This is a genomic window from Streptomyces sp. NPDC022910, from assembly GCF_055561075.1.
The window spans coordinates 113,472-169,629 of sequence record NZ_JBVHHL010000011.1; the positions used below are offsets into that span (position 1 = coordinate 113,472).

46 protein-coding genes, 1 tRNA gene, 5 pseudogenes and 1 riboswitch (2 of these 53 only partly in view) are annotated in these 56,158 nt (G+C 70.6%); of the genes and pseudogenes, 29 read left to right on the plus strand and 23 right to left on the minus strand.

All coding sequences use genetic code 11. From position 1 onward, the window contains the following. Window positions 1-646 carry the 3' end of an SUKH-4 family immunity protein gene (locus tag ACZ3TS_RS13790; protein ID WP_467617136.1) on the plus strand. 1,985 nt of this gene lie to the left of the window's left edge, so the window shows 646 of its 2,631 coding nt (coding positions 1,986-2,631); its start codon lies beyond the left edge, outside the window; it ends in the stop codon at window positions 644-646. 189 nt (window positions 647-835) lie between these two features. Further along, window positions 836-1,720, plus strand: coding sequence for a cellulose-binding protein (locus ACZ3TS_RS13795; RefSeq protein WP_467617138.1), 885 nt, complete (start codon window positions 836-838; stop codon window positions 1,718-1,720). 24 nt (window positions 1,721-1,744) lie between these two features. Here ACZ3TS_RS13795 and ACZ3TS_RS13800 read toward each other — a convergent pair whose 3' ends face one another. The 4 genes and pseudogenes from ACZ3TS_RS13800 to ACZ3TS_RS13815 all read right to left on the minus strand — a co-directional run bounded on the left by ACZ3TS_RS13800 (window position 1,745) and on the right by ACZ3TS_RS13815 (window position 5,939). Then, window positions 1,745-3,382 (minus strand): sodium/solute symporter, encoded by a 1,638-nt coding sequence (locus tag ACZ3TS_RS13800; RefSeq protein ID WP_467617140.1) that lies wholly within the window; start codon window positions 3,380-3,382, stop codon window positions 1,745-1,747. Continuing rightward, window positions 3,379-3,822: a DUF485 domain-containing protein gene (locus ACZ3TS_RS13805; RefSeq protein WP_467617142.1), complete on the minus strand. Its 444-nt coding sequence runs from the start codon at window positions 3,820-3,822 to the stop codon at window positions 3,379-3,381. The genes ACZ3TS_RS13800 and ACZ3TS_RS13805 overlap by 4 nt, the downstream gene beginning before the upstream one ends. 193 nt (window positions 3,823-4,015) lie before the next feature. Beyond that, window positions 4,016-4,327 (minus strand): annotated as a pseudogene (locus ACZ3TS_RS13810) (ricin-type beta-trefoil lectin domain protein); the annotation flags it as partial. Window positions 4,328-4,445: 118 nt separating this feature from the next. Continuing rightward, entirely contained in the window at window positions 4,446-5,939 is a 1,494-nt protein-coding gene (locus tag ACZ3TS_RS13815; protein WP_467617145.1) for an MFS transporter, read from the minus strand. Between the two features lie 523 nt (window positions 5,940-6,462). Here ACZ3TS_RS13815 and ACZ3TS_RS13820 point away from each other — a divergent pair. Together ACZ3TS_RS13820 and ACZ3TS_RS13825 are read left to right on the plus strand one after the other, a co-directional pair. Then, window positions 6,463-7,251 carry an ABC transporter ATP-binding protein gene (locus ACZ3TS_RS13820; RefSeq protein WP_467617147.1) on the plus strand — a complete coding sequence of 263 codons (789 nt, stop codon included), beginning with the start codon at window positions 6,463-6,465 and terminating at the stop codon, window positions 7,249-7,251. Then, window positions 7,248-9,827 carry an ABC transporter permease gene (locus tag ACZ3TS_RS13825; protein ID WP_467617149.1) on the plus strand — a complete coding sequence of 860 codons (2,580 nt, stop codon included), beginning with the start codon at window positions 7,248-7,250 and terminating at the stop codon, window positions 9,825-9,827. Before ACZ3TS_RS13820 ends, ACZ3TS_RS13825 begins: the two co-directional genes overlap by 4 nt. Window positions 9,828-9,907: 80 nt before the next feature. Here ACZ3TS_RS13825 and ACZ3TS_RS13830 read toward each other — a convergent pair whose 3' ends face one another. Beyond that, window positions 9,908-10,210, minus strand: coding sequence for a type II toxin-antitoxin system RelE family toxin (locus ACZ3TS_RS13830; protein ID WP_467617152.1), 303 nt, complete (start codon window positions 10,208-10,210; stop codon window positions 9,908-9,910). Continuing rightward, window positions 10,203-10,478 carry a type II toxin-antitoxin system Phd/YefM family antitoxin gene (locus ACZ3TS_RS13835; RefSeq protein WP_467617154.1) on the minus strand — a complete coding sequence of 92 codons (276 nt, stop codon included), beginning with the start codon at window positions 10,476-10,478 and terminating at the stop codon, window positions 10,203-10,205. Before ACZ3TS_RS13835 ends, ACZ3TS_RS13830 begins: the two co-directional genes overlap by 8 nt. A gap of 143 nt (window positions 10,479-10,621) precedes the next feature. On the opposite strand from ACZ3TS_RS13835, the gene mfd reads away from it, so the two are divergent. Continuing rightward, entirely contained in the window at window positions 10,622-14,161 is a 3,540-nt protein-coding gene (gene mfd, locus ACZ3TS_RS13840; RefSeq protein WP_467617156.1) for a transcription-repair coupling factor, read from the plus strand. A 34-nt stretch (window positions 14,162-14,195) separates the two neighbouring features. Here mfd and ACZ3TS_RS13845 read toward each other — a convergent pair whose 3' ends face one another. Continuing rightward, a complete protein-coding gene (locus tag ACZ3TS_RS13845; RefSeq protein ID WP_467617158.1) occupies window positions 14,196-14,888 on the minus strand; it encodes a TetR/AcrR family transcriptional regulator in 693 nt (230 codons plus the stop codon). A 102-nt stretch (window positions 14,889-14,990) separates the two neighbouring features. On the opposite strand from ACZ3TS_RS13845, the pseudogene ACZ3TS_RS13850 reads away from it, so the two are divergent. Together ACZ3TS_RS13850 and ACZ3TS_RS13855 are read left to right on the plus strand one after the other, a co-directional pair. Continuing rightward, a pseudogene (locus ACZ3TS_RS13850) lies at window positions 14,991-15,909 on the plus strand (SCO6745 family protein). 265 nt (window positions 15,910-16,174) lie between these two features. Then, window positions 16,175-16,954, plus strand: a complete 780-nt coding sequence (locus ACZ3TS_RS13855; RefSeq protein WP_467617160.1) for an HNH endonuclease family protein — start codon at window positions 16,175-16,177, stop codon at window positions 16,952-16,954. Between the two features lie 61 nt (window positions 16,955-17,015). On the opposite strand, the pseudogene ACZ3TS_RS13860 reads toward ACZ3TS_RS13855, so the two are convergent. The 3 genes and pseudogenes from ACZ3TS_RS13860 to ACZ3TS_RS13870 all read right to left on the minus strand — a co-directional run. Beyond that, window positions 17,016-17,108: pseudogene (locus ACZ3TS_RS13860) on the minus strand (nucleotidyltransferase family protein); the annotation flags it as partial. Window positions 17,109-17,198: 90 nt separating this feature from the next. After that, the gene (locus ACZ3TS_RS13865) at window positions 17,199-17,912 is read right to left on the minus strand and encodes a hypothetical protein (protein WP_467617162.1); all 714 of its coding nucleotides are present in this window, start codon (window positions 17,910-17,912) and stop codon (window positions 17,199-17,201) included. Between the two features lie 84 nt (window positions 17,913-17,996). Further along, a complete protein-coding gene (locus ACZ3TS_RS13870) occupies window positions 17,997-18,584 on the minus strand; it encodes a hypothetical protein (RefSeq protein ID WP_467617164.1) in 588 nt (195 codons plus the stop codon). Window positions 18,585-18,790: 206 nt separating this feature from the next. Between ACZ3TS_RS13870 and ACZ3TS_RS13875 the strand changes: the two genes are divergently transcribed. The 3 genes from ACZ3TS_RS13875 to ACZ3TS_RS13885 all read left to right on the plus strand — a co-directional run bounded on the left by ACZ3TS_RS13875 (window position 18,791) and on the right by ACZ3TS_RS13885 (window position 23,049). Further along, complete coding sequence (locus ACZ3TS_RS13875) at window positions 18,791-20,815, plus strand: N-6 DNA methylase (protein WP_467617167.1); 2,025 nt, start codon at window positions 18,791-18,793, stop codon at window positions 20,813-20,815. 123 nt (window positions 20,816-20,938) lie between these two features. Continuing rightward, a complete protein-coding gene (locus ACZ3TS_RS13880) occupies window positions 20,939-21,529 on the plus strand; it encodes a hypothetical protein (protein WP_467617169.1) in 591 nt (196 codons plus the stop codon). A 38-nt stretch (window positions 21,530-21,567) separates the two neighbouring features. Continuing rightward, on the plus strand, window positions 21,568-23,049 hold the full coding sequence (locus ACZ3TS_RS13885; protein WP_467617302.1) for a protein kinase domain-containing protein: 1,482 nt from the start codon (window positions 21,568-21,570) through the stop codon (window positions 23,047-23,049). A 35-nt stretch (window positions 23,050-23,084) separates the two neighbouring features. Here ACZ3TS_RS13885 and ACZ3TS_RS13890 read toward each other — a convergent pair whose 3' ends face one another. After that, window positions 23,085-23,528: a hypothetical protein gene (locus ACZ3TS_RS13890; protein ID WP_467617171.1), complete on the minus strand. Its 444-nt coding sequence runs from the start codon at window positions 23,526-23,528 to the stop codon at window positions 23,085-23,087. A 200-nt stretch (window positions 23,529-23,728) separates the two neighbouring features. Here ACZ3TS_RS13890 and ACZ3TS_RS13895 point away from each other — a divergent pair, with 200 nt between their 5' ends. Both ACZ3TS_RS13895 and ACZ3TS_RS13900 read left to right on the plus strand, forming a co-directional pair. After that, window positions 23,729-24,685 carry a hypothetical protein gene (locus ACZ3TS_RS13895; protein ID WP_467617174.1) on the plus strand — a complete coding sequence of 319 codons (957 nt, stop codon included), beginning with the start codon at window positions 23,729-23,731 and terminating at the stop codon, window positions 24,683-24,685. A 31-nt stretch (window positions 24,686-24,716) separates the two neighbouring features. Beyond that, window positions 24,717-26,459, plus strand: a complete 1,743-nt coding sequence (locus ACZ3TS_RS13900) for a peptidase M16 family protein (RefSeq protein ID WP_467617175.1) — start codon at window positions 24,717-24,719, stop codon at window positions 26,457-26,459. Between the two features lie 158 nt (window positions 26,460-26,617). Here the strand turns inward: ACZ3TS_RS13900 and ACZ3TS_RS13905 are convergent, their stop codons facing one another. After that, complete coding sequence (locus ACZ3TS_RS13905; RefSeq protein ID WP_467617177.1) at window positions 26,618-27,340, minus strand: hypothetical protein; 723 nt, start codon at window positions 27,338-27,340, stop codon at window positions 26,618-26,620. Between the two features lie 423 nt (window positions 27,341-27,763). On the opposite strand from ACZ3TS_RS13905, the gene ACZ3TS_RS13910 reads away from it, so the two are divergent. After that, a complete protein-coding gene (locus ACZ3TS_RS13910) occupies window positions 27,764-28,591 on the plus strand; it encodes a glycoside hydrolase domain-containing protein (RefSeq protein ID WP_467617179.1) in 828 nt (275 codons plus the stop codon). Here the strand turns inward: ACZ3TS_RS13910 and ACZ3TS_RS13915 are convergent. Next, a complete protein-coding gene (locus ACZ3TS_RS13915) occupies window positions 28,581-28,841 on the minus strand; it encodes a hypothetical protein (protein ID WP_467617182.1) in 261 nt (86 codons plus the stop codon). The genes ACZ3TS_RS13910 and ACZ3TS_RS13915 overlap by 11 nt on opposite strands. Window positions 28,842-28,959: 118 nt before the next feature. Here ACZ3TS_RS13915 and ACZ3TS_RS13920 point away from each other — a divergent pair, with 118 nt between their 5' ends. The 11 genes from ACZ3TS_RS13920 to ACZ3TS_RS13970 all read left to right on the plus strand — a co-directional run bounded on the left by ACZ3TS_RS13920 (window position 28,960) and on the right by ACZ3TS_RS13970 (window position 41,466). After that, complete coding sequence (locus tag ACZ3TS_RS13920) at window positions 28,960-29,613, plus strand: SurA N-terminal domain-containing protein (protein WP_467617184.1); 654 nt, start codon at window positions 28,960-28,962, stop codon at window positions 29,611-29,613. Between the two features lie 79 nt (window positions 29,614-29,692). Continuing rightward, a complete protein-coding gene (locus ACZ3TS_RS13925; RefSeq protein WP_467617185.1) occupies window positions 29,693-30,703 on the plus strand; it encodes a nucleoside triphosphate pyrophosphohydrolase in 1,011 nt (336 codons plus the stop codon). Between the two features lie 105 nt (window positions 30,704-30,808). After that, the gene (locus tag ACZ3TS_RS13930) at window positions 30,809-32,116 is read left to right on the plus strand and encodes a cytochrome P450 family protein (RefSeq protein ID WP_467617188.1); all 1,308 of its coding nucleotides are present in this window, start codon (window positions 30,809-30,811) and stop codon (window positions 32,114-32,116) included. Between the two features lie 183 nt (window positions 32,117-32,299). Then, window positions 32,300-33,286, plus strand: a complete 987-nt coding sequence (locus ACZ3TS_RS13935; protein ID WP_467617190.1) for a LysM peptidoglycan-binding domain-containing protein — start codon at window positions 32,300-32,302, stop codon at window positions 33,284-33,286. 198 nt (window positions 33,287-33,484) lie between these two features. After that, a riboswitch (cyclic di-AMP (ydaO/yuaA leader) is annotated at window positions 33,485-33,651 on the plus strand. 4 nt (window positions 33,652-33,655) lie between these two features. Continuing rightward, window positions 33,656-34,330, plus strand: a complete 675-nt coding sequence (locus tag ACZ3TS_RS13940; RefSeq protein ID WP_467617192.1) for a transglycosylase family protein — start codon at window positions 33,656-33,658, stop codon at window positions 34,328-34,330. Window positions 34,331-34,641: 311 nt separating this feature from the next. Next, window positions 34,642-35,928, plus strand: a complete 1,287-nt coding sequence (eno, locus tag ACZ3TS_RS13945; RefSeq protein WP_467617304.1) for a phosphopyruvate hydratase — start codon at window positions 34,642-34,644, stop codon at window positions 35,926-35,928. 99 nt (window positions 35,929-36,027) lie between these two features. Further along, complete coding sequence (locus tag ACZ3TS_RS13950) at window positions 36,028-36,504, plus strand: FtsB family cell division protein (protein WP_467617194.1); 477 nt, start codon at window positions 36,028-36,030, stop codon at window positions 36,502-36,504. 35 nt (window positions 36,505-36,539) lie between these two features. After that, the gene (locus ACZ3TS_RS13955; RefSeq protein WP_467617195.1) at window positions 36,540-37,100 is read left to right on the plus strand and encodes a DUF501 domain-containing protein; all 561 of its coding nucleotides are present in this window, start codon (window positions 36,540-36,542) and stop codon (window positions 37,098-37,100) included. After that, a complete protein-coding gene (locus ACZ3TS_RS13960) occupies window positions 37,097-38,038 on the plus strand; it encodes a Ppx/GppA phosphatase family protein (protein WP_467617198.1) in 942 nt (313 codons plus the stop codon). The genes ACZ3TS_RS13955 and ACZ3TS_RS13960 overlap by 4 nt, the downstream gene beginning before the upstream one ends. A gap of 467 nt (window positions 38,039-38,505) precedes the next feature. Beyond that, window positions 38,506-39,888 (plus strand): NAD(P)/FAD-dependent oxidoreductase, encoded by a 1,383-nt coding sequence (locus tag ACZ3TS_RS13965; RefSeq protein ID WP_467617200.1) that lies wholly within the window; start codon window positions 38,506-38,508, stop codon window positions 39,886-39,888. 282 nt (window positions 39,889-40,170) lie between these two features. Beyond that, entirely contained in the window at window positions 40,171-41,466 is a 1,296-nt protein-coding gene (locus tag ACZ3TS_RS13970; RefSeq protein WP_467617202.1) for a class I SAM-dependent methyltransferase, read from the plus strand. A gap of 60 nt (window positions 41,467-41,526) precedes the next feature. On the opposite strand, the gene ACZ3TS_RS13975 is transcribed toward ACZ3TS_RS13970, so the two are convergent. Both ACZ3TS_RS13975 and ACZ3TS_RS13980 read right to left on the minus strand, forming a co-directional pair. Continuing rightward, entirely contained in the window at window positions 41,527-44,055 is a 2,529-nt protein-coding gene (locus ACZ3TS_RS13975; RefSeq protein ID WP_467617205.1) for an ABC transporter permease, read from the minus strand. 89 nt (window positions 44,056-44,144) lie between these two features. After that, the gene (locus ACZ3TS_RS13980; RefSeq protein WP_467617207.1) at window positions 44,145-44,915 is read right to left on the minus strand and encodes an ABC transporter ATP-binding protein; all 771 of its coding nucleotides are present in this window, start codon (window positions 44,913-44,915) and stop codon (window positions 44,145-44,147) included. Window positions 44,916-45,333: 418 nt separating this feature from the next. Between ACZ3TS_RS13980 and ACZ3TS_RS13985 the strand changes: the two genes are divergently transcribed. Next, a tRNA-Leu gene (locus tag ACZ3TS_RS13985) sits at window positions 45,334-45,416 on the plus strand. A 60-nt stretch (window positions 45,417-45,476) separates the two neighbouring features. Here the strand turns inward: ACZ3TS_RS13985 and ACZ3TS_RS13990 are convergent. The 3 genes and pseudogenes from ACZ3TS_RS13990 to ACZ3TS_RS14000 form a co-directional block, all read right to left on the minus strand. Further along, window positions 45,477-45,659 (minus strand): annotated as a pseudogene (locus tag ACZ3TS_RS13990) (DUF7144 family membrane protein); the annotation flags it as partial. Window positions 45,660-45,780: 121 nt separating this feature from the next. Continuing rightward, complete coding sequence (locus ACZ3TS_RS13995; protein WP_467617210.1) at window positions 45,781-46,305, minus strand: gluconokinase; 525 nt, start codon at window positions 46,303-46,305, stop codon at window positions 45,781-45,783. Window positions 46,306-46,529: 224 nt separating this feature from the next. Beyond that, window positions 46,530-46,787 (minus strand): annotated as a pseudogene (locus tag ACZ3TS_RS14000) (universal stress protein); the annotation flags it as partial. A gap of 331 nt (window positions 46,788-47,118) precedes the next feature. Here ACZ3TS_RS14000 and ACZ3TS_RS14005 point away from each other — a divergent pair. Both ACZ3TS_RS14005 and ACZ3TS_RS14010 read left to right on the plus strand, forming a co-directional pair. Further along, window positions 47,119-48,294 (plus strand): 4-hydroxybenzoate 3-monooxygenase, encoded by a 1,176-nt coding sequence (locus ACZ3TS_RS14005; RefSeq protein WP_467617212.1) that lies wholly within the window; start codon window positions 47,119-47,121, stop codon window positions 48,292-48,294. Between the two features lie 282 nt (window positions 48,295-48,576). Continuing rightward, complete coding sequence (locus tag ACZ3TS_RS14010; protein WP_467617214.1) at window positions 48,577-49,464, plus strand: Bax inhibitor-1/YccA family protein; 888 nt, start codon at window positions 48,577-48,579, stop codon at window positions 49,462-49,464. Between the two features lie 101 nt (window positions 49,465-49,565). Here the strand turns inward: ACZ3TS_RS14010 and ACZ3TS_RS14015 are convergent, their stop codons facing one another. Then, window positions 49,566-49,793 carry a DUF4287 domain-containing protein gene (locus ACZ3TS_RS14015; protein ID WP_055490628.1) on the minus strand — a complete coding sequence of 76 codons (228 nt, stop codon included), beginning with the start codon at window positions 49,791-49,793 and terminating at the stop codon, window positions 49,566-49,568. A gap of 101 nt (window positions 49,794-49,894) precedes the next feature. Between ACZ3TS_RS14015 and ACZ3TS_RS14020 the strand changes: the two genes are divergently transcribed. Next, window positions 49,895-50,206: a hypothetical protein gene (locus ACZ3TS_RS14020; RefSeq protein WP_467617216.1), complete on the plus strand. Its 312-nt coding sequence runs from the start codon at window positions 49,895-49,897 to the stop codon at window positions 50,204-50,206. 95 nt (window positions 50,207-50,301) lie between these two features. Here the strand turns inward: ACZ3TS_RS14020 and ACZ3TS_RS14025 are convergent, their stop codons facing one another. The 3 genes from ACZ3TS_RS14025 to ACZ3TS_RS14035 form a co-directional block, all read right to left on the minus strand. Further along, window positions 50,302-51,126, minus strand: coding sequence for a hypothetical protein (locus ACZ3TS_RS14025; protein WP_467617306.1), 825 nt, complete (start codon window positions 51,124-51,126; stop codon window positions 50,302-50,304). Window positions 51,127-51,389: 263 nt separating this feature from the next. Continuing rightward, window positions 51,390-52,610: an acetyl-CoA C-acetyltransferase gene (locus ACZ3TS_RS14030; protein WP_467617219.1), complete on the minus strand. Its 1,221-nt coding sequence runs from the start codon at window positions 52,608-52,610 to the stop codon at window positions 51,390-51,392. A 307-nt stretch (window positions 52,611-52,917) separates the two neighbouring features. After that, the gene (locus ACZ3TS_RS14035; RefSeq protein ID WP_467617221.1) at window positions 52,918-53,952 is read right to left on the minus strand and encodes an SGNH/GDSL hydrolase family protein; all 1,035 of its coding nucleotides are present in this window, start codon (window positions 53,950-53,952) and stop codon (window positions 52,918-52,920) included. A gap of 178 nt (window positions 53,953-54,130) precedes the next feature. On the opposite strand from ACZ3TS_RS14035, the gene ACZ3TS_RS14040 reads away from it, so the two are divergent. Then, the gene (locus ACZ3TS_RS14040; RefSeq protein WP_467617223.1) at window positions 54,131-55,522 is read left to right on the plus strand and encodes a cystathionine beta-synthase; all 1,392 of its coding nucleotides are present in this window, start codon (window positions 54,131-54,133) and stop codon (window positions 55,520-55,522) included. Between the two features lie 400 nt (window positions 55,523-55,922). Here the strand turns inward: ACZ3TS_RS14040 and ACZ3TS_RS14045 are convergent, their stop codons facing one another. Next, on the minus strand, window positions 55,923-56,158 hold the 3' portion of the coding sequence (locus tag ACZ3TS_RS14045) for a hypothetical protein (RefSeq protein ID WP_467617308.1). It continues 190 nt past the right edge of the window; 236 of the gene's 426 nt are visible here — the last part of the coding sequence; its start codon lies beyond the right edge, outside the window; it ends in the stop codon at window positions 55,923-55,925.

The window sequence follows — 56,158 nt, forward strand, 5'->3', positions numbered from 1 at the left end:
GCATCAGGTGGCGGACGGTCCGGCGCGTCCGGGCGCGGTGCGAGCCCCGCTGCCGCCGGTGCAGCCCGCGCCGCCGATCCCGCCGGAGGGCATCGCGCAGGAGCTGGCCGGTGCCTTCGGTCCCGGGATCTTCCGGTTCGACCAGGCCGCGGTGTCCCGGCAGGGCGTACCGCCGATCGTGGCGCACACCCTGGTGGTGGCCGGACTGCCGTTCGACATGGGCCCGTTCTTCTGGGCGCAGGCCCAGCCGGGCCGCCCTGTGCCGACGCTGGCCGAACTCGCGCAGGAGCGCGGGGTGCAGTCGGCGTCGGACGCGGCCTCGTATCTGGTCATGGGCAGCGACTTCGGCAGGGCGATCTGTGTGCAGTACGGCACGGCGAACATCGTCGCTGTGCCGGTGGAGCCGGGCCCGGGCGGCGCTTCCCTGCCGCCGCAGTTCGTGAACACGGGACTGCCTGAGTTCGTGCGCTGTCTGGCGCTGCTGGGCCGGATGTGGCGGCTGCGGTTCGGGCTCAACCAGGAGCAGGCCGGTCGCTGGACCGTCGACTTCCAGGCGCAGCTCGCCTCGCTCGACCCGGCGGCGCTGGGTTCGCCGGAGAGCTGGTGGTCGGTGCTGCTGGAGCAGATGTGGGACGGGTTGCTGTGAGCTGTTTCTGACGTAGTGTCAAGGGCTGGGCCCGGTCGTACATACGACCGGGCCCAGCCGCTTTTTCAGGTGATCTTCAGCGTCATGCGTTGCTCACGTGTGGAGTGTCGCGTTATGAACACTTCTGTCTGATCCATCAAGATGTGCGAAAAATCATCGGTTCGTGTGGGTCAGGTGGAGAGGGGATTCATGAGCAGCGCATCGGGGTCGCCGCACGGCTTCGTGTCCGTACGGCGCGGCTACCGACCCGATCAGGTCGACGCGTACACCGCAGCCCTCTCGCAGGACCGCGACGCCGCCTGGGAGCGGGCCGCCCGGCTCACTGTGCTGGCCAAGGAGATGGAGGGGGACCTGGCGCGGCTGCGCGAGACGGTGGCGCAGCTGGGCCCGCAGACGTACGAGGGCCTCGGTGACCGGGCCCGGCGGCTGTTCGACATGGCGCGGGAGGAGGTCGCCGCACTGCGGGAGGACGCACGGCAGGAGGCGCAGCGCCTGGTCGCCGAGGCGGAGGAGGCCGCCGGTCAGATGCGGGAGGTGGCACAGGCGTATGCCGACGAGGTGCGCGGCGAGGCCGAGGAGCGGATCCGTACCCGGCTGCTGGCGGCCAGGGCCGAGGCCGACGACGTACGGATCACGGCGCGGCGCGATGTGAAGGAGGCCCGCGGCGAGGCGCTGGCCGCGCTGCGCGAGGTGCGGCAGCGCACCGAGACGCTGCTCGCCGAACAGGAGCGTGAACACGGCGAGCGCTGGGAGGGCGAGGAGCGCGCGGCGGCAGCACGGACCGCCGCGCTGGATGCCTCGGAGGCGGAGCGGGTGGCGCGGGCGGAGGCGTCTTTGTCGGAGGCGAAGCGGGCGTTCGACGAGGCCGAGGAGTCGGCCCGGCAGTTCCAGCGGGACGCCCAGGAGCGCGCCGCCGGACTGATCGCCGAGGCGCGGCTGCGGGAGGAGCGCATCGCCCGGGAGACGGAACGGGTGCTGCGGGAGCACGGCGAGCAATGGGACAGCGTGCAGGCGCAGATGGACCACGTTCGCAACAGTCTCGCCATGCTGACGGGCCGGGCGCCCGCGGAGTAGACCCGCTCCGCGGGCACCGTTTCGTCAGCCGCTCCGTCGTACCGCACCCGCCAGGATCCATCCCTCCACGGCCTCGTACTGCCGTCGCTGCTCCGCGGCGTGGCGGCGGCCGGAGGCGATCGTGCCCAGCCAGCCGTAGGCGAAGCCCAGCGGAATGGAGACGAGACCGGTGGTGGTGAAGGGGAACCAGTTGAAGTCGGCGTCAGGGAAGGCCGCGGCGGGGGAGCCGGAGACCAGGTTCGTGCCGGTCATCAGGACCACCACCGTCGCCGTGCCGCCGATCAGCGTGCACAGCAGGCCCGTTCGGGTGTAGCGGCGCCAAAAGAGGGTGTACACGAGTGCCGGTGCGATCGCGGAAGCGCCGATGCAGAAGGAGAGCGTCACCAGCGGCTGCAGGCTGAGGTGGTGGACGAGGGTGGCGAGCAGGATCGCCACCGCGCCCACCGCCATGGCCGACAGGCGCGCCACGGTCATCTCGCGGCGCGGTGTCAGCTCCCGCATATGGGCCGCGAACACGTCGTGGGCCAGGGAGTTGGCGCAGGCGAGGATCATTCCGGCCACGGAGGCGAGCAGGGTGAGGAAGATGGCCGTCGTCACCGCGGTGAACAGCAGTGTCGCGCCGGCCGACACCTCCGGCCCGAACGCCGCGCGGGAGCCCAGCAGGTAGGCCGTGCGGCCCTGCGGGTCGGCCGCCGCGATGGTCTCGCGCCCGATCAGGGCCGTCGCGCCGAACCCGACGACCGTGATGATGGGCACGAACAGGGCTACCGACGGCACCGCCCAGGACATCGAGCGGCGCACCTGCCGGGCACTGTTCGCCGTGTACATCCGCATGGTGATGTGCGGCAGACAGGCGCCGCCGAGCACCACCGTCAGCTCCGAGCTGATCATGTCGAGGCGGGGAGCCGGGCCGCCCGCGAACTCCAGGCCGGAGTGCAGGAAGGCGGGGCCGACCCCGCTGTTCTTCGCAGCGGCCGAGAACAGCGCGCCGGGGTCCCAGTCGAAGCGGTGCAGGATCAGCGCGGCGACGACCGCGCCGGAGCCGAGCAGCATCACGATCTTCAGGATCTGGATGAGGGCGGTGCCCTTCATGCCGCCGATCGCCGCGTAACTGATCATCAGGGCGCCGATGCCGATGATGCAGCCCGTTTTCAAGGCGTCGCTGGAGAAGCCGAGGATGAAGGCCAGCAGGTCGCCGGTTCCGGCGAGTTGGACGAGCATCATCGGCAGCAGCGCGGCGACGGTCACGATGCACGCGGTCATACGCACCGCCCGGCCGGGCATCCGCCGTGCCAGGGCGTCGCCCATGGTGAACCGGCCCGCGTTGCGCAGGGGTTCGGCGAGCAGGAACATCAGCAGCATCAGCGACAGGGCCGTGCTCAGGGCGAGGACGACACCGTCGTACCCGGTGAGCGCGATGATCCCGCCGGTGCTGAGCACGGTGGCGGCGGAGATGTAGTCCCCGGCGATGGCGAGGCCGTTGCTCATCGGGGACAGGGAGTTGTAGCCGGTGTAGAACTCGTCGAGGTCGTCGCGGTCGGGACCGGTCATCACGCACAGCAGGAGCGTGATGGTGGCGACGGTGGTGAACGCCACCAGCGACATGGCCTGCGCCGAACTGTTGAATCCGGTGAGCCCGCCGACTGTGCTCGCCGTGGTCATCGCGCGGCCTCCCGCCTGGCGTCCAGCGTGGCCTGTCTGCGGATGCGGTCGGCGATCGGGTCGACCGTGTGGCGGGCCGTGTACTCGTACACGGCGATCGCGAGGCAGGCGACGGGGACCTGGAGCAGGCCCAGCAGCAGGCCCATGGTGAGGCCGCCGGTGACCGGGGTGGTCATGAAGGACGGCGCGAACGCGGACAGGACCAGGAAGAGCGTGAAGTAGCCCAGCGCGGTGAGGGTGGCCACGCGCCGCTGCCAGCGGTAGGCGGTGCGCAGGACCCGAAGGTCGCTGTGGTGGCCGAGCGGCTGGTGGCGTGGCAGCCGCCGCCGCACCGGGTCGGCGGGCGGCGGCTGCCACGGGTACGTCGGATACGAGGGTGACGAGTGGTGCGGTGCTGTGTACTCGGGGGACGAGTGCGGCGACGGAAATGCGTCGGACATCCCGTTTCTCCTTGCCGGCTCGGGTCCGTGGCGGCGGACCGCAGGGAGCGGGGGGCGGCGACGCACGTTACTCGCGCGTACAGGGATGCGGGAGCCTTTCGCCAAACTGAGCGGTCGGTATGCGCTTGCCTTCACCGACCTGTGTTGTTACCCGCGGTCACCTGGGCCCCGTGTGTCCCTCGATGCCGGGTGGCCCGTCAGTCACCGTCCACTTCTGGTTGGCCTGGCCGTTGCAGTCCCAGACGACGACCTTCGTGCCGTTGGTCGTACCGAGGTTGTAGGCGTCCAGGCACTTGTTGCCGTACACCACCAGTTCCTTGCGGGAGGTGTAGGTCCAGGACTGGTTCTGGCCAGCGTTGCAGTCCCAGATCTCCGCCTGGGTGCCGTTGGTGATCGTGTTGTTGTAGATGTCGGTGCAGCGGCCGGACTGTCTGCCGACGAGCAGGGACCCGTTCGTGCCCGGTATCGCGCCGACCGTGATCGCGCCCAGGGTGGGAAGCGAACTGCAGGTGCTCGCGGTTGCCGTCGAGGACGTCGTAGTACGCCTCGGCGTCCTCGGCCGTCAGCGGACACAGGACCAGGCCCGGGAGCCGCGCCGGCAGTTCGCCGAACGTCACGCCGGGTCAGTCCTTGAGCACCGGGAAGCGGCGCGGGGCCAGCAGGAGCAGGACCAGGAACGCGAGCGCCGCCGCGCAGGACGCGCCCAGGTAGACCGCGTGGACCGCCGACGCGATCGCCCGGCGGGTCGCCTCGGGCGCGGAGCCCCCGTCCAGGGCCCGCGTCACCGCGTCCAGGTCGCCCGCGCCGCCCAGCCGGGACGCCAGGACGCCGTTGGCGACCGCACCGAACACCGAGGCCCCGACGGTCTGGCCGGTCTGGCGGCAGAAGAGGACGGACGCCGTGGTCGTGCCGCGCTCCGACCAGCCGACCGTCGACTGCACCCCCACGATCAGCGGGAGCTGGAAGAGGCCCAGTGCGCCGCCGAGCAGCAGCATCAGAAGAGCCGGCTGCCAGGGCGAGCCCGGGTACGGCAGGAAGGGAAAGGCGAGCAGGAGCAGAGCCGCGAGCCCGATGCCCAGCATCGCCGTGGCACGGAAGCCGACGCGCCGGTACACGTGCTGGCTGAGCGCCGCCGACACCGGCCAGCTCAACGTCCACACGGAGAGCACGAACCCCGCTGCGACCGGCGCGAGTCCGAGGACCGCCTGCGCGTATGTCGGCAGGAAGACCGTCGGGGCCACCATCAGCAGTCCCAGCGCTCCCAGGGCCAGGTTGACCGCGGCGATCGTACGGCGCCGCCACACCCACCCGGGGATGATCGGCTCCGCGGCCCGGCGCTCCACCGCCACCACCACGGCGACCAGCGCGAGTCCGGTGCCGAAGAACGCCAGCGAGGGCGCCGACAGCCAGGGCCAGGCCACCCCGCCCTGCACCAGCGCGGTCAGCAGGACGCCCCCGCAGGCGAACACCGCGAGCGCGCCCGCCCAGTCGATGCGGGGGCGGGGACCCGACTCGCGGTGCGGCTCGTGCAGATGGCGCACGATCAGCCACAGCGCGACGGCCCCGATCGGCAGGTTGATGAGGAAGATCCACCGCCAGTCGGCGTAGGCGGCGAGTACCCCGCCGAGCGCCGGGCCCGCGATCGCGGACACCGCCCACACCGTGGACAGCTTCGCCTGGATCTTCGGGCGCTCCTTCAGTGGGTAGAGGTCGGCGGCGAGCGTCTGCACGGTGCCCTGGAGCGCACCGCCGCCCAGGCCCTGCACGATGCGGAACGCGATCAACGCCCCCATGTTCCAGGCGAGCGCGCACAGCAGCGAGCCGAGCAGGAAGACGGACGCGCCCGCGATCAGCACCGGCTTGCGGCCGAAGGTGTCGGAGAGCTTGCCGTAGACGGGCAGCGTCACCGTTACGGCCAGCAGGTAGCCCGAGAACAGCCACGAGAAGACGGAGAAGCCGCCGAGGTCGCCGACGATCTGCGGCACGGCGGTCGACACGATCGTCGAGTCGAGCGCGGCCAGCGCCATCGAGAGCATCAACGCGGCGACGACGGCACCGCGTCTGTCGGATCCGGCGTGCCGTGCGGCTTCGCGTATCGCAGGTCTGGTACTGCCCACCGGATGCCTCCCCTTGCACTTGTCCGCCGCACGCAAGTTTCTCACCGGAGCCCGACTCCGCGGGAGGCCGCCCCCGAGGGCGGCTCGGCTCTGGCGCGGCGAGGTTTCTCACCTGCCGGCGTGGCTTGCCCCTGACGTGGCGGGAGGCTTGACCCTGACGTGGCGGGAGGGCGGAGCCTGGCTGCGCCGGGGGTGGAGCCGACCCTGAGAAAGAGTCCACCCTCCGGTGGACTGCCCCTAGGGGTTGCTCCGTACCAGGGCTCGGGGAAGGTTCGTCCCGACGGAGGACGAGAGGGGACCGGGCCGTCCTTAACCTGGCTTTACGCCGCTGGGGAGCGGCCGGGACGCACGGGGGTCGTGCCGGCCGCACCGGAGGGGGTGGGGTTTTCCCCAGCAGAACACGGGGCCGGGCACCAGCGCGCCGGGGCCCCTTCCGGCACCAGACTGATCGACGCAGCCAACCACTGATCGACCTGACGAGGGACCACGCGTCCCATCCACAGACCGACATAGGAGATTTGACATGACATCGGCCGTGACCATTCCCAGGCACGGGGGCACTGGAGGGCGTACGGCCGTTGCCGCGCGAGCGCGGCAGGTCGTCAAGGCGTACGGGTCGGGGGAGACCCGGGTCGTCGCCCTCGACCACGTCGACGTGGACATCGCGCGCGGCCAGTTCACCGCGATCATGGGCCCCTCGGGGTCCGGCAAGTCCACGCTGATGCACTGCCTGGCCGGGCTCGACACCGTGACGGGTGGTCAGATCTTCCTCGACGAGACCGAGATCACCGGCCTGAAGGACAAGAAGCTCACGCAGCTGCGCCGGGACCGGATCGGTTTCATCTTCCAGGCCTTCAACCTGCTCCCCACGCTGAACGCGATCGAGAACATCACGCTGCCCATGGACATCGCGGGCCGCAAACCGGACCGCGCGTGGCTGGACCGCGTCGTGGAGACCGTCGGCCTGGCCGACCGGCTCAAGCACCGGCCCACCCAGCTCTCCGGCGGCCAGCAGCAGCGCGTCGCCGTGGCCCGCGCCCTCGCGGCCCGCCCCGAGATCATCTTCGGTGACGAGCCGACCGGAAACCTCGACTCCCGGGCCGGCGCCGAGGTGCTGGGCTTCCTGCGCCGCTCGGTCGACGAGCTCGGCCAGACCATCGTGATGGTCACGCACGACCCGGTCGCCGCCTCGTACGCCGACCGCGTGCTGTATCTGGCCGACGGCCGGATCGTCGACGAGATGCACAAGCCGACCGCGGACGCCGTCCTCGACCGCATGAAGGACTTCGACGCCCGGGGGCGCACGTCATGACCGTCCTGAAGACATCGATGCGCAACTTCTTCGCGCACAAGGGACGCATGGCCCTCTCGGCCGTAGCGGTCCTGCTGTCGGTGGCGTTCGTGTGCGGCACGCTCGTCTTCACCGACACGATGAACACGACGTTCGACAAGCTGTTCGCGGTCACGTCGTCGGATGTGACGGTCAGTGGGAAGGGCGCCTCCGACAGCGGCGAGACGACCTCCGGCAACGGCAGGCCGCCGGTCATGCCGGCCTCCGTGCTCGGTGAGGTGCGGGGGGCGCAGGGTGTGAAGTCGGCCGAGGGAACGGTCTTCTCCACCTCGGTGACCGTCGTCGACGCCGACAAGAACAACCTGTCCCCCAAGAGCGGCGCGCCCACCATCGTCGGCAGCTGGAACGCCAACGACGCCCGCACCATGAAGATCACCTCCGGTGCGGCGCCCGACGGCTCCGACCAGGTCATGGTCGACGCCGACACCGCCGACAAGCACCACCTGAAGCTCGGCGACGAGATCGGTGTGATCAGCGCGGTCGGCACGCACACCGCGAAGATCTCCGGGATTGCCACCTTCACCGTCACCAACCCCGGTGCCGCGATCTTCTACCTGGACACCAGGACCGCCCAGCAGACCCTCGTCGGGAAGACCGGTGTCTACACGAACGTCAACGTCACGGCGGACAACGGCGTCAGCGACGCGCAGCTGAAGAAGAACGTGGCGGCCGAGATCGGCGGCGCCTACAAGGTGCAGACCGCCCAGGAGACCGCCGACGCCAACCAGAAGGACGTCGAGGGCTTCCTGAACGTGATGAAGTACGCGATGCTCGGCTTCGCCGGGATCGCTTTCCTCGTCGGCATCTTCCTGATCATCAACACCTTCTCGATGCTGGTCGCTCAGCGGACGCGGGAGATCGGTCTGCTGCGCGCGATCGGTTCCTCCCGTAAGCAGGTCAACCGGTCGGTGCTGGCCGAGGCGCTGATGCTCGGCCTGTTCGGCTCCGTGCTCGGCGTCGGCGCGGGCGTCGGCATCGCGATCGGGCTGATGAAGCTCATGGGCTCGATGGGCATGCATCTGTCCACCGACGACCTGACGGTCGCCTGGACGACCCCGGTGGTCGGCCTCGCGCTGGGCGTGATCGTCACGGTCCTGTCCGCGTACCTGCCCGCCCGGCGCGCGGGCAAGGTCTCCCCGATGGCCGCCCTGCGGGACGCGGGTGCCCCGGCCGATGCGAAGGCGGGCCGGATACGCGCCCTGGTCGGCCTGGTCCTGACCGGCGCCGGCGGTTACTGCCTGTATGTGGCCGCGGCCGCCGACAAGGCCAAGGACGGCTCGCTCTGGCTCGGCCTCGGCGTGGTCCTCTCCCTGCTCGGTTTCGTGTCCGTCGGTCCGCTGCTCGCGGGCGGCCTGGTCCGGATGCTCGGAGCGGTCGTCCTGCGGGTCTTCGGACCGGTCGGGCGGATGGCCGAGCGCAACGCCCTGCGCAACCCGCGCCGTACGGGTGCGACGGGCGCCGCGCTGATGATCGGCCTGGCGCTGGTCGCCTGCCTGTCGGTGGTCGGCTCCTCCATGGTGGCCTCCGCGACCGACCAGCTCGACAAGACCGTCGGCACGGACTTCATCGTGCAGAACGACGGCGGGCAGCTGATCACTCCGCAGGCCGTCAAGGCCGTGAAGTCGACACCGGGTCTCGAGCGGGTGACCGAGTACAAGGTGCTCGACGCCACGCTGACCACGCCCGACGGACGCACGTCCAAGAACGAGACGATCAACGCCGCCGACCCGACGTACGCACAGGACCTGCGCACCAAGACGGTGACGGGGAACCTGGCGGACGCCTACCGCCCGGACTCGATGTCGGTCTTCGAGGGCTTCGCCAAGAAGCACGGCATCGAGCTCGGGTCCACGGTGAAGGTTGACTTCAAGGACGGCAGGACGGCGAGTCTGAAGGTCCGCGCGATCACCAGTGACGACGTCGTGATCGACAAGGGTGCGATGTACGCGTCCATCGCGACGGTCGCGAAGTACGTGCCTGCCGACACGATGCCGCTGGACGTCCTGGTGTTCGCCACGGCCAAGGACGGCCAGGAGGCGGCCGCGTACAAGTCGCTGAAGTCGGCGCTGCACGACTATCCGCAGTACACGGTCCGCGACCAGACCGACTACAAGCAGGCGCTGAAGGACCAGATCGGCCAGCTGCTGAACATGATCTACGGCCTGCTTGCACTGGCGATCATCGTCGCGGTCCTCGGTGTCGTGAACACCCTGGCCCTGTCGGTGGTGGAGCGCACCCGGGAGATCGGCCTGATGCGTGCGATCGGTCTCTCGCGCCGCCAGCTGCGCAGGATGATCCGCCTGGAGTCGGTGGTGATCGCTCTCTTCGGCGCCCTGCTGGGCCTCGGCCTGGGCATGGGCTGGGGCGCCACGGCCCAGAAGCTCCTGGCTCTGGAGGGTCTGAAGGTTCTGGAGATCCCGTGGGGCACGATCACCGCGGTCTTCATCGGCTCGGCGTTCGTGGGCCTGCTCTCGGCCCTGGTCCCGGCCTTCCGCGCGGGCCGGATGAACGTACTGAACGCGATCGCGACGGAGTAGCCACCGGGCGGGGAGTACGGGGGAACGGGGAAGGGCTGGGCCCGGCGGAGATGTCCGCGGGGCCCAGCCCTTCGGTGCAGCTAGGGGAGACGTCCGATGTGCAGGACGACGATGGTGATGGTGCTGTCGTCGATCTCGTACAGCACTCGATAGAACCCGACATGCATGCGACAGAACCCGACATGCATGCGCCGAAGTTCTGGTGAGCCATAGGCGACGGTACCGGCGGGGCGAGGATCGTCGGCCAGGAGATCGACTGCGGCGAAGACCTGCCGCAGACCATCGGGGTCGTCCTTCAGGAAGCGGACGGCCGTGTTGGTGGCTCGCTCCGCCCAGATGATCTGGTGGCTCGCTCCGCCCAGATGATCTGGTGGCTCACTCACGCTCCAGACCGAGCATTGCGCGGACCTCGTCGTGAGGTACGCCAACGAAAGTGCTGTCGGCCCTCTCCGCTCGATAGCGGATCACGGCCAACTGCTCTTCCAGTTCCAGCACCCGCTCCTCCAGCTCGGCCAGCTCGCTGGGGTTTATGAAAACGGCCGCGGCCTGGCCGTGATCCGTGATGGTGATGCGCTCTCGCGCGTTCGCGGTCCGGCGCACCAGGGAGCCGAACTGAGCACGGGCCTCGGTGATGGGAAACGTGGCACTCATGTACGGAACTGTACGGTCCATACCCCATCGAGCCGATCGCTCTCGCGGGTGAACGCCTCGACGGAGTCGTACGCTGGACACCCCGGCCCGCGCAGCGTGTCGGGTGATTCGCGTTGCCCCTCACCCGGACGGAAGCCCCTTTCATGAGCCTGCACGGTCTGCTCGACGCCGTCGTCAAGGACGCCGCACTCGCGGAAGCGGTGAAGGCCGCCTCCGACGGCAACCGGATGCACGTCGACCTGGTCGGCCCTCCGGCGGGCCGCCCCTTCGCCGTGGCCGCACTGGCCCGGGACGCGGGCAGGCCCGTACTCGCCGTGACCGCGACGGGCCGCGAGGCCGAGGACCTCGCCGCCGCGCTGCGTTCGGTGCTGCCGTCGGACAGCGTCGTGGAGTACCCGTCGTGGGAGACCCTCCCGCACGAGCGGCTGAGCCCGCGCAGCGACACCGTCGGCCGCCGTCTCGCCGTCCTCAGGCGGCTCGCCCACCCGAGCCAGGACGACCCCGAGACCGGCCCGGTCTCCGTCGTCGTCGCCCCCGTGCGCTCCGTGCTCCAGCCCCAGGTCAAGGGCCTGGGCGACCTGGAGCCCGTCGCCCTGCGCGCCGGACAGCAGGCCGACCTGGAGGACGTCGTGGACGCCCTGGCCGCGGCCGCGTACTCCCGGGTGGAGCTGGTCGAGAAGCGCGGCGAGTTCGCCGTGCGCGGCGGCATCCTGGACGTCTTCCCGCCCACCGAGGAACACCCTCTGCGTATCGAGTTCTGGGGCGACGACGTCGAGGAGATCCGTTACTTCAAGGTCGCCGACCAGCGCTCCCTGGAGGTCGCCGAGCACGGTCTGTGGGCGCCCCCGTGCCGTGAGCTGCTCCTCACGGACGACGTACGCCGGCGGGCCGCGGCCCTCGCCGAAGAGCACCCGGAGCTGGGCGAACTGCTCGGCAAGATCGCCGAGGGCATCGCCGTCGAGGGCATGGAGTCGATGGCTCCCGTCCTCGTCGACGACATGGAGTTGCTCCTCGACGTCCTGCCCAAGGGCGCGATGGCCGTGGTGTGCGACCCGGAGCGGGTGCGGACACGGGCCGCGGACCTGGTGGCGACCAGCCAGGAGTTCCTGCAGGCCTCCTGGGCGGCCACGGCGGGCGGTGGCGACGCGCCGATCGACGTCGGCGCGGCCTCCCTGTGGCCCATCGCGGACGTCCGGGACCGGGCCCGCGAGCTGGGCATGCTGTGGTGGTCGGTGTCGCCGTTCGCGGCGGACGACGAACTGGACTCCCTGGACGGGGACACCCTCAAGCTCGGCATGCACGCCCCGGAGACCTACCGTGGCGACACCGCGAAGGCACTCGCCGACACCAAGGGCTGGCTCGCCGACGGCTGGCGGACGGTGTTCGTGACGGAGGGCCACGGCCCGGCGTCCCGCACGGTCGAGGTGCTGGGCAGTGAGGGCATCGCGGCCCGCCTGGACGCCGACCTCGGAAAGCTGTCCCCATCGGTCGTGCACGTCGCGTGCGGCTCGATCGACTACGGATTCGTGGACCCGGCCCTCAAGCTAGCCGTGCTCACGGAGACCGACCTCTCCGGCCAGAAGGCGGCCGGACGCGACGGCGCCCGTATGCCGGCCCGCCGCCGCAAGACGATCGATCCGCTGACCCTGGAACCGGGCGACTACATCGTCCACGAGCAGCACGGGGTGGGCCGCTACATCGAGATGGTGCAGCGCACCGTGCAGGGTGCGACCCGTGAGTACCTGGTGGTGGAGTACGCCCCGGCCAAGCGCGGCCAGCCAGGCGACCGCCTCTACATCCCGACCGACCAGCTGGAGCAGATCACCAAGTACGTCGGCGGCGAGGCCCCGACGCTGCACCGCTTGGGCGGCGCCGACTGGACGAAGACGAAGGCGCGCGCGAAGAAGGCCGTCAAGGAGATCGCCGCGGACCTGATCAAGCTCTACAGCGCGCGGATGGCCGCGCCCGGCCACGCCTTCGGCCAGGACACGCCGTGGCAGCGCGAGCTGGAGGACGCGTTCCCGTACGCGGAGACCCCGGACCAGCTCACCACGATCGCCGAGGTCAAGGAGGACATGGAGAAGTCGGTCCCGATGGACCGCCTGATCTGCGGCGACGTGGGCTACGGCAAGACGGAGATCGCGGTCCGGGCCGCCTTCAAGGCGGTGCAGGACGGCAAGCAGGTCGCGGTCCTCGTGCCCACCACACTGCTGGTGCAGCAGCACTTCGGCACGTTCTCGGAGCGCTACTCGCAGTTCCCGGTGAACGTGCGGGCGTTGTCCCGCTTCCAGACCGACACGGAGGCGAAGGCGGCCCTGGAGGGCCTCAGGGACGGCTCGGTGGACATCGTCATCGGCACGCACCGCCTGTTCTCCTCGGAGACAAAGTTCAAGGACCTGGGCCTGGTCATCGTCGACGAGGAGCAGCGTTTCGGCGTCGAGCACAAGGAGCAGCTCAAGAAGCTGCGCGCGAACGTCGACGTGCTGACGATGTCCGCGACCCCGATCCCAAGGACGCTGGAGATGGCGGTCACGGGCATCCGGGAAATGTCCACGATCACGACCCCGCCGGAGGAGCGGCACCCGGTGCTGACCTTCGTCGGGCCGTACGAAGAGAAGCAGATCGGCGCCGCCATCCGCCGCGAACTGCTGCGCGAGGGTCAGGTCTTCTACATCCACAACCGGGTGGAGTCGATCGACCGGGCGGCGGCGCGGCTGCGCGAGATCGTCCCGGAGGCGCGTATCGCCACGGCCCACGGCCAGATGTCGGAGCAGACGCTGGAGCAGGTGGTCGTCGACTTCTGGGAGAAGAAGTACGACGTCCTGGTCTCCACGACGATCGTCGAGTCGGGCATCGACATCTCGAACGCGAACACGCTGATCGTGGAGCGCGGCGACAACTTCGGTCTCTCCCAGCTGCACCAGCTCCGTGGCCGCGTCGGCCGGGGCCGCGAGCGCGGCTACGCGTACTTCCTGTATCCGCCGGAGAAGCCGCTCACCGAGACGGCCCACGAGCGCCTGGCGACCATCGCCCAGCACACGGAGATGGGCGCGGGCATGTACGTCGCGATGAAGGACCTGGAGATCCGCGGCGCGGGCAACCTGCTCGGCGGCGAACAGTCGGGCCACATCGCGGGCGTCGGCTTCGACCTGTACGTGCGCATGGTCGGCGAGGCGGTCGCCGACTACCGCGCATCCCTGGAGGGCGGGGTGGAGGAGGAACCGCCGCTCGAGGTCAAGATCGAGCTCCCGGTCGACGCGCACGTCCCGCACGACTACGCGCCCGGCGAGCGGCTGCGTCTCCAGGCCTATCGCGCGATCGCCTCCGTGAACACCGAGGAGGACATCAAGTCCGTGCGCGAGGAACTCGTCGACCGCTACGGCAAGCTCCCGGAGCCGGTCGAGAACCTCCTCCTGGTGGCGGGCCTGCGCATGCTCGCCCGCGCGTGCGGCGTGGGCGAGATCGTCCTGCAGGGCAACAACATCCGCTTCGCCCCGGTCGAGCTGAGGGAGTCCCAGGAACTGCGGGTCAAGCGCCTCTACCCGGGAACGGTCATCAAACCGGCCGTCCACCAGGTCCTGGTGCCCCGCCCCAAGACCGCGAAGGTGGGCGGAAAGCCGCTGGTCGGACGGGAACTGCTGGGCTGGGTCGGGGAGTTCCTGACGTCGATCCTGGGGTCGTAGGGCCGGCCGGCCGGCTTGGGCAGGGGCGCCCTGGTCAGGCGGAGCGGAACAGCATGCCGGTCAGCGTGTGGAAGACCTCCTCAGGGTCGCGGTCGCCGATCGGGGAGTCCAGGTTGTGGCTGAGCAGGAGTGTCGCGAAGCCGTGGGCCAGGGACCAGGCGGCTATGCCGGCGAGGCGGGCGTCGGGGATGCGTGCGGCGGCCTCGGACGTGGGGATCGCCGTGCGCAGGCGCTCGCCCGCCAGGGCTCGGGCCGCCGTCAGCTCCACGTCGTTCTCCCGCAGCAGCTTCGGGGTGAACATCACCTGGAAATGCGCGGGATGGTCGGTCGCGAAGCGTACGTAGCGGACGCCCGCGTCGCGTAGGTCGTCGGCGTCACCGAGCGCTGCCGCGAGCAGGGCGTAGCCCTCGGCCGCGATCGCCGTGAGCAGCCCCGTGCGGTCCTTGAAGTGGTGGGCGGGGGCCGCGTGGGAGACGCCCGCGCGGCGGGCCAGATCGCGCAGGCTGAGCGCGGAGGGCCCGTGGGTGGCGATGACGTCGAGCGCGGCGGACAGGAGCGCGCGGCGGAGGTCGCCGTGGTGGTAGGGGCGGGACGGCCCTCCGGTATCGGTGGCCAGGGCGGTCTCGTCGGCCTTCGCGGTCCCGGCGGCCGTCTCAGGACCGGCGGTCTTCGCGGACTTGGCGGTCTTCGCGGACTTGTCGCTCCCTGCAGTCCTGGCGGCGGTCATGGTGAGCAGCGTACGCCGAATCTAGTCATTGACAAGTTGGGTCCGGTCGCGCAATCTAGCCAATGTCAAGTTCCAGAGGTCGATCGGGACGAGGGGTGGGACATGTCCGGGGATGTCGAAAGTGTTGCGAGCGGGGCGGGTGCCGAGGGTGCCGACGGGGTCGAGCTCGGTCGGGTGCGTCAGCTGTGGCACCTGCTGGAGCCCCTGCACGCCGTGCTCTACTACGCGCCGGAGGCCTTTGAGGAGGCGGCTGCGCTCGGGTACGGCACGCAGGAGCGCTGGCCGAGCTACTTCCCCTGTCGTGCCGCTCCGTTGGGTGCCGTCGGGAGCGAGCGCGTGGCATCCGCCTTCTACAGCTTCAGCCCGCGCATGGTCGCCGAGAACATGAAGTCCGCGTGGAGCGTCACAAGCCCGGATGCCGTGCTGAAGGCGCGGGAGCGGGGCGGTCGACCGGGCCTACCGGGCGATACTGGGCGACCGGGTCGACAGTCCCGAGCTCGCCGCGGCCGCCGCGCTCGCCCGCCGTGCCGCCAAGGCGGCGAACACGGCAGGGCGCCCGCTGGCCGCGGGCAACGCCGAGCTGCCGTGGCCCGAGGCTCCGCACCAGCAGTTGTGGCACGCGGCCACGATTCTGCGCGAACACCGCGGTGACGGCCATCTCGCCGCGCTCCTCGTCGCCGGCCTGGACCCGGCCGAGTCCCTGGTCTCCTTCGCCGCGATAGGCGCGGCCGCCGTCGAGCGTTTCGAGAGCCGGGGCTGGACGCCTGAGGAATGGACGGCGGCACGGGAGCGGCTGGCCGCCCGTGGCCTGGTGGGCGAGGACGGTACGGCGACCGAGGCCGGCCGCGAGCTGCGACGCCGCGTCGAGCGGCACACGGACGAACTCGCCGCGCAACCATGGCGGATGCTGGGCCCGGAGGCGATGGGGGAACTCGCCGACCTGCTGGGCGAGTTCTGGGTGGCGGTCCTGAGCTCGGGCCTGCTTCCTTCCGAGACGACGCTTGGTATCGGGAAGGTGTGAGCAGGAGACAACCGCTGCGGCAAAGGTGCCGCACGGTGCCGCAGCCCGCCCCCGGTCGGGCGCGGTTCCTGAGCCGGCGCCAGGCCCGAACGCTCCGTCAAGTCGTTCCGCATGCGCCCGGCGTGCACCAGTTGCCTGGATGGGGTGGTATGGACATGACCCTTCGGCCGTTACCGTGAGGTGAGGAAACCGCGCCCGTGGGAGGCGGTTCGGACAAGCGGGACGGGCAAGGGGAGGACGGAGCGCCATGCGTTCTGAGGGGCATATGAGGCATATCGGAGGATCCCGGCGCATCCTCGTGGCATCCGCCGCTCTGCTCGGCACCGGGCTGCTGCTCACCGGTTGTGACAGCGCCGACTTCCCGATGGGTGGCTCTCCTTCAGGCTCCGATGTCCCGACGGAGAGCGGTCGCTCGGTGAGCCCGTTGGGCAACCCCGACGGCACGAAACCGGGGCTGGCGGCGATCATCTCGGCAGTGGACAGGGCGAAGGCGCGATCGCTGATCGAGAAGGTGGCCACGAAGGGACGCGGCCCGAAGACGGGCTATGACCGGGACAAGTTCGGCTACGCCTGGATGGACTCGGCCCCCGGCGGCATTCCCTACGCCCACAACGGGTGCGACTCGAGAAACGATCTCTTGAAACGTGACGGGCAGCGGGTCCGTTTCCGGACGGGCTCGGACTGTGTCGTCACCTCCATGACGCTGCACGATCCGTACACCGGCAAGACGATCGAGTGGACCAAGTCCCGCGCCGCGAAGGTGCAGATAGACCACGTGATGCCACTCTCCTATGACTGGCAGATGGGTGCCTCGCGCTGGACGAAGGGCAAGCGTGAGGACATCGCCAATGACCCGCTCAACCTGATCCCGGTGGACGGCCCCACCAACGGCGCGAAGGGCGACTCCGGCCCGGCGACTTGGCTGCCCCCGAACAAGCGGATCCGCTGCGCGTACTCGGTGCGCTTCGCCCAGGTGTCGTTGAAGTACGACCTTCCTGTGACGGTCGCCGACAAGCAGATGATGCTGAAGCAGTGCGGCGGCTGATAGAGGGCAGAGGCAGCCGGCATCAGCCGCCGGTCGAGGGAGCCATGATGCTCGTGGAGGGTCAGTCAAGGACGGTCAGCTCGGGCCATTGCTCTCGCCACCGCGCCGCCTTGGCCTCGTAGACCGACTGCGGGGCGAGCACCGGGTTCGGGCGGGTCGGCCCGGTCTCGGACCTGAGCCGCGCGCACCCCACCTCCCGCGAAGCGGAGGTGGGGCGTTTGCCGCTGTGTCGGTCGCGCTCCCTCTAAGAGGCCGTCTTCTGCAGGGAGGTGACGATCTCCCCGGCCAGCTTCTTCGCCGTCGCCGCTCCGTTGTCGTGGCCGTCCGTCGACAGCACGCTCACGACGTTCGTGCCGACGCGCGCGGCGATCAGGGTGGTGCCGTTCTCCCAGGCGCTGTTGGTGAGCGTGATGGTGTACGCCGAGTCGCCGAGGCCGGACGTCGCCTGTCCGGTCACCTTCACCTTCGTGTGCGTCTGTGAGTCGGTGAAGGTGGCGCAGGCCGAGGCCATCTGCTCCAGGTCCTTGAGGACCGTTGCCGCTGTCGTTCCGCGGAACGTGTCGATCTCCTGCGCGATGTCCTCGGAGGTGTTCTTGTTGACGTAGTCGTTCTGTGCGAAGGACACGCCCGAGACCCCGGTGATGGCGATCCAGCTGGTGCCGCCCAGCTTCGCGCAGTCCGGCTTCGACGACGCGGGTGCGGACGACGGCTCCACGTACGTGCTGCCGGTGTCCCGGGCCCCGCTCGGGTCCACGGCGAAGCCCTTGGCGAAGTACGACGCCGGCGCCAGGGCCTTCTTGAGTTGCGTACCCGTCGGGAGACCGGCGTTCGGGTCCTTGGACGCCGTCTGCTTCGGCTTCGCCGTGTCGGCGGAGGGGTCGGACGAACAGGCGGTCAGGGTCAGCGCCAGAGGGAGTGCGGTGACGAGGCAGAGGCGGGCAAGTGCGGTGCGACGCATGGAAGTTCCTTGAGACGAGGTGACGTGCGATGAGGTGAGTCGGGAGGGAGCAGCGTTGGGTGACGGGCGGGCGGGAGCGGGGAGTCAGGACGTCTTCGTCCAGTCCTTGCAGCCCGTGGTCTTGAAGTAGGCGTCGCCCGCGCTGATCGTGACGACGGCGGATCCGGTGGCCGTGCCGTGTGCGATGACGGATCCGGGGGTATGCAGGGCGTCCTTGTCTCGCTCCCAGCGGCACCGGCCGTCCGTGGTCCCCGTGGACCGGTACCTGCCGGGGGCGATGTCGACGCCGACTCTGTACATCCCGCCGTCGCCGTCGATCCGCGAGCCCGCGGGTGCGCCGGTCGGGTTCCCGCCGACGGCCTCCCACGGCGTGCATCCGCTCGACGTGAAGAGCTTGTCGGTGGCCTCGACGGTCACGTAAGCCGTGCCGGTGACGTCGCCGTGGGCGAGCAGGGAGCCGGCCACGTCCGATGCGTCCTTGGCGCGCTCCCAGGAACACCGGCCGTGGGCGTTGCCGGTCGTGCGGTAGGTGCCGGGACGGATGTCCCAGCCGACCACGTACCTGCCGGAGCCACTGAGCGCGGGCCCGTGGCCGGAGGGGCCCGCGTTCGCCGACACCGTTCCGATGACGACCAGACCGACGACGGCCCCGAACGCGATCCTGCCCGTCATTCCCACGCCGGGCTCCCCTCCCTCAACGCGGCGACCGCCGTTCCTCAGCGGTCGCTCGTTCGACGGGTCAATGAAAGCATTGGCTGTGAACCGAGTCAACATGGTTCACGCGTAGAGCCAAGTACACGCCGTGAAGTGGTCGATCTTGCGCAGGTCGCTATGATCGACGCCACACAGCGAGTGCGCCGCAGAGGGGAGCCGGGCGGGTGCAGGACCACGCGACAGAGGTGACCGCCGCCGGGATCGCCCGGCTCGCGGGGGTCGGCCGTGCCGCCGTCAGCAACTGGCGCCGCCGCCACGCCGACTTCCCCAAACCGGTCGGCGGCACCGAGACCAGCCCCGCCTTCGCGCTCGCCGAGGTCGAGGAGTGGCTGCGCCGGCAGGGCAAGCTCGCCGAAGTGCCCCTGCGGGAGCGTGTGTGGCAGCAAATCGCCGGCCATCCGGGGGGGCCCGTCGAGGCCCTCGTCCACGCGGGCCGGGTCCTCGTACTCGTCCACGACCGGCCCACTGTCTGGAAAGAGGCGAGCGCCGGGTCCGACCGGCGCCTGGCCGAACTGCTGCCGACCGCCCTCGAGCAGGTCCTCACCCCCCGCTTCGGCGTGCTCCACAGCCCCGCCGTGCCCGTCCCGGCGTCCGCGGACCTCCTGCCCTCGGCCCCGCTGCTGCGCGGCGCCGCCGACCTGGCCGCGGAACTGGGCGCCCCACGGGCGTACGAGTTCCTGCTCGGCCGGCACCTGGACGCCAACCCGCGCCAGTACACGCTCACCCCGGCCGGCCTCGCCGCCCTGATGGCCGGCCTCGCCGGGCCCGCCCGCACCGTTCTGGACCCGGCCTGCGGCACCGGCGCCCTGCTGCGTGCCGTCGCGCCCACGGCCGACCAGGAGCTGTACGGCCAGGACGGCGACCGCGGTCTCGCCGCGCTCACCGCGCTGCGTCTCGCGCTGCACACGAGGGCCGCCGTCCGCACCGCCGCCGGCGACAGTCTCCGAGCCGACGCGTTCGACACCCTCAGGGCCGACGCGGTGTTGTGCCACCCGCCGTTCAACGAGCGCAACTGGGGCCACGACGAACTCGCCTACGACCCCCGCTGGGAGTACGGCTTCCCGGCCCGTACGGAATCCGAACTCGCCTGGGTGCAGCACGCGCTGGCCCGCCTCAGGGACGGCGGCACGGCCGTCCTGCTGATGCCGCCCGCCGCCGCCTCCCGCCGCTCGGGCCGCCGCATCCGCGCCGACCTGCTGCGCCGCGGCGCCCTGCGGGCCGTGATCGCCCTGCCGGCGGGCGCCGCGCCCCCGTACAACATCCCGCTGCACCTGTGGGTGCTGCGCCGCCCCGACAAGGCACCCGCGCAGCCCGAGTTGCTGGTCACGGACGCCGGCGCGCCCGCCGCCGCGGGCCGTGGCGGACCGGACTGGCAGGCCGTGCGCACCGCCGTCCTCGACGCCTGGCACCCGTTCGCGCGCAGCGGCACCGCGCCGGAGGTGCCGGGCGTGAGCCGGTCCGTGCCCGTCATCGAACTCCTCGACGACGACGTCGACCTGGCCCCCGCACGTCACCTCCCGCCGCCCGCGGCGGGCGGCGGCGCCGAGGAGCTCACGGCCCTGCGCGCCCGCCTCGACGAGACCCTCCGACTCACCAGCGACCTCACCCCGCCTGCGGCCGGTGACGCCGCCCCGGCCCGCTGGCCGCTCACCACGGTCGGCGAACTGGCCCGCGGCGGCGCCCTCGTGATGCGCACCGGCGGGCACGGACCGCACGCGCGCGTGCTCACCGACCACGACGTCGTCGCCGGTACCGCGCCCTCCGGCGCCCTGCCTGAGAACGGAGAGGCACCGGTCCTGCTCGAAGAGGGCGACGTCGTCGTGCCGCTCGTCGGCGGCGGCGCCGTCGCGCGCGTGATCGACGCGGCGACCTCGGGAGCCGCCCTGGGTCGCAACCTCACGCTCCTGCGCCCCGATCCGGCCGCGCTCGACCCCTGGTTCCTCGCCGGTTTCCTGCGCGGCACCGCCAACCACCGCCAGGCCAGCAGCTATGCCTCCACCGCGACCCGGCTCGACGTGCGTCGCCTCCAACTGCCCCGGCTCCCGCTCGACCGGCAGCGCCGCTACGGCGAGCGGTTCCAGGCGCTCGCCGCCTTCGAGGACGCCCTGCGCCACGCGGCCCGCCTCGGCGAGCAGCTCGTCCGCGGCCTGCTCGACGGCATGACGGACGGGACGGTCACCCCGGACTGAGGGCTCCGCTCCCTCGCGGTACCACAACGGTTCGGCCCAACCCGGGACCGTCTGTCGGAGCCGGGCTATACGCTCGGACCTCGACACTCGTACGTCCGTCCTCATCCGGTCCCAGGAGCAGTCATGCACGGCCACGGCGCTGCGCCGCCCACCCGCACTTCGGGCATGGTCATCACCCAGCGCGTGCTGTTCGCCCTCGCCGGTTCCCTCAGCTGCGGGCTGCTCGCCTGTCTGCCCCTGTTCCGGGTCGCCGTGCTGCGCGGCAAGTGGCAGGACTGGGTCCTGGCCTGGATCAGCCTGCCGCTGTCCATCGGCGGCCTCGTCGTCATCGGGACCGTGCCGGAGAGTGACCAGCGGGGCGACATCGCGTTGGCCGTCATCCTCCTTCTCGGAGCGGTCAGCGGTGCGTACTTCGTCATCTTCGACATACGCCACCAGCGCGCCCTGCCGACCGCGGGCCCGGCCCCGCAGCCCGCGCCCTACCCGCCGCCCCAGCCGGGCTACGGCTACCCGCCCCCGCAGCCGTACGCAGCCCCCGGGCCCGCGCAGACCCCGCCGCCCCCGTACACGCCCGCGCAGACCCCGCCGCCCCCGTACACGCCCGCGCAGCCGCCCCCACAGCCGCCGCGTCCCGCGCCCGCACGCATCGAGCAGGTCCGGGCCGAACTCGACGAACTCAGCGACTACCTGCGCAAGCACGAGGGCGGCAGGTGAGCGTGGCGACCGGACGCCTCGTAGCCGGCCGCTACGAACTGTCGACGCTCATCGGCCAGGGCGGCATGGGCCAGGTCTGGACGGCGTACGACCAACGCCTCGACCGGCGGGTGGCGGTCAAACTGCTGCGCCCCGACAAGGTGGCCGGCCAGGAGGCCGACGAGCTGCGCCGCCGTTTCCTGCGCGAGTGCCGCGTCACCGCGCAGGTCGACCACCCGGGACTGGTGACGGTGCACGACGCGGGCACCGAGGGTGAGGAGCTGTACCTCGTCATGCAGTACGTCGACGGGGCGGACCTCGCCGACCATCTCGCCGAGCACGACCCTTACCCCTGGCAGTGGGCGGTGGCCGTCGCCGCGCAACTGTGCGCCGTGCTGTCCGCCGTGCACGCCGTGCCGATCGTCCACCGCGACCTCAAGCCGCGCAACGTGATGGTCAAGCAGGACGGCACGGTCACCGTCCTCGACCTCGGCGTGGCCTCGGTGATGGACACGGACACGACCCGGCTCACCCACACCGGTTCCCCCATCGGCACGCCCGCCTACATGGCGCCCGAGCAGGCGATGGGCGGCGCGGTCGGCCCGTACACCGACCTGTACGCGCTCGGTGTCCTCATGTACGAACTCCTCAGCGGGAACGTGCCGTTCACCGGCGCCACCGCGCTCGGCGTCCTGCACCGCCACCTCTACGAGCCCCCGGTTCCCGTGCGCCGACTGCGCCCCGAGGTACCCGAGGCGCTCGAAGTGCTCGTCCTGCGCCTGCTCGCCAAGGACCCGCAGCACCGCCCGGCCTCCGCGCAGGAGACGTACGAGCAGCTGCTCCCCCTCCTCCCGGCACGCGGCATGCCCTCCGGCGCTCCGCTCGACCCCACGCGCCCCTTTCTCCGCCCGCACGCCCCCTGGCCGGACCGGGCGCGCACCCCGGCGCCCCAGCCGCAGCCCGCGTCGGGGCACGGGAAGCCCGATGTGGCCGGCGCTGTCGACGAGGTCAAGCGCCTCCTCGGCGAGGGCCGCATCACCCAGGCCGTCGACATCCTCGGCGCGATCCTCCCCGCAGCCTCCGCCGAGCACGGCGAGCGCTCACCGGTCGTGCGCACCCTGCGCAAGCAGTACGCGGCCACCCTCATGGACGACGGCCAGTACCGGCGCGCACTGCCCGAACTGCGCCGCCTCGCCGATGAGCGCGCCGCCGAGGCCGGCCAGGCCGACCCCCAGTCCCTGCGCTTCCGCTACGAGGCCGCGCAGTGCCTGGAGCAACTCGGCGAACCGGCGGCCGCGCTGGCCGAGTACCGGGCGCTGCTGCCGTACTACGAGAACCAGTACGTCGCCGGCGACCCGGAGCTCGCCCACGACGTTCGCCGCCGCGTCGGCCACCTGCTCCTCGCCCTCGGGGACCGGGCCGCCGCTCACGACACCCTCGTACGGCTCCTGCACGACGTCGAACTCCTGCGCGGCCCCGGTCATCCGCTGGCCGTGGACATCCGGCGGAACCTGCAGTGGCTGGGGCAGGTCCGCGGCTGAGGCCCACGGAGAACCACACCCGGAGACGCCGCTCCTCAGCGCGTCACCGGCAGCCCCGCCACGAAACGCGGCCCGTCCCCTCGGTGCTGGACCGGGAACGTGACCTTCAGGCCCTGTTCCTGGCCGGCCAGTGTGAGGTGGGTGACGTACTGCAGGCCCAGGAACGCCTTCTTCGAGCCGCCCGCCGAGACGTAGGGGCGCGGGAGGTTGAGGACGAGCTTGCCGGGCTTGCCGCCGCGGTTGCCGTCGAAGAAGAGCAGGCGCTGGTCGGTCAGGACCATGTACAGCGGGCGGGGTGTGACCGTGGCCATCACCGTGCCCGCGCTGAGCACGCCGACCACGGCCGCGGTGAGCGCCTGCTTGCGGACGGAGACAGAGCCGACGCCCGCCAGGGTGGTCATCTGCACCTGCTCGCCCTGCAGCAGCAAAGGGGTGGCGGTTTCCACCAGTTGCCTGGTGCGGCGTGCGTTGAGGGCCATGAAGGGACTCCGGAGAGATGGAGGAGCGGCGCCGCTGGAGCGGGGCGCTGATCAAGACGGGCGGACTGTATGACTGTACGGTGAACGTGAAGTGGCCACATGGGACGGGGTCGGTCAAGGATGAGTCGTCTTTGTCCCCTCTCGGGTTCGCTGTCCCCCGGCGACCCGGTTGTCACAGGTCTCGCCTAGGATCCCGCCCCATGTCGCCCGCTTCCGCCTCCTCCCCGCCGTCCCCCGACTTCGAGGTCGCCTCCGCCTTCCCCGAAGCCGCCTGGCTGCGGCAGGCCGCCGCCGCGTGGGACTGGTCGGCGATACGGCAGTACGTCGACGGGCTGCCGCAGGGGACGAACCGCAGCTTCGCCGTCGGTGTGCTGGCCGAGGTGAAGGGGGTCGAGGACTGGATGCGCCACCTCCTCGCCGCCGCGCCCGACGACGTGCTCGCGCTCACCGTCCTCGGCACCCGCGAGGTGCACATCGGCTGGGAGATCCGGACGGCGGCGCGCGCCGAGCACGTGAGTCGCGAACAGTTCGCCGGGCTGCACAGGCACCTTCGGCAGGCCGAGCAGCTGCTGATCCGGGCCACCGCGCTCGACCCGTCGTTCGACGCGGCCTGGGCCCGGCGCATCACCACGTGCATGGGGTTGCAGCTCGGGCAGAACGAGGCGCGGCGACGGTACGACCGGCTGGCCGCCCACCACCCCCACCACTTCAGCGGGCAGGGCGGACTCCTCCAGCAGCTGTGCCCCAAGTGGGGCGGCAGTTGGGAGGCCGCTCACGGCTTCGCCCGCACCTGTGCCCTGAGCGCGCCCGAAGGGGCCGTGAACGGCGGGATGGTGGCCGAGGTGCACATGGAGCACTGGCTGGCCCTGCGCGGCAAGGAGCGCGAGGAGTATCTGCGCCAGGACCACGTGCGTGCCGAAATCGTCGAGGCCGCCGAGCGGTCCGCGCTCCACCCGCACTTCCACCGTGGCTACGGCTGGGTCTCCGTCCAGGGCTATTTCGCCGCGCTCTTCTCCCTCATGGGTGACACCGCCCGGGCCGCCGCCTGCTTCCGCGCGCTCGGGAATCTCGCATCCGAGTACCCGTGGGCCGACCTGGGCGGTGACGCCACCGCGGCCTACGTCAAACACCGCGACGCCGCTCTGGCACGAGGATGACGCCGATGCACACGCCGAACAGAGGCCGAAGATGAACCCCCAGGCAGCCATTCACCCCACCGAGGTCGACGGCATACCCACCCTCTTCGCGTATGCCACGGGGCCCGTGCGCGCCGGACTCGTCTTCCGCGTCGGCGTCGCCGACGAGACCCTGGGCCGGGCCGGTGTCACCCACCTCGTCGAGCACCTCGCCCTGCACCGCCAGGGCCTGGCCGACTACCACTTCAACGGCGCGACCAAGGCCGCCTTCACGCACTTCCACGTGGAGGGCGCCGAGCACGAGGTCGTCGCCTATCTCCAGGGGGTCTGCGCCTCCCTCACCGACCTGCCCATGGACCGTCTGGAGACCGAGAAGGAGATCCTGCGCACCGAGGAGTCCCGGCGCGATGTCGGCCAACTCCCGCTGTGGCGCTACGGAGCCCAGGGTTACGGACTGGTCAGCTACCCGGAGTGGGGCGTGCGCAACCTGCGCCCGGACGACGTACGGGACTGGACGCAGACCTGGTTCACGCAGGGCAACGCCGTGCTGTGGATCGCCGGCGAACGCCTGCCGGCCGGGCTCACGCTCAAGCTGCCCGCCGGTCCGCGTCGCCCCATGCCCGCTGTCACCTCCGCGCTGTCCACCACCCCCGCCTACTTCTCCGACGGCAAGGGCGGTGTCCTGCTCGATGCGGTCGTCGCCGACACCACCGCCGCCCGGCTGTACGCGGGCGTCCTGGAGCGCGAGCTCTCCCGAGCACTGCGCCAGGAGGGCGGCTACTCCTACACGGCGGCCACCGACTACGCCTCCCGCCGTGACGGCTTCGCCCTGGTGACCGCCTTCGCGGACGCCCTGCCCGCCAAGCAGGACGCGGTGCTCGGCGGCTTCGTCGACGTCCTTGCCGGGCTGCAGGTGGGGCGGATCGGGCCGGCGGACCTGGAGGCGGTGCGCACGCGGGCCGACGGGGCGCTGACCGCAGCCGACGCGGCCGCACGACGGCTGCCCGGCGCGGCGGAGGACCTGCTCGCCGGGCGGCCGCTGCGCACCCTCGACGAACTGAGGTACGAGCTGTGGGCGGTGACACCGGGGCATCTGCACACGGTGGCCCTCGAGGCCGCCCGGACCGCCCTGATGCAGGTGCCCGCGGGCCACAGCGCGGACTGGGCGGGCTACACGGAGGCACCCACGAGTTCGTCGTACGCGGTGACGGGGCGGCGGTTCGCCTCGGTACGCGGAGACGGCTCGGCGCTGGTGGTGGGGGAGGAGGGCGTCAGCCTGACGGCGCGGGCCAAGGACGGCACGGAGAGCGCGGCGACCGTCCTCTACCGCGCCTGCGCCGCGATGCTGAGCCGGCCCGACGGCGGCCGGCGGCTCGTCGGGACCGACGGCATGGTCGTCGATGCGGAGCCGGGCCTGTACGGGGTCGACGCGCACACGATGGCGGCCGTCGACGCGGCCGTGCCGCAGACGGCTGTGGTGTGGCTGCCGCCCCGGCAGCAGCCACCGAAGCCGGAAGCGGTCGCGGCACCCGAAGGGAACGGCGGGACCGGCACCGGGACGTCCGGGCGGCCGGCCCCCGTCCGCCGCACCGGGCGGCAGACGGCGGCGCTGGTCGTCTTCGGCCTCCTCGGCGGCCTGTTCGCCTTCCTGGCCCTCGCGTTCACGGTGTTCGGCGCCGGCGATCCGGAGACGAGCACCGGCGAGTGGGCCGCCATCGCGGGCTTTCTGTGGGGCGTCACCGCCCTGCTGGCCTGGCCCGCCGTACGGATCCTGCGGCGCACCCGCCGAATGTGAGGCCCGCCGGGACGGGCATGGAGCACCGTGGCCGGTTCAGCCGTCGGCGCGGGGGCGCGGGGCTGGAGCCGTGGCCCCGGTGACGGTCCGAAAAGGGTCGGGACTCGGACCGTCTTCTTCGGGGGCGGGACTCGCGCGGTCTTCTGCTGCGGCGGGACTCAGGTCGTCTTCTTCAGGGAGGTGACGATCTCCCCGGCCAGCTTCTTCGCCGTCGCCGCTCCGTTGTCGTGGCCGTCCGTCGACAGCACGCTCACGACGTTCGTGCCGACGCGCGCGGCGATCAGGGTGGTGCCGTTCTCCCAGGCGCTGTTGGTGAGCGTGATGGTGTACGCCGAGTCGCCGAGGCCGGACGTCGCCTGTCCGGTCACCTTCACCTTCGTGTGCGTCTGTGAGTCGGTGAAGGTGGCGCAGGCCGAGGCCATCTGCTCCAGGTCCTTGAGGACCGTTGCCGCTGTCGTTCCGCGGAACGTGTCGATCTCCTGCGCGATGTCCTCGGAGGTGTTCTTGTTGACGTAGTCGTTCTGTGCGAAGGACACGCCCGAGACCCCGGTGATGGCGATCCAGCTGGTGCCGCCCAGCTTCGCGCAGTCCGGCTTCGACGACGCGGGTGCGGACGACGGCTCCACGTACGTGCTGCCGGTGTCCCGGGCCCCGCTCGGGTCCACGGCGAAGCCCTTGGCGAAGTACGACGCCGGCGCCAGGGCCTTCTTGAGTTGCGTACCCGTCGGGAGACCGGCGTTCGGGTCCTTGGACGCCGTCTGCTTCGGCTTCGCCGTGTCGGCGGAGGGGTCGGACGAGCCGGAGGAGCAGGCCGTCAGGGCCAGGGCGAGGGGGAGTGCGGTGAGAGCGAGCGCCTTGACGGCACGCGACGGGGTGCGCATGAGGTCCTTCTGGGGAGTTGAGAAGTCGCAGAAGGCCCGGTCTGTCGGTCGCCGGGCCCGAGCGGACCTTATGCGGGCCGGGCGACACACAGGTCACGCACAGTTATGTGATAGCCCAAGTGTTCGCCAAGCCGGTCAGCGACGGGGGACTTCACCAGGGCGTCGTTGCCCGGGGCGGAAGTTTTTGCCGTGACATGAGGGAATCTTGTGGTGATCAAGAGGCGCCGTTTTCCGACTGCAAGGACGCCGTCGGTTACGGTGCGATCCGCTTCGGGCGCCCAAGTCCCGCGCGCACGGGTACGTTTCAGTTGTCTTCGGACATTCGTACGGACGTCGCCGCGCCGGACTCGCGCCGCTTTCAGGGGCTCAGGCTTTTTCCGGCGGACGCCGTGTGCGTGCCGCCTTTCGTGAATTGGGGTGGGCATGGCCGGCCATCGGCAGTCGAAGAAGTTCAGGTACATCACGTGGTCGGTGGCCGGTGCGGCCGTCGTCGCGGGCGCCGGGATCGCCGCGCAGACCTCGATGGCCGCCACGACCTGGCCCGCCCAGAGGACGTACACCGGTCGCGCCTTCGACACCTGCACGGCGCCGTCGCTCTCCGCGATGAAGGCCTGGAAGGGCGGTCTCTACGGAGCGGCCGCCGTGTACGTCGGCGGCAAGAACCGCGGCTGCAGCCAGCCCAACCTCACCGCTTCCTGGGTGAAGTCGGTCAGCTCGGTCGGCTGGAAGCTCATCCCGATCTACGTCGGCGCCCAGCCGCCCTGCCAGACCAGCTCCAACCCCGAGAAGCTCACCGCCTCCACCGCCGCCTCGCTCGGCGCGACCGACGCGGCGGACGCGGTGGCCAAGGCGTCGGCGCTGGGGATGAAGGCCGGCAGCCCGATCTACCTCGACATGGAGCCCTACGACATCACGAACACGTCGTGCAACAACGCCGTGCTCACGTATGTCCGCGCCTTCGACAAGGCGCTGCGCGCGAAGACCTACCGCTCCGGCTTCTACGGTTTCACCAGTTCCAGCGCCAAGGCCATCGCGACGGCGACCGACAAGACCGACCTGCCGGGCAACCTCTGGTACGCGCTCTGGGACAAGCAGAACACCACGACCACCGACTGGCCGTGGGGCTCCACCCAGTTCACCAACCACAGCCGCGGCCACCAGTACATCGTCAACAGCAAGGAGACGCGCAACGGTTACACGATCACCGTGGACCGCGACGCGTGGGACGCGCCCGTCGCCATCACCGGCTGAACCGGCGGGCCCGGGCGAGCGACGCGAGAGGCGGACGGGGGACCCGCATCGTGCCCAGGAAGGCGGTCAGCTGCTCCGGCCCGTCGCCGACGTCGTCCTCGTCGGCGCCGGCGCCGGTGACAAGGCCGGTGTCGATGTGACCTGGGCCGAACGCGGCGACGCGCTGCGCACCGACGTCGCCGGAGCGGTCGAGCGGGCGGTGGACGGGCGGTCCTGACCGGCCGGAGCGGCGGCACACCCGCCATCCCACGGTGCCCGAAGTCCCGGTGAATCGTTGGTCGAATGGGTTGGCCAGAGCTCGGCCACTGCCTAACATCGATCACCGCAAGACTTTGTGCACCGCCGCACAATCTCCTCGGGAGGCCACCTTGCACCGCCGTCGCACCGCGATCGCCCTCAGCGCCGCCCTGGCCGCGGCTCCCCTACTCACCGCGTGCGGCGGTGCCGCCCATGCGGGTGCCGCGGCTGTCGTCGGAGGGCAGCGGATCACGGTCACCCAGTTGGAGAGCCGGGTGAACGAGGTGCGCGCGGCCCAGCGCGCAGCCGCCCCCGACGACGCCCAGTACCAGCAGGCGGTCGCCCGGACCAGCAGCCTGACCCGCGACACGCTGCACAGCCTGGTTCTCGACCGGGTGCTTGACCGCGCCGCCAAGGACGCGGGTGTGAGCGTCACCCGCAAGGACGTCGAGCAGATGCGCACGAGCCTGGAACAGCAGGCGGGTGGAGCGAAGGCGCTGCAGTCGGCATGGCTGCAGCAGTACGGGGTGGCCCCCCGGCGCCTCGACGGCAGCCTCCGCACGGAGGTCGAGGCACAGAAGCTGGCCGCCGCGCTCGGCGCCGACATGAACACGACCGACGGCAAGGCGGCGTTCTGGAAGGCGATGTCGGACGCGTCGAAGGAACTCCACGTCGACCTCAACCCGCGATACGGCGCCTGGGACGTGCAGAAGAGCAGCCGCGTGGACACGAAGACGCCGTGGGTCAAGGAGGTCACCGCGGCGGCGACGCAGCAGACGGCGTGACGCGGAGGCGGTGCCGGGGTGGTCCGTCCGCCTGTGGACAACCTCCGGGGACGTCCGTGGCGTGCGTTACGTTCGAAGGGTGAACGCAACCAGCCCCCGCGACGACGGTCAGTACGGGACCGACGTCTCCGACGCGGCCGTCGGCCGTGTCGTCCTGCTCACCACCAGCCACCGCGTCGCGCCCGGGCTGCTGTCCTGGCCCGCCTGGCAGGTGCTGCGCGACGCCGACCGGGTCCTGTGCGCGGACGGCGCGCACCCGCAGCTGCCCTATCTGCGTGAGGCGGGCATAGCGGTCGAGGAGGCCGCCCCGACCGCGCAGGAGCTCGTCGACGCCTGCGCTGGCGGCCGCACGGTGGTCGTCGTCGCGACCGGTGAGGGCGAGCCACACCTCACCGACGGCCTGGCCCGGCTGGCGGGCTCCGGCAGGGTGCGGATGCCGGAGCTGGAGCTGCTCCCCGCGTCGTACGACCTTCCTGGTGCCCGTCTTCTCGACCTCGTCCAGGTCATGGACCGCATCCGCGCCGAGTGCCCCTGGTCCTCGCAGCAGACCCACATGGGCCTGGCCAAGTACGGCATCGAAGAGGCGTACGAGCTGGTCGAGGCGATCGAAGCGGGCGACCGCGACGAACTGCGCGAGGAACTGGGCGACGTCCTGCTCCAGGTCGTCTTCCACTCCCGCATCGCCGAGGAGGATCCGGATGCCCCCTTCTCCATCGACGACGTGGCGGGCGGCATCGTCGCCAAGCTGATCCACCGCCACCCGCACGTCTTCGGCGACGAGACCGCGACGACGCCGGAGGAGGTCAAGGAGCACTGGCTGCGCACGAAGGCGGTCGAGAAGCGGCGCACTTCGGTGACGGAGGGCGTCCCCCTGGGCCAGCCGGGCCTCGCCCTGGCGGCCAAGCTGTCGTCCCGCGTCCGCACGGCGGGCCTCGACGTCCCGCTGCCGCAGGGCGAGGGCATCGGCTACGAACTCCTGGCGATGGCGGCACGAGCCGAGGCCGAGGGCGTGGACCCGGAGGCGGCTCTGCGGGCCGCCGCGCGCGCATACCGGGACGCCGTGCGAGCTGCCGAAGGGCTTGAGGGTTAGCAGGGTCGGCCACGCCCGGCTCCGGTGCGCCGCCCGGCGTGGCCACTGCGGGGCGGCGACCGCCCTCGCCGCCCGGGGCCGGCCATCCGTGGATACCGTCGGGGAGTGACCAACCAGCCCACTTCCCCCGAACCCGGCCCCGAACTCTTCACCTGGGAGTTCGCCGCCGACCCCTACCCCGCCTACGCCTGGCTCCGCGAGCACGCCCCCGTGCACCGGACCGAACTGCCCAGCGGTGTGGATGCCTGGCTGGTCACCCGGTACGCCGATGCCAAGCAGGCCCTCGCCGACCAGCGGCTCAGCAAGAACCCGGCGCATCACGACGAGCCCGTCCACGCCAAGGGCAAGACCGGCATTCCCGGCGAGCGCAAGGCCGAGCTGATGACACACCTTCTCAACATCGACCCGCCCGACCACACACGGCTGCGCCGGCTCGTCTCCAAGGCCTTCACGCCCCGGCGCGTCGCCGAGTTCGCGCCGCGTGTGCAGGAGCTGACCGACCGGCTCATCGACGGGTTCGCGGACCGCGGCTCCGCCGACCTCATCCACGAGTTCGCCTTTCCGCTGCCCATCTACGCCATCTGCGACATGCTCGGCGTCCCCCGCGAGGACCAGGACGCCTTCCGGGACTGGGCCGGAATGATGATCCGGCACGGCGGGGGCCCGAGGGGCGGGGTCGCCCGGTCCGTGAAGAAGATGCGCGGCTATCTCGCCGACCTCATCCACCGCAAGCGCGAGGCCCTGGCCGACATACCCGGCCCGGGCGAGGACCTCATCTCCGGGCTCATCCGCGCCTCCGACCACGGCGAGCACCTCACCGAGAACGAGGTGGCCGCCATGGCCTTCATCCTGCTCTTCGCCGGGTTCGAGACCACGGTCAACCTCATCGGCAACGGGACGTACGCACTGCTCACCCACCCCGAGCAGCGTGCCCGCCTCCAGGCCTCCCTCGCCCGCCACGAACGCGGCCTGATCGAAACCGGAGTCGAGGAACTCCTGCGCTACGACGGCCCGGTCGAGCTGGCCACCTGGCGGTTCGCCACCCAGGCGCTCAGCATCGGCGGGCAGGACATCGCCCCCGGCGATCCGGTGCTCGTCGTGCTGGCGGCCGCCGACCGGGACCCGGAGCGGTTCGCCGACCCTGACGTGCTCGACCTCTCCCGCCGCGACAACCAGCACCTGGGGTACGGACACGGCATCCATTACTGCCTCGGCGCCCCCCTCGCCCGCCTGGAGGGGCAGACGGCGCTGGCCACGCTCCTGACCCGCCTGCCGGACCTGCAACTCGCGGTGGATCCAGCCGATTTGCGCTGGCGGGGCGGGCTCATCATGCGCGGATTGCGCACGCTTCCCGTGCGGTTCGCGCCGATTCGGGAATCAGGTCACCGACGTCCCTCCGGCACCGGTGAATGACGTGGCGTGGCGAACGTTCCGACGATCACGGGAAGGTGACACTTTCTCACCTCTGTGATCTTCACGTGATCTGCGCTGCATTAACTTGTGACAAGCGATCGACTGCCGATACGTTCACGCAGCAACGCGGCGGTACGCCACAGTCGCCGCGTCGGTCACCGCTGTCGTGTGAAAGGCAACCGCATGCTCTCCGGGAACGGTCGTCACCGTCGCCCCCGTCAGGCTCCGGCTCTCCTCGTCGCGGCAGGGGTGACCGGGTCAGCGATCGCGATCCCGCTCCTCGGTGCCACGGGCGCGAGTGCGGCCGGCGGCACCACGTGGGACCAGGTCGCGGAGTGCGAGAGCGGCGGCTCCTGGAGTGCGGACACCGGCAACGGTCGCTACGGCGGGCTCCAGTTGACGCAGCGGGACTGGGAGAAGTACGGCGGCCTCGACTACGCCCCCAGCGCCGATCAGGCGAGCCGCTCCCAGCAGATCGCCGTCGCCGAGAAGATCCTCGCCGACCGGGGTGTCTCCGTCTGGTCCGCCTGCGCTCTGGTTTCAGGCCTGAGCGAGGACTCCGCCTCCGCGCATGTCGACACGGGCCTCGCGGGTGACTTGTCCGGCGGCGGTTCCGCTTCCGGCTCCGGCGTGGACTCCGGTCTGTCCGACTCATCCGGTTCATCCACTTCGGTAACGTCGTCGCCTTCTTCATCCGCGTCTTCCTCTTCATCCCCCTCCTCAGGAGCGACCGCCGACTCGGCCGAGAGTGAGGCGGGCGCGAGCGGTTCCCGGGGGTCCAGCGACTCGCCCGCTGCTACGGCGAAGAGTGACGAGTCGGACAAGTCCGGGCGGAACGGCGCCTCTTCGGGTGACGACGCGAACGAGACCTCCGGCGCCGGCCGCCACCGCGGCGACAGCGCCGACGAGGGTGCCGCAGACGGCCGCACGGGCGACTCGGCCGGCCGGCACGCCTCGCGGGGCTCCGACGCCGCACGCGACGCCGCCGACGGCTCGTACACCGTCCGTCCCGGGGACAGCCTGTCGGCCATCGCCGACTCTCTTGACCTCACGGGTGGATGGACCGCCCTGTATGACGCGAACAAGAAGACGGTCGGTGCCGACCCCGATCTCATCCTCCCCGGTCAGAGCCTTGCGCTCGAGGTCGAGCCGGTGGCGGAGCAGCCCTGAACTACCCTCCGTTCGAAGGGGACTTCACGCCCTACTTCGCGCCGAATGTCTGGATTGGCGAGAGTGAGAGATGGGTCTCATTGGCCCTGATCGTCTTTGGAATTCGGCGGATCGACTGCTTACGGTCGTGACCGCTCGCCACAGCGGGCCCCCCGGTCGCAACGCCGAATCCTGCCAGCGGCCGCGTGGGAACAGTCGTCGCGTCAAGCGCCGTAGGCAGGAGCGGGGGACCCAAGGTAAGTGCCGCGCCCGGGAGTTGACCGGGGGCGGCTGGGGGTGGAGCCGCGCATCCAGTGGTGCGCGGCCGGGCAACTCAACCGGCCCGAACCCGACAGCTCACCTCGCAGGCGTCGGTGAGGGGAACGAACCATGCTGTGTTCCGGCAAGGGCAAGCACCGCCGCCCGTCCAAGGCCGTCCGCGCCATCGCGCTCGCCGGTGTCACCGGCGCCGCCGTCGCCGCCCCGCTTATGGCGGCCGGCACCGCCTCCGCCGCCACCGCTTCCGAGTGGGACGCCGTCGCCCAGTGCGAGTCCGGTGGCAACTGGTCCATCAACACCGGCAACGGCTTCTACGGTGGTCTGCAGTTCACCAACTCCACCTGGGCCGCCTACGGTGGCACCGCCTACGCCCCGCGTGCCGACCTGGCCGGCAAGGCCCAGCAGATCGCCATAGCCGAGAAGGTCCTCGCGGGCCAGGGCAAGGGTGCCTGGCCGGTCTGCGGCAAGGGTCTGTCCGGCGCCCCGTACAACGGCGCCGCCGCCGGCACCGCTTCCAGCGCCACCAAGACCGCCCCTCGGGCGGCCACGCAGCAGGCCTCCCGTTCGGCCGAGCGTCCGGCTGCGCAGAAGACCGTCACCACCCCGACCGGCCAGAAGGTCAAGAAGGGCGACGGCGAGTACAAGGTGGTCAAGGGCGACACCCTCAGCTCGATCGCCGAGAAGCACCACGTCCAGGGCGGCTGGAAGAAGCTGTTCGAGCTGAACAAGGACATCGTCAAGGACGCCGACCTCATCTACCCCGGCCAGCAGCTGCACCTCAAGTGACAGGCGGCTGGTAGCCGGGCCACAGGGTCCCCATATACATGGCCTTCATCGCGGAGGTCACGTGAGGACCGCCCCCCGTCCCCACGGGCTCCCCGCTCCGGTGCGTGTTCCCCCGTACGCACCGGAGCGGGGCTTTTTGCTTGCGCGCCGCGCGATTTTCACCAGGCCTTCCCCTCCCCCTTTGTTCCGCGCTGGAACAATGTGTACCGTCACCCTGTCCACGGGACGGTCGGTCGGCTGGCCGATGGCCCGGGACGGTTAGGCTCTAGTCACAAGTGCCCCGCACTCTCAGCGTCACATCCAAGAAGGAGATGCTCGTGCCGTCCATCGACGTCGTCGTAGCCCGGGAAATCCTGGACTCCCGAGGCAACCCCACGGTCGAGGTCGAGGTCGGCCTCGACGACGGCAGCACGGGTCGTGCCGCCGTTCCGTCCGGCGCCTCCACCGGCGCCTTCGAGGCCATCGAGCTCCGCGACGGTGACCCCAACCGCTACCAGGGCAAGGGCGTCGAGAAGGCCGTCCTGGCCGTGATCGAGCAGATCGGCCCGGAGCTCGTCGGCTACGACGCCACCGAGCAGCGCCTGATCGACCAGGCGATGTTCGACCTGGACGCCACCGACAACAAGGGCTCGCTCGGCGCCAACGCCATCCTCGGCGTCTCCCTCGCCGTCGCCCACGCCGCCTCCGAGGCGTCCGACCTGCCGCTCTTCCGCTACCTGGGCGGCCCCAACGCGCACCTGCTGCCGGTGCCGATGATGAACATCCTGAACGGCGGCTCGCACGCCGACTCCAACGTGGACATCCAGGAGTTCATGATCGCTCCGATCGGTGCGGAGTCCTTCTCCGAGGCCCTGCGCTGGGGCACCGAGGTCTACCACACGCTCAAGAAGGTGCTGAAGAGCAAGGGCCTGTCCACCGGCCTCGGTGACGAGGGCGGCTTCGCCCCGAACCTCGGCTCCAACCGCGAGGCCCTCGACCTCATCCTCGAGGCCGTCAAGCAGGCCGGGTACGTCCCCGGCGAGCAGATCGCCCTCGCGCTCGACGTCGCCGCGTCCGAGTTCTACAAGGACGGCAAGTACCTGTTCGAGGGCAAGGAGCGCTCCGCCGCCGAGATGACGGAGTACTACGAGGAGCTCGTCGCGGCCTACCCGCTCGTCTCCATCGAGGACCCGCTGTTCGAGGACGACTGGGCCGGCTGGAAGGTCATCACCGACAAGCTCGGCGACAAGGTCCAGCTCGTCGGCGACGACCTGTTCGTCACCAACCCCGAGCGCCTCGCCAGGGGCATCGAGGAGGGCGCCGCCAACGCCCTGCTCGTCAAGGTCAACCAGATCGGCTCCCTGACCGAGACCCTGGACGCCGTCGAGCTGGCCCAGCGCAACGGCTTCAAGTGCATGATGTCCCACCGCTCCGGTGAGACCGAGGACGTCACCATCGCCGACCTGGCCGTCGCCACCAACTGCGGTCAGATCAAGACCGGCGCCCCGGCCCGTTCCGAGCGCGTCGCCAAGTACAACCAGCTGCTGCGCATCGAGGAGATCCTCGACGACGCCGCGGTGTACGCGGGCCGCAGCGCGTTCCCGCGCTTCAAGGGCTGAGCGGGCAGGGCCACGCCTTAGCCAGTCGTCCGTACGTCCCCGTACCCGGTCCCGTACCGTGTGCGGGGACGTACGTACGTGTGAAGGGGAGGCGTGGACATGGCCGTGAAGGACCGTGACCGGTTCTCCACCGCGACCAGGCTGCGGCTGCTCGGGGAGCAGACGGCGGCCCGGGTCTACCGCTCCCAGACCCGACGGCAGGCCCGCCGCTCCCGGCTCACCGGCCGGGCCGCGCTGCTCGCGCTCGTGCTGTGCTCGCTGATCCTGGCGCTGGCGTACCCGATAAGGCAGTACGTCTCCCAGCGTGCGGAGATCGCCGACCTCGAGCGGCAGAAGGCCCAGGCCCGCGAGCGGGTCGAGCAGCTGCGCGACCTCAAGGCGCGCTGGCAGGACGACGCGTACGCGGAGCAGCAGATCCGGCTGCGGCTGCACTACGTGATGCCGGGGGAGACCGGTTACGTCGTGATCGACCCGGACGCGGCCAAGCAGTCGCGCACGGACCGCACGACGGCCGCGCGCCCTTGGTACGCCAACATCTGGGACGGGGTCGACAAGTCCGACAAGTCCAGCCAGTGAACCCGACAGAGACACCAGAGAGAATTTCGTACGGCATGGAAACACCCCCGCCGCCCACGGCGCGCACCGCACCCACCCACGCGGACGTCGAGGCTTTCAAGCAGCAGCTCGGCCGGCCGCCGCGCGGACTGCGCGCGATCGCGCACCGCTGCCCGTGCGGGCAGCCGGACGTCGTGGAGACGGCCCCGCGGCTGCCCGACGGCACGCCCTTCCCGACGCTGTATTACCTGACCTGCCCGCGCGCCGCGTCGGCGATCGGCACGCTCGAGGCCAACGGCGTGATGAAGGAGATGACCGAGCGGCTCGCGTCCGACCCGGAGCTCGCCGCCGTGTACCGTGCCGCGCACGAGGACTACATCCGGCGCCGGGACGAGATCGAGGAGCTGAAGGGCTTCCCCAGCGCCGGTGGCATGCCGGACCGGGTCAAGTGCCTGCATGTCCTGGTCGCGCACTCGCTGGTGGCCGGGCCCGGGGTGAACCCCTTGGGTGACGAGGCGCTCGCGATGCTGCCGGAGTGGTGGCTGAAGGGCCCGTGTGTGACGGTCGGGCAGGACAGTGCCTCCTGCGGCGAAGCCTCGAAGGAGGACGACAAGTGACACGCGTCGCGGCCGTCGACTGCGGTACGAACTCCATCCGGCTCCTGGTCGCGGATGCCGACCCGGCCACCGGTGAACTCGTCGAACTGGACCGGCGGATGACCATCGTCCGGCTCGGACAGGGCGTGGACCGGACCGGTCGGCTCGCGCCGGAGGCCCTCGAGCGCACGTTCGCCGCCTGCCGGGAGTACGCCGAGATCATCAAGGAGTACGGCGCCGAGCGGCTCCGCTTCGTCGCCACGTCCGCCTCCCGGGACGCGGAGAACCGGGACGAGTTCGTCCGCGGGGTGCTGGAGATCCTCGGTGTCGAGCCCGAGGTCATCTCGGGCGACCAGGAGGCGGAGTTCTCCTTCACGGGCGCGACCAAGGAGCTGGGGGACCGCGAGGACCTGGCCGTGCCCTTCCTGGTCGTGGACATCGGCGGCGGCTCCACGGAGTTCGTCGTCGGCGAGGACCATGTGCGTGCCGCGCGGTCCGTCGACATCGGCTGCGTCCGTATGACGGAGCGTCATCTTGTCCAGGACGGGGTCGTCACCGACCCGCCGACCCAGGAGCAGATCGCGGCCATACGGTCCGACATCGAGGCCGCGTTGGACGTCGCGGAGGAGACGGTGCCGCTGAGCGAGGCGCAGACCCTCGTCGGACTCGCCGGCTCGGTCACCACCCTCTCGGCAATCGCCCAGGACCTCCCTGAGTACGACTCCGCGAGGATCCACCACTCCCGGATCACCCTCGACCGGGTCCGGGAGATCACCGAGTGGCTGCTGAGGTCGACGCACGCCGAGCGCGCGGCGATCCCCTCCATGCATCCGGGCCGCGTGGACGTGATCGGCGCCGGCGCCCTCGTACTGCTCGCGATCATGGAGCGGATCGGGGCCGCAGAGGTCGTGGTCAGCGAGCACGACATCCTCGACGGAATCGTCTGGTCCATCGCGTAGCGACCGGCTCTGACGGGCGTTCAGAAGCTACGGAAAGAGCCTTTCACTACTCGTCGGTAGCCTCTCCTGAGCAGGTCCGATAACGTATGAGCGCCCCCGAGGCGGCTTCCGTGACCCCTCGGCGACGCGCCGCCGGAAAACTTCGTGAAGTTCTTCACAAGGAAATCGGTCCGGCTGGGCGATGCGGGGGGCCCGCCGGGCCGTCCGGGGGGCTCAAGGGGCCTTCGGGGGAGCTCGCGCGAGGGTTCCCGGGTGGTCGCAGCGGTGTGGCGGCAGGGATCGGTACGGATCTCCGGAAAGCCGGAGGGGCAGCTCACGCGGCCTTGCCAACGGTCGGGCCTACACGGTGGTTCCCCCGTGACGCCATGACCTCCGTCACGCGAGCGGCGCAGTGTAGCAGACACGCCACCCAAGCTTGTGAAGGGGCGCACGAGCGACCCCCCAGGGGCAGGTGGATACTCGATGCCATGAGCACCACGGAGCGTCCCAGGATCCTCGTAGTAGGCGGTGGGTACGTAGGCCTGTACGCAGCTCGCCGCATTCTGAAGAAGATGCGCTACGGCGAGGCGACCGTCACGGTTGTCGACCCGCGCTCGTACATGACCTACCAGCCCTTCCTTCCCGAAGCCGCCGCCGGCAGCATCTCCCCCCGGCACGTCGTCGTCCCGCTGCGACGCGTCCTGCCGAAGGCGGAGGTCCTCACCGGCCGGGTCACCACCATCGACCAGGACCGCAAGGTCGCCACGGTCGCCCCGCTGGTCGGCGAGGCGTACGAGCTGCCTTTCGACTACCTCGTCATCGCGCTCGGCGCGGTCTCCCGCACCTTCCCGATCCCCGGCCTCGCCGAGCAGGGCATCGGCATGAAGGGGATCGAGGAGTCCATCGGCCTGCGCAACCACGTCCTCGAGCAGCTCGACAAGGCCGACTCCACGACCGACGAGGAGATCCGCCGCAAGGCGCTCACCTTCGTCTTCATCGGCGGTGGATTCGCCGGTGCGGAGACCATCGGTGAGGTCGAGGACATGGCACGGGACGCGGCCAAGTACTACACGAATGTGTCCCGTGAGGACATGCGCTTCATCCTCGTCGACGCCGCCGACAAGATCCTCCCCGAGGTCGGCCCCAAGCTCGGCCAGTACGGCAAGCAGCACCTCGAGGGCCGCGGTGTCGAGGTCTACCTGTCCACCTCCATGGAGTCCTGCGTCGACGGGCACGTGGTGCTCAAGAACGGCCTCGAGGTCGACTCCAACACGATCGTGTGGACCGCGGGCGTCAAGCCGAACCCGGCGCTCGCCCGCTTCGGCCTCCCGCTCGGTCCGCGCGGTCACGTGGACACCGCGGCCACGCTCCAGGTTCAGGGCACGGACTACATCTGGGCCGCCGGCGACAACGCCCAGGTGCCCGACCTCGTCGGCCGCAAGGCGGGCAACGAGAACGCCTGGTGCCCGCCGAACGCCCAGCACGCGCTGCGTCAGGCCAAGGTGCTCGGCGACAACGTGGTCTCCGGCATGCGGGGCTTCCCGCAGAAGGAGTACAGCCACGCGAACAAGGGCGCGGTGGCGGGGCTCGGCCTCCACAAGGGCGTCGCGATGATCGTCATGGGCAAGATGAAGATCAAGCTCAAGGGCCGTCTCGCCTGGTACATGCACCGCGGCTACCACGGTCTGGCGATGCCGACCTGGAACCGGAAGATCCGGATCTTCGCGGACTGGACGCTCGGCATGTTCCTCAAGCGCGAGGTCGTCTCGCTCGGCGCGATCGAGTCGCCGCGCGAGGAGTTCTACGAGGCCGCCAAGCCGGCCCCGATCGCCGCCGCCAGCAAGCCGGAGGAGAAGGCCAAGGCCTCCTGACCTCCGGGCACTCAGCCGACCGAAGGGCCTTCCGCCATCCGTGGTGCGGGAGGCCCTTCGGCGTTCGGTGACGGGGGTCCCTCCGGGGCTCGGTGACGGGGGTCCCTCCGGGGCTCGGTGACGGATCCTTCCGGCCGGTGTGGAGCGGATCCGGGGCGGAGCCTCGTGGCGTATACAAGTATTTTGCCCAGCCGTAACGCCAACGGGGGACTGCGGCGCGGCCCCGTAAGTGTTTACGTGGTGTTGGACATTGCCGGGATCCCCGTCACGGAGGTGTGCACCATGGCCGACGCCGCGTCGCGGCTGAAGAGCCTCGTCGAACAGTTGCTGGGAAACCCGCTTCCGGTGCGCATCCGCGCCTGGGACGGTTCGGAGGCCGGCCCGCCCGGCGCTCCCGCCCTCGTCGTGCACAACCGGCGCGCCCTGCGCCGTCTGCTGTGGAAACCGGGGGAGTTGGGCCTGGTCCGCGCCTGGGTCGCCGGAGACCTGGGCATCGACGGCGATCTGTACACGGCCCTCGACCTCCTCGCCGGCCTCATCTGGGAGCGCGGTGAGGACGCCCGTACGCTCGTCCAGGCCGTTCGAGACCCGGAGGTCCGCGCGGCCGTCCGCGGCCTCGCGAAGCTGGCCGGGCCCTTCCCGCCGCCCCCGCCGCCCCGCGAGGAGATCCGCAGGGTCCGCAGTCACCTCCACACCCGGCGCAGCGACAGACGCGCCATCAGCCACCACTACGACGTCGGGAACGACTTCTACGAGATCGTCCTGGGCGCGTCGATGGTGTACTCCTGCGCCTACTGGGCCACCCCGGACGGCACCCTCGAGGACGCCCAGCGCGACAAACTCGAACTCGTATGCCGCAAGCTCGGCCTGAAGCCCGGTCAGCGGCTCCTCGACGTCGGCTGCGGCTGGGGTGCCATGGCCCTGCACGCCGCCCGCGAGTACGGCGTGAGCGTCGTCGGCGTCACCCTCTCCCAGGAGCAGGCCGCGTACGCCCGCAAGCGGATCGCCGACGAGGGCCTCACCGACCGCGTCGAGATCCGGGTCCAGGACTACCGCGACGTCGCCGACGGCCCGTACGACGCGATCTCCTCCATCGGCATGGCCGAACACGTCGGCGCCGAGCCGTATCTGGAGTACGCCCGCACTCTGTACGCCCTGCTGAAGCCCGGCGGGCGGCTGCTCAACCACCAGATCGCACGGCGGCCCCAGCGGGACGAGTCCTCGTACTCCGTCGACGCGTTCATCGACGCCTACGTCTTCCCGGACGGCGAACTCGCCCCCCTCGGCGCCACGGTGACCCAGCTGGAGCGCGCCGGGTTCGAGGTCCGCGACGTCGAGTCCCTCCGCGAGCACTACGCCCTCACGCTGCGCCGCTGGGTCGCCAACCTGGAGGCCCAGTGGGAACAGGCGCAGCGCCTCACCAGCCCCGGGCGCGCCCGCGTCTGGCGCCTGTACATGGCATCCTCCGCCCTGGCCTTCGAACACAACCGCATCGGCGTCAACCAGGTGCTCGCGGTACGGACGCCGGAGTCGGGTGCGTCCGGGATGCCGTTGCGTGCCCGTACGTGGGAGGCGTGAGTTCTACGGACGACGAAAGGGCCCCGTTCCAGCGAGAAACGGGGCCCGCGTCCGCTGCCGCTACTCCGACTTGATCGCCGTCAGCATGTTGAGGCGGGCCGCGCGCCGGGCCGGCCACAGGGCGGCCAGCACACCGACGGCCGCCGCCAGCAGGAGGAAGACGGCCATCCGGCCCCAGGGCAGGACCAGCTCGTAGGTCGCCAGCTTGGTACCGAGCAGTTCACCGGCCGCCCAGCCGAAGAACACACCCAGGCCGATGCCGAGCACGCCGCCGAAGACCGAGATGACCAGGGACTCGAGACGGACCATCCGCTTGATGCCCTTGCGGTCCAGGCCGATCGCGCGGAGCATCCCTATCTCCTGCGAGCGCTCGAAGACCGACATGGCCAGGGTGTTGATGACGCCGAGGACGGCGACGATCACAGCCATGGCCAGCAGGCCGTAGAGCATGTTCAGCATCAGGGTGAACGTCTGAGCGATGCTGTTGGAGATGTCCTTCTTGTCCTGGATCTTGATGGCCGGGTTGTCGCCGAGCGTCTTCACCAGCGTGTCCTTGGCCGAGGTGGTGGCGCCGTCGGACGTCTTGATCATCACCTGCATGTCGGACGGGTCGCTCTGGTGCGGGGAGAGTGTCGCGGTGTCCAGCATGATGCCGCGCATCATTTCGGTGGCCTGGTAGACGCCGGTGACCGTCAGCTGCTGCTTCCTGCCGTCCTCGTACGAGACCGTGAACCGGGAACCCGCGCTCCAGTGGTGGGACTTTGCCGTGTCGTCGTCGACGACGACACGGCTACCGCCGACCTCGAAGGCGCCGTCGTCGACCGTGAGGTCCGTCAGCTTGCCGATGGTGGCGCCGTCGACGCCGGTCAGGAACTCGGTCTGGCCGTCGATACGTGAGGGCGCGTTGCGCAGCGGGCTGGTCGCGGTGACGCCGTCGGCGGACTTCAGCGTCCTCTCGACGCCGGGTGAGAGCTCGTTGCCGTTCGCCATGGACACCACGTAGTCCGCCTTGATCGCGGAGGACGCCATCTTGTCGATGGCGTTCTGCAGGCTCCCCGCCATCACCGTCAGGCCCGTGATCAGGGTCAGACCGATCATCAGGGCCGAGGCGGTGGTCGCGGTGCGGCGCGGGTTGCGCACCGAGTTCTGCCGCGCCAGCTTCCCGGAGACACCGAAGGCCCGAAGGAGGGGCGCGGCGGCCGCGATCAGCGGCCGGGACAGCTGCGGGGTGAGGACGAAGACGCCGATCACGAGCAGCGCCGCGCCGAGGCCCATCGGGGCCTGGCCGTCCGAGCTGTCCAGCGTGGTGGCGTACAGCACGGTGGCGATGCCTGCCGAGGCGAGCAGGGCGCCGATCGTGTTCCGCAGGACCAGGGACTTGGTGGTCGCCTTTGCGTGGACGCTGCTCATCGCGGCGACCGGCGGGATCTTCGCGGCGCGGCGGCCCGGCAGCCAGGCGGCGAGCATCGTGATCAGGATGCCGACGGCGAGGGCGGTGACAACCGTGCCCGGGCTGATGACGAGCGGGCCGTCGGGAACCGTGCCACCCAGCCTGCCCACGAGCGAGCGCAGTCCGGCGCCGATGCCGATGCCGGCCACCAGACCGGTCACGGCCGCGACGGCGCCGACCACGAACGCCTCGACGAGCACGGATCGGGTGACCTGCCGGCGGGACGCGCCGACCGCGCGCAGCAGTGCCAGCTCCTTGGTGCGCTGGGCGACCAGCATGGTGAAGGTGTTGGCGATGATGAACGTGCCGACGAACAGCGCGATGCCTGCGAAGACCAGCAGGGCGGTGCGCATGCTGCTCGTCGCCTGGGAGATCTGCCGGGCCTGGTCGTCGGCGAGTTGCCGGCCGGTGGTGGTGGAGGCGACGTTCTTCGGGACGATCTCGTCGAGGGCGTTGCGCAGCGCGATCTGGCTGGTCCCGGTGGCGGCCTTCACATCGATCTCGTCGTACGAGCCGTCCTTGTGGAACAGGCGCTGGGCGGTGGCCGTGTCGAAGAGGGCGAGGCTGCCGCCGGCCGCGACGTTGCCGTCGTCGGTGGTGAAGACGCCGGTGATCCTCGGTGTCAGTACGGGGCCGTCGATCGACATCCGCACGGTGTCGCCGACCTGGTAACCGGCCCGCTTTGCGGTCTCGGAGTCGATGAGGACCTCGCCCTGTCCCTTCGGGGCGTGCCCGCTGACGAGCGGATACCGGGGGTCCTTGGTCCCCCAGTGGTTTCCGCCCTGGGACTGGAAGCCGCCGCCGATGAGCTTGCCTTCCTTGTCGGCGATGGCGGTGAAGCCGCTGACGACACCGATGGCCGTGTCGGCGCCCTGCGCCTTGGCGGCCTTGTCGAGGAGGGCCTGCGTCAGCTTGGCCTCCTTGCCGACCTTGTCGCCGGTGTCCACGGGACCCTCCGGCTGGATGGCCACGTCGACCTGGTCGAAGCCCTTGGCGGAGCTCTTCTGGTAGGCGTCCGAGATGGTGTTGGTGAACACCAGGGTGCCCGACACGAACGCCACGCCGAGCATCACGGCGAGCACGGTCATGAGCAGCCTGGCCTTGTGCGCGAGCACGTTGCGCAGGGCGGTACGGAACATTTCTCTCTGTCCAGGGCTGGGGTGTGCGGTGGATGGTCGGGAGCCGCGCTCGGTGGGCGGGTCCTCCGGGGGCAGGGGGCGCAGGGGCCTCAGCTGGTGCGGCCCTTGGCGTCGAACCGCTTCATCCGGTCCAGTACCGCCTCCGCGGTCGGCTCGTACAGCTCGTCCACGATCCGCCCGTCGGCCAGGAAGATCACTCGGTCCGCGTACGCAGCCGCCACCGGGTCGTGGGTGACCATGACCACCGTCTGCCCCAGCTCCCGCACGGAGTTGCGCAGAAAGCCCAGCACCTCCGCGCCGGACCGCGAGTCCAGGTTCCCGGTGGGCTCGTCGCCGAAGATGATGTCCGGCTTGGACGCGAGCGCCCGCGCCACCGCGACGCGCTGCTGCTGGCCGCCCGACAGCTGCGCGGGGCGGTGGCTGAGCCGGTCCGACAGACCGACCATCTGGATCACGGTGTCCAGCCATGCCTTGTCCGGCTTGCGGCCCGCGATGTCCATCGGAAGCGTGATGTTCTCCAGCCCGGTCAGCGTGGGCAGCAGGTTGAACGCCTGGAAGATGAAGCCGATCTTGTCCCGGCGCAACTTGGTGAGCTGCTTGTCCTTCAGCGCGCCCAGTTCGACCTCACCGATGCGGACGGATCCGGACGAGAAGGAGTCGAGCCCGGCGACGCAGTGCATCAGCGTGGACTTGCCCGAACCCGAGGGCCCCATGATCGCCGTGAACTGTGCCTGCTGGAAGTCGACGGTGACCCGGTCGAGGGCCACCACCTGGGTCTCGCCCTGCCCGTAGACCTTCGACAGATCCGTGGCGCGGGCGGCCACGGTGGTGGTCCGGTCGGCGAGAGGGGTGCTGGTCACGGGAGGGTGCTCCTGTCGGGACGACGACGGTGAAGAGGACGTGTTCCATCGTCGCGGCCGATCGGTGGTGTGTAGTCAGCCGCTGTTCCGGTTCTCGGGGCAGTCTCGAGTCGGACCGGCCCCCACCCCGTCATACCTGGGGATGACCCGCTCCCCTGAGACCGTCCGGAGTGGAAAGCCGTTGTTCACCTCCTCCGGAACCGCTCGCCCCGTCGTCCTCCCGGGCGGTGAAATTCCGTCATTCCGCATACACGGGCCGTGGCCGCTCGAAAGGCTATTGGCAAGTGCGGATGGCCCGTACCGAGTGCTGATGCACCCTCAGACGTCAATAAAATCAGACAACATCGCATCGCCCGCCCGCTGTTCGGGGGATGCACCCCGATAGGCTCGGAACGCTCGATGCGGAGCCCCATGGCCTGCCCGGATGGTGGAATGCAGACACGGCGAGCTTAAACCTCGCTGCCCCTCGCGGGCGTACCGGTTCAAGTCCGGTTCCGGGCACCTCCCGCACCTGCGACGCAGGGCGCGGCGCGGACCACCCTCGGAAGTGCTCCGCCCCGCAACCAACAGCGCGACCCCGACCACCAGATGGATCCAGCCCCAGGCGGTCAGGTCGAACCGGTAGCTGTACTCGGACGGCCCGCTGTACACGGAATCGCGTGCGATGCCGGTGATGCCCAGAAGAACGCTCAGCATCCCGCTCAACACCAGCGCCACGCCGGAGAACACGGACACGCCGGACACGGAGACGGGCAGGTGCGTTTGAGTCCAATCGTCGGTGCTGCGTCGCCGGCCCGCGACTCGGCCGTGCCCGCCGATGGCAAGCCCCGCGGACAGCGGGACGGATCCCCGCCGCCCGGGCCCTTTACTGACCTGGCATCAGGTCTGTGACCATGTCGGCGATGGTGTCGGGGGCCGGAGTTGCGTCGAGCGAGGCGCCCAGCTCGTCCGGTTCGAGCGGTTCGAGCGTGTCGAGCTGCGAGTCGAGGAGCGACCTCTGCATGAAGTGGCCGGTGCGGTGGCGGAGCCGCTCTGCGAGCAGTTCGTGGCCGGCCGCCAGGTGCAGGAAGAAGACGCCTGGGCAGGCCATTCGCAGCGTGTCCCGGTAGCGGCGCTTCAGGGCGGAGCAGGCGACCACGCCGCCGGTGCCGGCGGTGTCGCGCTCGTGCAGCCAGCGGCCGACGGACTCCAACCAGGGCTGACGGTCCGCGTCGTCCAGTGGGACACCGGCCGACATCTTGGCGATGTTGGCCGGCGGGTGGAAGTCGTCCGCCTCCGCGAAGGGCCTGTCCAGCCGGTCCGCGAGCAGCCGGGCGACGGTGGTCTTGCCGGTCCCGGAGACCCCCATGACCACGATGCACAGGGAGCGAGGCTCGGTGCTGGGGGACATGACGGTGCTTTCTTTCGATGACTGGCCGCGGCGGCGGTTGTGCGGCCGCCGCGGCGGGGGTGTGGTGGCGGCAAGGCGTGAAGCGACCGCTGCGCGCCGGCCCTCGTGCACCGGGCTGACCGTCAGGTGTGACGTAGACCGCCGCCGCGTCGGAGATGCTGTCGGGGATTTTCGCGAGATTGGCGTCGGCGTCGTTCACATGAAAGTACTCGGCAAGCACTCGATGGCTGCGATCCCACGGTTTCCTCGACGACATCAGTGAGTTGCTGGTACGCCCGGTCTCTCAGAGCCGCCTCATCACTGCTCGTCGAAGGCAACCAGGCGAGCGAGCCGTGGAACTGCGGGAAATCCCACGCGGTCACCGCCTCCACCACGCCTTGGGTGAGCTCCGCCTGCCGCACGGCCCAGCGAAGGGCCCGCTTGGATGGGGCCGAGCCGTCCACCCCGACGATGCGACCTGTCTCCTCACGCTGGTCAGGCACGGTTTCCACCTCGGCTCGACGGCTGGGTACAGCGGCGGCGGGTCACCTGGTCCGCCGCTGCTGGGCTTGGCCTCCAGCCCAGCCTCATGCCGAGCGCGCCATGTGCACAGCCTGACAGGACCGAACGGGGGTCGATCGCCCCCGCCGCCGGGCTCGTGGACCGTTGCCGGCCGCAGAACGTCCCCGCTCGTGTGCGCTCTCTCTCCTGCTGATCCGTGATTCGTGAGCACGACACCGTTGACAGCGAGCGCCGACGGCCGGACACTCGTCAGAAAAGTGAAAGAAATTTCACTAAGCGAACAAGGGACTGGGCGAACAAAGGGGCGTCGGGATGCGTACCACGGTCGGCATCATCGGAGCGGGACCCGCCGGGCTGCTGCTGGCGCGGCTGCTGTACAACGCGGGCATCGACTCGGTCGTGCTGGAGAGCCGCGACCGGGCCTATGTCGAGCAGCGTCAGCGGGCCGGGATCCTGGAGCAGGGCACTGTCGATGTGCTACGGGCCGCCGGGGCCGGCGAGCGCATGGACCGCGAGGGGTTGCGCCACGACGGGATAGAGCTGCGCTTCGCGCGCCGCCGCCACCGCGTCGACTTCCCCGCGCTCACCGGCGGCAGCTCCGTGATGGTGTACGCGCAGACCGAGGTCTGCAAGGACCTCATCGCGCTCCAGCTCAAGGAAGGCGGGCCGCTGCTGTTCGAGGCGGAGGCGCTCGCCGTCGAGGACGCGGCGACGGATCGGCCCCGGGTCCGCTTCCGCCACGAGGGCCGCGAGGACGTCCTGGAGTGCGACTACGTCGTCGGATGCGACGGCTTCTGGGGCGTGGCCCGCAAGGCGGTCCCCGCCGCGCTGTCCCGGGTCTCCGAACGCACGTACCCCTTCGGCTGGCTCGGCGTCCTCGCCGATGTCGCGCCCTCACACGACGAACTCGTCTACGCCCGCCACGAGCGCGGCTTCGCCCTGCTGAGCATGCGCTCCCCGTCCGTCTCCCGCCTCTACCTCCAGGTGCCGGCCGGCACGGACGCCGGGGAGTGGCCCGACGAGGAGATCTGGGACGAGCTGGAGCGGCGCTTCGAGACCGCGGACGGCTGGACGCTCGCCCGGGGACCCATCACCTCGAAGTCCGTCACCCCGATGCGCAGTTACGTGCACGAGCCCATGCGCCACGGACGGCTCTTCCTGGCCGGGGACGCCGCCCACATCGTGCCGCCCACCGGTGCCAAGGGGCTCAACCTCGCCGTCGGGGACGTCGTCACCTTCGCCCGGGCGCTGACGCATCAGCAGGAGACGGGTTCGGGCGAGCGGCTCGAGAGGTACTCCGAGACCTGTCTGCGTCGCGTCTGGCAGGCCGAGCGGTTCTCGTACGAGATGACCATGATGCTGCACCGGGCCCCGGACGCCACGCCGTTCGACGACCGCATCCAGCTGGCCCGCCTGGAGCGGCTCGCCGCCTCGCGCGCCGCCGAGACCGACCTCGCCGACGGCTACACGGGGTTCCCGCTGGAGTGAGCAGTCCGGAGGGGAACGGCACCCGCACCCCGACGATCACCCGGTCGGCCGATGGCCGGTCACCCTGTTGACCGGCGTCGATCACCCGGTTGATCAGTGGCCGGTCTCGACTCTGTCCCAGGTTGGTCATGGATGACGCCGTTCATCGCCGGGAATCAAGGACCCGCGTAGCGTGTTGCGCGCAAGGACGAGGGAAAGATCCTCCCCAAGCACTAGGGTCAATCCTTTGCCTACCTATTACTCTTGAGCCAAGGCCACGCAGGGTGGCCATGGAGGAGTGAAATGAGGAGCAGCAACCCGGTCTTCTCGCGACGGGGGTTCAGCCGCGACAACGGCTACGCGGGCTTCAACACCGCGCCGCAGGCCGGGGGAGCCGCCGTCGGCACGCAGGGCAACCCGTACGCACAGGGCAATCCCTACGCGCAGAACCCTTACACCCAAAACCCGTACGCTCAGCAGACGCAGTACGGTGCCCCGCCGCAGGCCCCGGCCACGACCGGCCGGATGACGATGGACGACGTCGTCATGCGATCGGCGACGACCCTCGGCACGGTCGCGGTCGGCGCGATCCTCGCCTGGGCCCTGCTGCCGGTCTCGTCCACCAGCTACGGCCTGGCGATCGGCTCGGCACTCGTCGCGTTCGTCCTGGCGATCGTGCAGTCCTTCAAGCGCACCCCGTCGCCCGCGCTGATCCTCGGGTACGCCGCCTTCGAGGGCGTCTTCCTCGGGGTCATCAGCGAGATGTACAACGCGCAGTGGGCGGGGGCGCCCTTTCAGGCCGTCCTCGGCACCATGGCGGTCTCCGGCGCGACCCTGCTCGTCTACAAGGCGGGATGGATCCGCGTGACCGCGCGGTACGCCCGGATCGGCATGGCCATCGCCATCGCGTTCGTTCTGGTCATGGCGGTCAACCTGCTGCTGGTCGCCTTCGGGGTCGCTTCCGACGGCGGGCTGCGCAGCATGGGTCCGCTGGGCGCGCTCGTCGGCATCATCGCGATCCTGCTGGGCGCGTTCTTCCTGACGCTCGACTTCAAGCAGATCGAGGACGGCATCGCGTACGGCGCGCCGCGCCAGGAGGCCTGGCTGGCCGCGTTCGGCCTGACCCTGACCCTCGTGTGGATCTACGTCGAGATGCTGCGGCTGGTCGCCATCTTCAGCAGTAACGACTAGCAGTCGGCACCGGGCAGTGGAGGGCCCGTGAACCCCGGCCGGGGTTCACGGGCCCTTCGTCGCATCCGAGCTTTGTCGCGGGCGGGTTCGGTGGTGCGCGCTCAGAGCAGTTTGCGCGCGGCCCTCCTCAGGTCGTACTCGTGAATGATCGCCTTGGCATGGCCGTACGCGAGATTGTGCTCGTGCCGGAGCCAGCTGACCTTCTCCTCGAAGCAGAGAGCGGGGCCTTCGGCGACGGTGCGAAGCCAGTCGGAGACTTCACGACCGGTGCAGTGGGGGATTCGGGCGAGCAGATTGCGATGGGTCTCCTCGGAGAAGACTTGGGACATCGGCGCCTCCGGACGCACTCGATGAAGCCGGTCCTTCAGGTCACCGTGCCTGAGTGTTCGCCTGTTGGCAACAGTCGTGCTGCGACGCGTAGTCTCGCGGCGTGCTTGATACGACGCCTTTGACCCGGGCCGTGGATCACTTCGCCGACCGTTTGCGGGCCGCTCCACAGAGCCGGCTGCAACGGGGGGCGGCGGCCGAGGCACTCGGTCTGGCCAGGGAGTTGGCGCGCCGTGCCCAACTCCTCGAGGACCCCTCGGCCGAGCCCCGTCAGATGCCGGACGCGGGTATGTTCGCGGCCGCCGACCAGATCACCGTCGCCGGGCACGACCTGGCGATCGTCCTGAAAGACGCGGCGGAACTCGCCGAGGCGGTGGCGCTCGTGGAGGAGGCACAAAAACGCGCCGGGGTATGACACCTCGGCACGCGGGTCCGCCTCACGGGGGACACGACGATGCGGTCCTTTGTTGCGGGGGTCCGTCGCTGGGGGCCCGGCGATGCGGTCCGTGTCTACAGGGACGCGATGACGCGGTCCGCGAGGACGTAGACGTTCTCGTCGCCGCACGCGAACGTCAGTGCGTACGCACCCGAGACGCCGGAGCCGCCGAGCAGGACCGGCGCCGCGCCGTCGTCCAGAGCCATGGCCAGGCGTTCCGCTGTTTCGCGGTGGCCCGGCGTCATGCACAGCGTCGTACCGTCCGCGAAGACATAGACGTCGAGGGTGCCCAGCGGGCCCGGGCGGACGTCGGCGAGCTCGGTCCGCGCGGCGGCCAGCTTCTCCAGACAGGCGACCGTGCGCTCGTGGTCGTTCACGACCGGTGACGGGCCCGGTGCGAAGTCGGGGTGCGAGGGGTGACGGCGACGGGCGGCGGCCAGCTCGGGGGAGTCTCCGGCAGCCAGGCCTCCGTCCTGGGAGGTACCGCCGGCGAACTCGCTCTCCTCCTCGAAGGCGGACTCGGCCACCGGCTCAAGGCTGTTGTGCTCCAGACCGGCGAAGTCCGACTGGCGGGGCAGGAACAGGTCGGTGTCGGGCAGACCGAGCAGGGTGGGCGCGTCGGCGATGTCACGGGCCTCCTGGGCCGCCCAGAAGGCACGCGCCTCGGCCAGCTCGCGTTCTCGCTCGTCGGCGAGCGCCTCGGCCACGGCCGTGCGTATCTCCTCGGCGTCCGCGGTGGACCGGGCGGCGGGCACAAGACCGCGCGTGTGCGTGGCACGGCTCTTGGTGAGTTCGGTGTGCAGGGCCGCGACCTGTTGACGCAGCGCCCGCACGCTGTACAGGACGGCGACACCCACGCCCGCGGTGGCGGCCGTGGTGAGCAGCAGAGCTATCGGCATGGCGCTCACTGACGTACTCCCGGTTCAAAGTCGACCCTCGACTTCCTACATCAGCTTGAAGGGTGGACTAACCAGCTGTCAGTGCGTAACGTCACGAAACGGACAGGGGCCTGGTCCTGGTGTATACCCCTGAAACGGCGTGACCTGCGTAAATCCCTGCGGGAGGGAGATAGGTCACATCCTGGGGGAGATTGGATCACAAAACGGCCCGAAGCCCTGAGTGAAGCCGGGCTCCGGGCCGTCGCATGGGGAGCGCTGGGCGGTCAGCTGAGGCGCTCGACGACCATAGCCATGCCCTGGCCGCCGCCGACGCACATCGTCTCCAGGCCGAACTGCTTGTCGTGCCACTGGAGGGAGTTGATCAGCGTGGTGGTGATGCGGGCGCCGGTCATGCCGAAGGGGTGGCCGACGGCGATGGCGCCGCCGTTGACGTTCAACTTGTCCAGCGGAATGTTCAGGTCGCGGTAGGAGGGGATCACCTGGGCGGCGAAGGCCTCGTTGATCTCGACGAGGTCGATGTCGTCGATGGTGAGGCCGGCGCGCTGGAGGGCCTGCTTGCTGGCCTCGACGGGCCCGTAGCCCATGATCTCCGGCGAAAGTCCGGACACGCCCGTGGACACGATCCGCGCGAGCGGCGTGAGCCCCAGCTCACGGGCCTTGGTGTCGCTCATGATGACGAGGGCGGCCGCGCCGTCGTTGAGGGGGCAGCAGTTGCCGGCGGTGACGCGGCCGTCGGGGCGGAAGACGGGCTTCAGTCCGGAGACGCCCTCCAGGGTGACGCCGGGGCGCGGGCCGTCGTCCTTGCTGACGACCGTGCCGTCCGGAAGGGTCACCGGGATGATCTCGCGCTCCCAGAAGCCCTTGGCGATGGCCTGCTCGGCGAGGTTCTGCGAACGGACGCCGAACTCGTCCATCTCCTCGCGGGTGATGCCCTTCAGCCGGGCGAGGTTCTCGGCGGTCTGGCCCATCGCGATGTACGGGTCGGGCAGGAGGCCGTCCTCGCGCGGGTCGTGCCAGTCGGCGCCCTCGGACTGGGCGACGGCGGCGGTGCGGGCCTCGGCGTCGGCGAAGAGGGGGTTGTGGGTGTCGGGGAGGCCGTCGGAGGTGCCCTTGACGCTGCGGCTGACCATCTCGACGCCCGCGGAGATGAACACGTCGCCCTCGCCGGCCTTGATGGCGTGCAGGGCCATACGGGAGGTCTGGAGAGAGGAGGAACAGTAACGGGTGATGGTGCAACCCGGGAGGTGGTCCATCCCCATCTGTACGGCGACGATGCGGCCGAGGTTGTGGCCCTGCTCGCCTCCGGGGAGGCCGCAGCCGAGCATCAGGTCGTCGATGTCCTTGGGGTCCAGCGAGGGGACCTTGTCGAGGGCGGCCTGGATGATCGTGGCGGTGAGATCGTCCGGGCGGAGGTCCTTCAGAGAGCCCTTGAAGGCGCGGCCGATGGGGGAGCGGGCGGTCGACACGATGACGGCTTCAGGCATCACGGCTCCATTGCACGAGGAGAAGGCAGGGCTGGGGGGAAGTTACCCGCACGTACGGTGGAGGTCACGGGCGTGGGGGTGTGACTCGGGCCGCACTTTTCCAAGCGCTTGCTTTTCCTCCGGGGTTGAGCCGGAAGGCATGCGGGTGGGCGGGGCACCGTTCCTGGGCTCCGCCCAGCCCGCATCGGTCCACTGCCCCCCTTCCTCGGGAGACATCGGAATCCAGCCACCGGACGTTTCCGGACCCCGGCGGGACTGCAGCCCCGCCGGGGACCCAGGCGGGGCCCGGAGCGAAGAGCTCCCCGAGTCAGACCGTCGGCTCCGGGGCCGTGGCCGGAGTCGCGTCCGGGGTGGGGAGGCGGCGACGGCGGCGGCGTTTGAGGAGGGCCCAGGGGCCTCGTGGACCCGTCGGCATGGCGGCCGTGACCTCCGTGCCCGCCTCCGACGCGGCCTCGGCCGCGGCGCGGGCCACCGGCAGGAAGCCCTCGCGGCGGGACGCGTCCGGGCGCTCCTCCTCCGCCGGCCAGAGGCCGAGGGCCGCACAGACCGTCGGCAGGACGGCCATCGCCGCCGTGGCGTAGCCCTCCGCCGAGGGGTGGTAGTTGTCGGGGCCGAAGAGCTCGCGCGGGTTCGCCTCGAACTCGGGACCGAGCAGGTCGCCCAGAGACACCGTACGGCCCCCCTGTTCGACGACCCCGATCGTCTGGGCTGCGGCCAGCTGACGCGAGGCCCGGCGGGCGAGCCAGCGCAGCGGTTGCTGGACCGGTTCGATCGTGCCGAGGTCGGGGCAGGTGCCGACCACCACCTCCGCGCCCGCCGTGCGCAGGCGGCGTACCGCCGACGACAGGTGGCGCACCGAGCGCGTGGCCGGCATGCGGTGCGTGACGTCGTTCGCGCCGATCATGATCACGCAGATGTCGGGGACCCGGTCCTGGTCCTCGAGAGCCAGCGACACCTGCCGGTCCAGGTCGTCGGACTGCGCTCCCGGGAGGGCCACGACACGCAGCTCCACCGGGCGTTCCGCCACCGCCGCGAGGCCCGACGCCAGCAGGGCGCCCGGCGTCTGGCGCAAGCGGTGCACTCCCTGCCCCGCGGCCGTGGAGTCGCCCAGCATCATCAGCCGCAGCGGCGGTCCGTCAAGGGCGGCGTACCCCCGTCCGTACAGGCCGTCCGCGCTCGGCGGATGCGGGCTGTGACCGTTGCCCACGTGGCGCTTGGCCATCTGCACCTCGGCCAGCAGCAGCCCGACGGCGGCCGCACCGACCAGGCCGACTCCGCCGCCGCCGTACGCTGCGCCCGCCGCGATGCGCCGGGCCACCCTCGCCCTCGACATGCTCGACATGCGTCGCCGCCACCTCCTCGTAGCCGTACATCCACTGCTTGCCCCGTACGCACTGTCGTCCAATCTCAACTGGACGTGAACGCCCGGGACGGCCCGCGCTTGCGGACCACCCGGCCGCAGGAGCGCTTACGCTGGCGGCACATCACGACCACTTCTTTTGCAGCAACCGGAGACAACGGTGCAATTCCACGACTCGATGATCAGCCTGGTCGGCAACACCCCGCTGGTGAGGCTCAACCGCGTGACAGCCGGCATCCAGGCGACCGTCCTCGCGAAGGTCGAGTACTTCAACCCCGGCGGTTCCGTGAAGGACCGCATCGCCCTGCGCATGATCGAGGCGGCCGAGCAGAGCGGCGAGCTCGAGCCGGGGGGCACGATCGTCGAGCCGACCAGTGGAAACACAGGTGTGGGCCTCGCGATCGTGGCCCAGCAGAAGGGCTACAAGTGCATCTTCGTGTGCCCCGACAAGGTCTCCACGGACAAGATCAACGTGCTGCGTGCGTACGGTGCCGAGGTGGTCGTGTGTCCGACGGCGGTGGCCCCGGAGCACCCGGACTCGTACTACAACGTCTCCGACCGGCTGGTCCGTGAGACGCCCGGCGCCTGGAAGCCGGACCAGTACTCCAACCCCAACAACCCTCTTTCGCACTATCATTCGACCGGCCCCGAGCTGTGGGAGCAGACGGAGGGGAGGATCACCCACTTCGTCGCCGGCGTCGGCACCGGTGGCACCATCTCCGGTACCGGGCGCTACCTGAAGGAGGTCAGCGACGGCCGGGTCAAGGTCATCGGCGCCGACCCCGAGGGATCGGTGTACTCCGGCGGGTCCGGGCGCCCGTACCTCGTCGAGGGTGTCGGCGAGGACTTCTGGCCGACGGCGTACGACCCGGACATCCCCGACGAGATCGTCGCCGTGTCCGACAAGGACTCCTTCCAGATGACCCGGCGGCTGGCGAAGGAGGAGGGGCTGCTGGTCGGCGGCTCCTGCGGCATGGCGGTCGTGGGGGCGCTGCGGGTCGCCGAGCGGCTCGGCCCCGACGACGTGGTGGTCGTCCTCCTCCCCGACAGCGGTCGCGGCTACCTCAGCAAGATCTTCAACGACGAGTGGATGGCCGACTACGGCTTCCTGGAGGACGCCGGCCCGAGCGCCCGCGTCGGTGACGTGCTCAACGACAAGGAGGGCGGCTCCATCCCCTCGCTCGTCCACATGCACCCCGACGAGACGGTCGGCCAGGCCATCGAGGTGCTGCGCGAGTACGGCGTCTCGCAGATGCCGATCGTCAAGCCGGGCGCGGGCCATCCGGACGTCATGGCCGCCGAGGTCGTGGGCTCCGTCGTCGAACGCGAACTCCTGGACGCCCTGTTCACCAAGCGCGCCTCGCTCGACGACCCGCTGGAGAAGCACATGTCCGCGCCGCTGCCGCAGGTCGGCTCCGGTGAGCCGGTCGGGGACCTGATGTCGGTGCTCGGAGCGGCCGACGCGGCGATCGTCCTCGTCGAGGGCAAGCCGACCGGTGTGATCAGCCGGCAGGACCTGCTGGCGTTCCTGGCCAAGGGGGGAAAGCAGTAGCGAACGTCCGGCGAACCGGCCGTGTCGCCGGGGAACTTGCGGTCCGCGCGCAGGCACGGGCTTCTCGGAAGTGGTACGAGCGCGTCACGTCCGCGCAGCACCCGCTTAACACGGGTCCGGCACATTGGTGGGTGTCGGCAGGGCGGGAGCGGCTCCCCGCCCCGGCCGGCAACCGAAACGGCGCCAAGGACCTCCGGAGCGGCTCCCGGACCTCCATGACGCCATGGACGCGCAAGCCCGGCCCTGACCCGGCCCGCGTCCCTCGCGGGGACCGCCGTCGTCCCGCCCCCCGGCAACGGGGGTGCGGCGGTCCCCGCGCATTACTTTCTCGGCGGCAGACCGCACATCACGTACCCCGCCCACGCGGTTTTGAGGCACGGCAGTCCTGCCCCGGGGCCGCTCAGCCCTCCCAGTCGCTGTCCTGGGAGGACTTGCGGCGGCGGGCGAAGAGGCCGGGGTGGGTGCGGGCGGCCTGGACGGCGTTCACCCCGACGATGCCACCCCACGTGATCAGGAGGCCGGGCAGGTGCGCGATGCCGCCGCCGATCGCCGAGAGCGGGATCGCCAGCACCAGTGACACGATGCCGAAGCCGAAGCGCTCTCCCCAGGAGTCCGTCGCCCGCGGGGTCCGTGCGC

Excerpts from the sequence above, each read along its gene's own strand:
- ACZ3TS_RS13795 (WP_467617138.1), top strand. The coding sequence starts at position 836 with ATGAGCAGCGCATCGGGGTCGCCGCACGGCTTCGTGTCCGTACGGCGC.
- ACZ3TS_RS13800 (WP_467617140.1), bottom strand. The coding sequence starts at position 3,382 with ATGACCACGGCGAGCACAGTCGGCGGGCTCACCGGATTCAACAGTTCG.
- ACZ3TS_RS13805 (WP_467617142.1), bottom strand. The coding sequence starts at position 3,822 with ATGTCCGACGCATTTCCGTCGCCGCACTCGTCCCCCGAGTACACAGCA.
- ACZ3TS_RS13820 (WP_467617147.1), top strand. The coding sequence starts at position 6,463 with ATGACATCGGCCGTGACCATTCCCAGGCACGGGGGCACTGGAGGGCGT.
- ACZ3TS_RS13825 (WP_467617149.1), top strand. The coding sequence starts at position 7,248 with ATGACCGTCCTGAAGACATCGATGCGCAACTTCTTCGCGCACAAGGGA.
- ACZ3TS_RS13835 (WP_467617154.1), bottom strand. The coding sequence starts at position 10,478 with ATGAGTGCCACGTTTCCCATCACCGAGGCCCGTGCTCAGTTCGGCTCC.
- mfd (WP_467617156.1), top strand. The coding sequence starts at position 10,622 with ATGAGCCTGCACGGTCTGCTCGACGCCGTCGTCAAGGACGCCGCACTC.
- ACZ3TS_RS13845 (WP_467617158.1), bottom strand. The coding sequence starts at position 14,888 with ATGACCGCCGCCAGGACTGCAGGGAGCGACAAGTCCGCGAAGACCGCC.
- ACZ3TS_RS13855 (WP_467617160.1), top strand. The coding sequence starts at position 16,175 with ATGAGGCATATCGGAGGATCCCGGCGCATCCTCGTGGCATCCGCCGCT.
- ACZ3TS_RS13865 (WP_467617162.1), bottom strand. The coding sequence starts at position 17,912 with ATGCGTCGCACCGCACTTGCCCGCCTCTGCCTCGTCACCGCACTCCCT.
- ACZ3TS_RS13870 (WP_467617164.1), bottom strand. The coding sequence starts at position 18,584 with ATGACGGGCAGGATCGCGTTCGGGGCCGTCGTCGGTCTGGTCGTCATC.
- ACZ3TS_RS13880 (WP_467617169.1), top strand. The coding sequence starts at position 20,939 with ATGCACGGCCACGGCGCTGCGCCGCCCACCCGCACTTCGGGCATGGTC.
- ACZ3TS_RS13890 (WP_467617171.1), bottom strand. The coding sequence starts at position 23,528 with ATGGCCCTCAACGCACGCCGCACCAGGCAACTGGTGGAAACCGCCACC.
- ACZ3TS_RS13895 (WP_467617174.1), top strand. The coding sequence starts at position 23,729 with ATGTCGCCCGCTTCCGCCTCCTCCCCGCCGTCCCCCGACTTCGAGGTC.
- ACZ3TS_RS13900 (WP_467617175.1), top strand. The coding sequence starts at position 24,717 with ATGAACCCCCAGGCAGCCATTCACCCCACCGAGGTCGACGGCATACCC.
- ACZ3TS_RS13905 (WP_467617177.1), bottom strand. The coding sequence starts at position 27,340 with ATGCGCACCCCGTCGCGTGCCGTCAAGGCGCTCGCTCTCACCGCACTC.
- ACZ3TS_RS13910 (WP_467617179.1), top strand. The coding sequence starts at position 27,764 with ATGGCCGGCCATCGGCAGTCGAAGAAGTTCAGGTACATCACGTGGTCG.
- ACZ3TS_RS13935 (WP_467617190.1), top strand. The coding sequence starts at position 32,300 with ATGCTCTCCGGGAACGGTCGTCACCGTCGCCCCCGTCAGGCTCCGGCT.
- ACZ3TS_RS13940 (WP_467617192.1), top strand. The coding sequence starts at position 33,656 with ATGCTGTGTTCCGGCAAGGGCAAGCACCGCCGCCCGTCCAAGGCCGTC.
- eno (WP_467617304.1), top strand. The coding sequence starts at position 34,642 with ATGCTCGTGCCGTCCATCGACGTCGTCGTAGCCCGGGAAATCCTGGAC.
- ACZ3TS_RS13950 (WP_467617194.1), top strand. The coding sequence starts at position 36,028 with ATGGCCGTGAAGGACCGTGACCGGTTCTCCACCGCGACCAGGCTGCGG.
- ACZ3TS_RS13955 (WP_467617195.1), top strand. The coding sequence starts at position 36,540 with ATGGAAACACCCCCGCCGCCCACGGCGCGCACCGCACCCACCCACGCG.
- ACZ3TS_RS13965 (WP_467617200.1), top strand. The coding sequence starts at position 38,506 with ATGAGCACCACGGAGCGTCCCAGGATCCTCGTAGTAGGCGGTGGGTAC.
- ACZ3TS_RS13970 (WP_467617202.1), top strand. The coding sequence starts at position 40,171 with ATGGCCGACGCCGCGTCGCGGCTGAAGAGCCTCGTCGAACAGTTGCTG.
- ACZ3TS_RS13975 (WP_467617205.1), bottom strand. The coding sequence starts at position 44,055 with ATGTTCCGTACCGCCCTGCGCAACGTGCTCGCGCACAAGGCCAGGCTG.
- ACZ3TS_RS13995 (WP_467617210.1), bottom strand. The coding sequence starts at position 46,305 with ATGTCCCCCAGCACCGAGCCTCGCTCCCTGTGCATCGTGGTCATGGGG.
- ACZ3TS_RS14005 (WP_467617212.1), top strand. The coding sequence starts at position 47,119 with ATGCGTACCACGGTCGGCATCATCGGAGCGGGACCCGCCGGGCTGCTG.
- ACZ3TS_RS14010 (WP_467617214.1), top strand. The coding sequence starts at position 48,577 with ATGAGGAGCAGCAACCCGGTCTTCTCGCGACGGGGGTTCAGCCGCGAC.
- ACZ3TS_RS14015 (WP_055490628.1), bottom strand. The coding sequence starts at position 49,793 with ATGTCCCAAGTCTTCTCCGAGGAGACCCATCGCAATCTGCTCGCCCGA.
- ACZ3TS_RS14025 (WP_467617306.1), bottom strand. The coding sequence starts at position 51,126 with ATGCCGATAGCTCTGCTGCTCACCACGGCCGCCACCGCGGGCGTGGGT.
- ACZ3TS_RS14030 (WP_467617219.1), bottom strand. The coding sequence starts at position 52,610 with ATGCCTGAAGCCGTCATCGTGTCGACCGCCCGCTCCCCCATCGGCCGC.
- ACZ3TS_RS14035 (WP_467617221.1), bottom strand. The coding sequence starts at position 53,952 with ATGTCGAGCATGTCGAGGGCGAGGGTGGCCCGGCGCATCGCGGCGGGC.